General features: G+C 72.3%; 48 protein-coding genes, 1 tRNA gene and 1 pseudogene (1 of these 50 running past the window's edge). 26 read left to right on the top strand and 24 right to left on the bottom strand.

The window, feature by feature from the left end:
* A protein-coding gene (locus AB0B39_RS12560; RefSeq protein ID WP_357493266.1) for an amylo-alpha-1,6-glucosidase crosses the window boundary here: on the bottom strand, positions 1–1,374 show its 5' portion. Its footprint begins 570 nt before the window's first position; the window shows 1,374 of its 1,944 coding nt (coding positions 1–1,374); it begins with the start codon at positions 1,372–1,374; its stop codon lies off the left edge, out of view.
* Positions 1,375–1,416: 42 nt separating this feature from the next.
* On the opposite strand from AB0B39_RS12560, the gene AB0B39_RS12555 reads away from it, so the two are divergent.
* On the top strand, positions 1,417–4,125 hold the full coding sequence (locus AB0B39_RS12555) for a glucosidase (RefSeq protein WP_357574327.1): 2,709 nt from the start codon (positions 1,417–1,419) through the stop codon (positions 4,123–4,125).
* Positions 4,126–4,418: 293 nt separating this feature from the next.
* Here AB0B39_RS12555 and AB0B39_RS12550 read toward each other — a convergent pair whose 3' ends face one another.
* Together AB0B39_RS12550 and AB0B39_RS12545 are read right to left on the bottom strand one after the other, a co-directional pair.
* Positions 4,419–4,670 (bottom strand): hypothetical protein, encoded by a 252-nt coding sequence (locus tag AB0B39_RS12550; RefSeq protein ID WP_357574326.1) that lies wholly within the window; start codon positions 4,668–4,670, stop codon positions 4,419–4,421.
* 180 nt (positions 4,671–4,850) lie between these two features.
* The gene (locus tag AB0B39_RS12545) at positions 4,851–5,240 is read right to left on the bottom strand and encodes a hypothetical protein (RefSeq protein WP_357574325.1); all 390 of its coding nucleotides are present in this window, start codon (positions 5,238–5,240) and stop codon (positions 4,851–4,853) included.
* A 33-nt stretch (positions 5,241–5,273) separates the two neighbouring features.
* On the opposite strand from AB0B39_RS12545, the gene AB0B39_RS12540 reads away from it, so the two are divergent.
* Positions 5,274–5,741 (top strand): hypothetical protein, encoded by a 468-nt coding sequence (locus tag AB0B39_RS12540; protein WP_357574324.1) that lies wholly within the window; start codon positions 5,274–5,276, stop codon positions 5,739–5,741.
* Between the two features lie 12 nt (positions 5,742–5,753).
* Here the strand turns inward: AB0B39_RS12540 and AB0B39_RS12535 are convergent, their stop codons facing one another.
* The gene (locus AB0B39_RS12535) at positions 5,754–6,956 is read right to left on the bottom strand and encodes a low temperature requirement protein A (RefSeq protein ID WP_357574323.1); all 1,203 of its coding nucleotides are present in this window, start codon (positions 6,954–6,956) and stop codon (positions 5,754–5,756) included.
* Between the two features lie 177 nt (positions 6,957–7,133).
* On the opposite strand from AB0B39_RS12535, the gene AB0B39_RS12530 reads away from it, so the two are divergent.
* Together AB0B39_RS12530 and AB0B39_RS12525 are read left to right on the top strand one after the other, a co-directional pair.
* Positions 7,134–7,709 carry a WHG domain-containing protein gene (locus AB0B39_RS12530; protein ID WP_357574322.1) on the top strand — a complete coding sequence of 192 codons (576 nt, stop codon included), beginning with the start codon at positions 7,134–7,136 and terminating at the stop codon, positions 7,707–7,709.
* Positions 7,710–7,795: 86 nt separating this feature from the next.
* Positions 7,796–8,506 (top strand): HAD family hydrolase, encoded by a 711-nt coding sequence (locus tag AB0B39_RS12525; RefSeq protein WP_357493249.1) that lies wholly within the window; start codon positions 7,796–7,798, stop codon positions 8,504–8,506.
* A gap of 367 nt (positions 8,507–8,873) precedes the next feature.
* On the opposite strand, the gene AB0B39_RS12520 is transcribed toward AB0B39_RS12525, so the two are convergent.
* From AB0B39_RS12520 to AB0B39_RS12500, 5 genes are all read right to left on the bottom strand, one after another.
* Complete coding sequence (locus AB0B39_RS12520; RefSeq protein ID WP_234589836.1) at positions 8,874–9,191, bottom strand: hypothetical protein; 318 nt, start codon at positions 9,189–9,191, stop codon at positions 8,874–8,876.
* A gap of 47 nt (positions 9,192–9,238) precedes the next feature.
* On the bottom strand, positions 9,239–9,670 hold the full coding sequence (locus tag AB0B39_RS12515; RefSeq protein WP_234589839.1) for a hypothetical protein: 432 nt from the start codon (positions 9,668–9,670) through the stop codon (positions 9,239–9,241).
* Between the two features lie 185 nt (positions 9,671–9,855).
* A complete protein-coding gene (locus AB0B39_RS12510) occupies positions 9,856–10,557 on the bottom strand; it encodes a VOC family protein (RefSeq protein WP_357493245.1) in 702 nt (233 codons plus the stop codon).
* A gap of 176 nt (positions 10,558–10,733) precedes the next feature.
* On the bottom strand, positions 10,734–10,922 hold the full coding sequence (locus AB0B39_RS12505) for a DUF397 domain-containing protein (RefSeq protein WP_357493243.1): 189 nt from the start codon (positions 10,920–10,922) through the stop codon (positions 10,734–10,736).
* A complete protein-coding gene (locus tag AB0B39_RS12500) occupies positions 10,910–11,710 on the bottom strand; it encodes a helix-turn-helix transcriptional regulator (RefSeq protein WP_357574321.1) in 801 nt (266 codons plus the stop codon). The genes AB0B39_RS12505 and AB0B39_RS12500 overlap by 13 nt, the downstream gene beginning before the upstream one ends.
* Positions 11,711–11,989: 279 nt before the next feature.
* On the opposite strand from AB0B39_RS12500, the gene AB0B39_RS12495 reads away from it, so the two are divergent.
* The 6 genes from AB0B39_RS12495 to malQ all read left to right on the top strand — a co-directional run bounded on the left by AB0B39_RS12495 (position 11,990) and on the right by malQ (position 19,013).
* Positions 11,990–12,220 (top strand): flavin reductase, encoded by a 231-nt coding sequence (locus tag AB0B39_RS12495; protein WP_357574320.1) that lies wholly within the window; start codon positions 11,990–11,992, stop codon positions 12,218–12,220.
* A gap of 278 nt (positions 12,221–12,498) precedes the next feature.
* A complete protein-coding gene (locus AB0B39_RS12490) occupies positions 12,499–13,788 on the top strand; it encodes an ABC transporter substrate-binding protein (protein ID WP_357574319.1) in 1,290 nt (429 codons plus the stop codon).
* Complete coding sequence (locus tag AB0B39_RS12485; protein WP_357574318.1) at positions 13,785–14,765, top strand: sugar ABC transporter permease; 981 nt, start codon at positions 13,785–13,787, stop codon at positions 14,763–14,765. Before AB0B39_RS12490 ends, AB0B39_RS12485 begins: the two co-directional genes overlap by 4 nt.
* Before the next feature lies 1 nt (position 14,766).
* The gene (locus tag AB0B39_RS12480; RefSeq protein ID WP_357493230.1) at positions 14,767–15,603 is read left to right on the top strand and encodes a carbohydrate ABC transporter permease; all 837 of its coding nucleotides are present in this window, start codon (positions 14,767–14,769) and stop codon (positions 15,601–15,603) included.
* 10 nt (positions 15,604–15,613) lie between these two features.
* Positions 15,614–16,822, top strand: a complete 1,209-nt coding sequence (gene ugpC / locus AB0B39_RS12475; protein ID WP_234589859.1) for a sn-glycerol-3-phosphate ABC transporter ATP-binding protein UgpC — start codon at positions 15,614–15,616, stop codon at positions 16,820–16,822.
* 166 nt (positions 16,823–16,988) lie between these two features.
* Positions 16,989–19,013, top strand: coding sequence for a 4-alpha-glucanotransferase (gene malQ, locus AB0B39_RS12470; RefSeq protein WP_357574317.1), 2,025 nt, complete (start codon positions 16,989–16,991; stop codon positions 19,011–19,013).
* Here malQ and AB0B39_RS12465 read toward each other — a convergent pair.
* Positions 18,995–20,116 (bottom strand): winged helix DNA-binding domain-containing protein, encoded by a 1,122-nt coding sequence (locus AB0B39_RS12465; protein WP_357574316.1) that lies wholly within the window; start codon positions 20,114–20,116, stop codon positions 18,995–18,997. The genes malQ and AB0B39_RS12465 overlap by 19 nt on opposite strands.
* 135 nt (positions 20,117–20,251) lie before the next feature.
* Here AB0B39_RS12465 and AB0B39_RS12460 point away from each other — a divergent pair, with 135 nt between their 5' ends.
* The 4 genes from AB0B39_RS12460 (at position 20,252) to wrbA (ending at position 22,754) form a co-directional block, all read left to right on the top strand.
* Positions 20,252–20,644, top strand: a complete 393-nt coding sequence (locus tag AB0B39_RS12460) for a hypothetical protein (protein ID WP_234589865.1) — start codon at positions 20,252–20,254, stop codon at positions 20,642–20,644.
* 80 nt (positions 20,645–20,724) lie between these two features.
* Positions 20,725–21,483 (top strand): HipA family kinase, encoded by a 759-nt coding sequence (locus tag AB0B39_RS12455; protein WP_357574315.1) that lies wholly within the window; start codon positions 20,725–20,727, stop codon positions 21,481–21,483.
* Positions 21,480–21,848: a DUF3037 domain-containing protein gene (locus tag AB0B39_RS12450; RefSeq protein WP_357574314.1), complete on the top strand. Its 369-nt coding sequence runs from the start codon at positions 21,480–21,482 to the stop codon at positions 21,846–21,848. The genes AB0B39_RS12455 and AB0B39_RS12450 overlap by 4 nt, the downstream gene beginning before the upstream one ends.
* A gap of 288 nt (positions 21,849–22,136) precedes the next feature.
* Positions 22,137–22,754, top strand: a complete 618-nt coding sequence (gene wrbA, locus AB0B39_RS12445) for an NAD(P)H:quinone oxidoreductase (protein WP_234589883.1) — start codon at positions 22,137–22,139, stop codon at positions 22,752–22,754.
* Positions 22,755–22,867: 113 nt separating this feature from the next.
* Here the strand turns inward: wrbA and AB0B39_RS12440 are convergent, their stop codons facing one another.
* Positions 22,868–24,799: an anthranilate synthase family protein gene (locus tag AB0B39_RS12440; protein ID WP_357574383.1), complete on the bottom strand. Its 1,932-nt coding sequence runs from the start codon at positions 24,797–24,799 to the stop codon at positions 22,868–22,870.
* A 271-nt stretch (positions 24,800–25,070) separates the two neighbouring features.
* Between AB0B39_RS12440 and AB0B39_RS12435 the strand changes: the two genes are divergently transcribed.
* From AB0B39_RS12435 to AB0B39_RS12425, 3 genes are all read left to right on the top strand, one after another.
* A complete protein-coding gene (locus AB0B39_RS12435; RefSeq protein WP_234589885.1) occupies positions 25,071–26,483 on the top strand; it encodes an FGGY family carbohydrate kinase in 1,413 nt (470 codons plus the stop codon).
* Between the two features lie 98 nt (positions 26,484–26,581).
* Positions 26,582–29,131, top strand: a complete 2,550-nt coding sequence (locus AB0B39_RS12430; RefSeq protein WP_357493215.1) for a nitrate- and nitrite sensing domain-containing protein — start codon at positions 26,582–26,584, stop codon at positions 29,129–29,131.
* A gap of 5 nt (positions 29,132–29,136) precedes the next feature.
* Complete coding sequence (locus AB0B39_RS12425; protein WP_197281421.1) at positions 29,137–29,550, top strand: roadblock/LC7 domain-containing protein; 414 nt, start codon at positions 29,137–29,139, stop codon at positions 29,548–29,550.
* 79 nt (positions 29,551–29,629) lie between these two features.
* Here AB0B39_RS12425 and AB0B39_RS12420 read toward each other — a convergent pair whose 3' ends face one another.
* Entirely contained in the window at positions 29,630–30,973 is a 1,344-nt protein-coding gene (locus AB0B39_RS12420; protein ID WP_357493213.1) for a GH1 family beta-glucosidase, read from the bottom strand.
* A gap of 843 nt (positions 30,974–31,816) precedes the next feature.
* Here AB0B39_RS12420 and AB0B39_RS12415 point away from each other — a divergent pair.
* Positions 31,817–34,723 (top strand): glycoside hydrolase family 48 protein, encoded by a 2,907-nt coding sequence (locus AB0B39_RS12415; protein WP_357574313.1) that lies wholly within the window; start codon positions 31,817–31,819, stop codon positions 34,721–34,723.
* Between the two features lie 284 nt (positions 34,724–35,007).
* Here the strand turns inward: AB0B39_RS12415 and AB0B39_RS12410 are convergent, their stop codons facing one another.
* Positions 35,008–35,670: a DUF3159 domain-containing protein gene (locus AB0B39_RS12410; RefSeq protein WP_357493442.1), complete on the bottom strand. Its 663-nt coding sequence runs from the start codon at positions 35,668–35,670 to the stop codon at positions 35,008–35,010.
* Positions 35,671–35,855: 185 nt separating this feature from the next.
* On the opposite strand from AB0B39_RS12410, the gene AB0B39_RS12405 reads away from it, so the two are divergent.
* The gene (locus AB0B39_RS12405) at positions 35,856–36,743 is read left to right on the top strand and encodes a phosphatase PAP2 family protein (protein WP_357493208.1); all 888 of its coding nucleotides are present in this window, start codon (positions 35,856–35,858) and stop codon (positions 36,741–36,743) included.
* Between the two features lie 8 nt (positions 36,744–36,751).
* Complete coding sequence (locus AB0B39_RS12400; protein ID WP_357574382.1) at positions 36,752–37,420, top strand: maleylpyruvate isomerase N-terminal domain-containing protein; 669 nt, start codon at positions 36,752–36,754, stop codon at positions 37,418–37,420.
* A 98-nt stretch (positions 37,421–37,518) separates the two neighbouring features.
* Here AB0B39_RS12400 and AB0B39_RS12395 read toward each other — a convergent pair whose 3' ends face one another.
* Both AB0B39_RS12395 and AB0B39_RS12390 read right to left on the bottom strand, forming a co-directional pair.
* Positions 37,519–38,382 carry a DUF1028 domain-containing protein gene (locus tag AB0B39_RS12395; protein ID WP_357493205.1) on the bottom strand — a complete coding sequence of 288 codons (864 nt, stop codon included), beginning with the start codon at positions 38,380–38,382 and terminating at the stop codon, positions 37,519–37,521.
* A 39-nt stretch (positions 38,383–38,421) separates the two neighbouring features.
* Positions 38,422–39,732 carry a low temperature requirement protein A gene (locus tag AB0B39_RS12390; RefSeq protein ID WP_357574312.1) on the bottom strand — a complete coding sequence of 437 codons (1,311 nt, stop codon included), beginning with the start codon at positions 39,730–39,732 and terminating at the stop codon, positions 38,422–38,424.
* Positions 39,733–39,796: 64 nt separating this feature from the next.
* Between AB0B39_RS12390 and AB0B39_RS12385 the strand changes: the two genes are divergently transcribed.
* Positions 39,797–40,780, top strand: a complete 984-nt coding sequence (locus AB0B39_RS12385; RefSeq protein WP_357493438.1) for an LLM class F420-dependent oxidoreductase — start codon at positions 39,797–39,799, stop codon at positions 40,778–40,780.
* Positions 40,777–41,568 (top strand): SDR family oxidoreductase, encoded by a 792-nt coding sequence (locus tag AB0B39_RS12380; protein WP_357493200.1) that lies wholly within the window; start codon positions 40,777–40,779, stop codon positions 41,566–41,568. The genes AB0B39_RS12385 and AB0B39_RS12380 overlap by 4 nt, the downstream gene beginning before the upstream one ends.
* Here AB0B39_RS12380 and AB0B39_RS12375 read toward each other — a convergent pair.
* Positions 41,565–42,368: a class I SAM-dependent methyltransferase gene (locus AB0B39_RS12375; RefSeq protein ID WP_357493197.1), complete on the bottom strand. Its 804-nt coding sequence runs from the start codon at positions 42,366–42,368 to the stop codon at positions 41,565–41,567. The two genes, AB0B39_RS12380 and AB0B39_RS12375, sit on opposite strands and share 4 nt — an antisense overlap.
* A 6-nt stretch (positions 42,369–42,374) precedes the next feature.
* Here AB0B39_RS12375 and AB0B39_RS12370 point away from each other — a divergent pair, with 6 nt between their 5' ends.
* Entirely contained in the window at positions 42,375–42,641 is a 267-nt protein-coding gene (locus AB0B39_RS12370) for a hypothetical protein (protein ID WP_357493195.1), read from the top strand.
* Entirely contained in the window at positions 42,628–43,188 is a 561-nt protein-coding gene (locus AB0B39_RS12365) for a hypothetical protein (protein ID WP_357493193.1), read from the top strand. The genes AB0B39_RS12370 and AB0B39_RS12365 overlap by 14 nt, the downstream gene beginning before the upstream one ends.
* A 19-nt stretch (positions 43,189–43,207) precedes the next feature.
* Here AB0B39_RS12365 and AB0B39_RS12360 read toward each other — a convergent pair whose 3' ends face one another.
* From AB0B39_RS12360 to AB0B39_RS12340, 5 genes are all read right to left on the bottom strand, one after another.
* A complete protein-coding gene (locus AB0B39_RS12360; RefSeq protein ID WP_357574381.1) occupies positions 43,208–45,589 on the bottom strand; it encodes a transglutaminaseTgpA domain-containing protein in 2,382 nt (793 codons plus the stop codon).
* Positions 45,590–45,669: 80 nt separating this feature from the next.
* Positions 45,670–46,827, bottom strand: a complete 1,158-nt coding sequence (locus tag AB0B39_RS12355) for a DUF58 domain-containing protein (RefSeq protein WP_357493191.1) — start codon at positions 46,825–46,827, stop codon at positions 45,670–45,672.
* Positions 46,828–46,841: 14 nt separating this feature from the next.
* Positions 46,842–47,837: a MoxR family ATPase gene (locus AB0B39_RS12350; RefSeq protein ID WP_234587888.1), complete on the bottom strand. Its 996-nt coding sequence runs from the start codon at positions 47,835–47,837 to the stop codon at positions 46,842–46,844.
* Positions 47,838–47,864: 27 nt separating this feature from the next.
* Complete coding sequence (locus AB0B39_RS12345) at positions 47,865–50,489, bottom strand: fibronectin type III domain-containing protein (protein ID WP_357574311.1); 2,625 nt, start codon at positions 50,487–50,489, stop codon at positions 47,865–47,867.
* A gap of 208 nt (positions 50,490–50,697) precedes the next feature.
* Positions 50,698–53,397 (bottom strand): tetratricopeptide repeat protein, encoded by a 2,700-nt coding sequence (locus AB0B39_RS12340; protein ID WP_357574310.1) that lies wholly within the window; start codon positions 53,395–53,397, stop codon positions 50,698–50,700.
* A 231-nt stretch (positions 53,398–53,628) separates the two neighbouring features.
* Between AB0B39_RS12340 and AB0B39_RS12335 the strand changes: the two genes are divergently transcribed.
* Positions 53,629–53,712 (top strand) — tRNA-Leu (locus tag AB0B39_RS12335).
* A 377-nt stretch (positions 53,713–54,089) separates the two neighbouring features.
* Here the strand turns inward: AB0B39_RS12335 and AB0B39_RS12330 are convergent.
* Both AB0B39_RS12330 and AB0B39_RS12325 read right to left on the bottom strand, forming a co-directional pair.
* Complete coding sequence (locus AB0B39_RS12330; protein WP_357574309.1) at positions 54,090–55,187, bottom strand: hypothetical protein; 1,098 nt, start codon at positions 55,185–55,187, stop codon at positions 54,090–54,092.
* Between the two features lie 613 nt (positions 55,188–55,800).
* Positions 55,801–56,064 carry a hypothetical protein gene (locus AB0B39_RS12325; RefSeq protein WP_357493182.1) on the bottom strand — a complete coding sequence of 88 codons (264 nt, stop codon included), beginning with the start codon at positions 56,062–56,064 and terminating at the stop codon, positions 55,801–55,803.
* A 329-nt stretch (positions 56,065–56,393) separates the two neighbouring features.
* Here AB0B39_RS12325 and AB0B39_RS12320 point away from each other — a divergent pair.
* Positions 56,394–56,853, top strand: a pseudogene (locus AB0B39_RS12320) (DDE-type integrase/transposase/recombinase); the annotation flags it as partial.
* Between the two features lie 223 nt (positions 56,854–57,076).
* Here AB0B39_RS12320 and AB0B39_RS12315 read toward each other — a convergent pair.
* Complete coding sequence (locus AB0B39_RS12315; RefSeq protein WP_357493180.1) at positions 57,077–57,511, bottom strand: hypothetical protein; 435 nt, start codon at positions 57,509–57,511, stop codon at positions 57,077–57,079.
* Positions 57,512–57,671: the final 160 nt, after the last annotated feature.

Here is a 57,671-nt window from a genome sequence, read left to right as displayed (position 1 = left end):
GGCCAGCTCGGTCAGCTCGGCGAGGCCGGCCAGCCCATTGATCCACAGCGCGTTGACCTCGACCGGCTTGCCCGTACGCGGGGTGACCGGCACCCCGTACACGCGGGCGTCCATCCAGGTCAGGGCGGTGCCGGGGGCGCCCTGGGCGAGCAGCCCGTCGGCCGGGTCGACGGCGATCCCGTAGCGGGTGCCGGCCACATGCGCGTCGATCACGGCACGCAGCGCCGGCAGCAGCTCGTCGCCGAGATCGGTGTCGCCGGTGACCGTCACGTGCCGGCTCACCGCGTGCAGGAACCACAGCGTGCCGTCGACGGTGTTGTACTCCACCCGACCGGTGTCGGCCGTGTTGGCGAGCATCCCATCGGACAGCGTCGCCGCGTACGCCCGCAGCAGCTCGCGCCCCTCGGCGGCCCGGCCCGTGCCGAGGAACAACCCCTCGTACGAGATCATCGTGTCCCGCGACCAGGCGCCGAACCACGGGTACCCGGCCACCACGTCGACAGCCGTGCCGCCGGGACGGATCACGAACGCGTCGGCGGCCAGCGCGAGCGTCGCGTCCACCTCGTCGGCCGGCCGCGCCGCGGCCACCACCTGCCGGTTGCGTCGCCGGGCGGTCGCCACGATCTCGGCGGCCGGCGGCGGCTCCTCGTCGAGTCGACCGGCCCAGGCCCGCACCGACACCGTGTCGCCCGGGCGTTCCAGCTCGCCGACGAAGCGTCCCGCGTACCAGAGGTCCTCGTCCGCGTTCAGTCCGCGGTTGGCCTCCTCGCGGTGGTGCACGCCCAGCCACCACTGCCCCTCCGGCGCCCAGCCGGGCCCGGCGAGCCGGTACGCGCCCTCGACCACCGCGCCGTCGGCGACCGCCTCGACCTGCGGGGTCGGGCCGTCGGCCCGCCGCTCGCCGTGCGCGTCCCGCCAGGTGCACGCGGCCGACAGCTCCAGCCGGACCGGCCCGCCGGCGACCAGCCGGTGGACGACCGCCACGCAGGAACGGCCGGGCAGCATTGCCAGCTCCCGCTCGATCACCACCCCACCGATCCGCCACCGCCACCGGGGCAGCCCGTCGACCAGCTCGAAGCGCTCCAGCAGCTCGAAGCCGCGCGGGTCGACGACGCCGGAGGACCACTCGTGGGCGCCGAGCCGGACGCGGGCGCCGGACGGCAGGGTGACCGCCGGGTCGAGACTGACCAGTCCCACCTGACGGGACGCGGGAGTTTCGCCCGGCACCACCAGCAGACCGTGGTAGCGGCGGGTCCGCAGCCCACCGACGGTGCCCATCGCGTACCCGCCGAGGCCGTCGGGCACCAGCCACTCCCGGCTGGACGCGCTGGTCAGCTCGCCGCAGACCTGCGGACCGAAGTGAATGTCGATCAACTTTCCTCCACCGCCGCCGAGGTGTAACACGCCACGACGAGAATGGCCGCTGTGGTGAAGTACCGCGGCGGCGTCAAAGATGTGCACGTGATCACTGACCGATCGTCCTCCGACGCCTCGCCACCCGACGCTGAGCGGCTCCGGCTCGCCCAGGCCGACTCGGGGGAGCAGGACTGGCGTGCATGGGGTCCCTATCTGTCCGAACGGGCGTGGGGGACGGTACGGGAGGACTACAGCGAGCACGGTACGGCGTGGGACTACTTCCCACACGACCATGCGCGGTCCAGAGCCTACCGCTGGAACGAAGACGGGATGGCAGGCGTCTGCGACGACCGACAGACCTTCGCCTTCGCCCTGGCGCTGTGGAACGGCAAGGACCCGATCCTCAAGGAGCGGATGTTCGGCCTCGGCGGCGACGGCGGCAACCACGGCGAGGACGCCAAGGAGTACTGGTGGTACGAGGACTCCACGCCCACCCACTCCTGGATGCGCTGGCGCTACCACTACCCGCAGGCCGCCTTCCCGTACGACGAACTCGTCGCGGTGAACGCGCTGCGCGGCCGGGACGACACCGAGTACGAGCTGGTGGACACCGGGATCTTCGACGACGACAGGTACTGGGCGGTGACCGTCGACTACGCCAAGGCGTCCCCGACCGACCTGTGCATCGTGGTGACCGTGGCCAACCGGGGCGACCGGGCGGCGACCCTGCACGTGCTGCCCACCCTGTGGTTTCGCAACACCTGGGCGTGGGGGCTGCCCGGCGGCGACCGGATCCCGCGCCTCACCGGCGAGGGCACCCGGCTGGTCGGTGAGCACCGGGTGCTCGGCCAACTGCTGCTGGAGGGCGACGGCGGCCCGGTGCCGCTGCTCTGCGACAACGACACCAACGCCGAGCGGCTGTGGGGGCTGCCCGGCCGCTCGCCGTACCCGAAGGACGGCATCAACGACCACGTGGTCAACGGCGCCCCCACGGTCAACCCGGCCCGCGAGGGCACCAAGGGCGCGTTGCACTACGTGCTCGACGTGCCGGCCGGCGGCCAGCGGCAGATCCGGCTGCGGCTGACCCGTACCGCGTCGCCACCGGCCGCCGCCCCGCCGCCCCCGGCCGACCTTCGTGACGGCTTCGAGGCAGTGGTGTGGGCACGGCGGGCCGAGGCGAACCGCTTCTTCGCCGGCGTGATCCCGGAGGCCGCGACCCCGGACGAGGCGCTGGTGGCGCGGCAGGCCATCGCCGGGCTCATGTGGGGCAAGCAGTTCTACCACTTCGACGTCAAGCGCTGGCTGGACGGCGACCCGGGCTCGTCGCCCCCGCCGGCCGGGCGCCGGCACGGACGCAACAGCGCCTGGTGGCACATGACCAGCTTCGACGTCATCTCCATGCCCGACCCCTGGGAATACCCGTGGTACGCGGCGTGGGACCTGGCCTTTCACTGCGTGAGCATCGCCCGGGTCGATCCGGGCTTCGCCAAGGAGCAGATCCTGCTGCTGCTGCGCGAGTGGTACCTGCACCCCAACGGACAGATCCCGGCGTACGAGTGGGCGTTCGGCGACGTGAACCCGCCGGTGCACGCGTGGGCGGCGCTCAAGGTGTTCGAGATCGACGGCGGCCGGGACTTCGAGTTCCTGGGCCGGGTCATGCACAAGCTGCTGCTCAACTTCACCTGGTGGGTCAACCGCAAGGACACCGGCGGCAACAACGTCTTCGAGGGCGGCTTCCTCGGGCTGGACAACGTCGGGCCGTTCGACCGCTCGGCGGCGCTGCCGGTGGCCGGCGTGCTGGAACAGTCCGACGGCACCGGCTGGATGGCCATGTACGCCCTCAACCTGCTCGACATGGCCATCGTGCTGGCCGAGCACGACCGCACGTGGGTGGACACCGCCACGAAGTTCTTCGAACACTTCCTCTACATCGCCGCCGCCGCGTACGAGCAGGGGCTGTGGGACGACGAGGACGCCTTCTTCTACGACGTGCTGCGCCTCGCCGACGGCACGAAGGTGCCGTTGAAGGTCCGTTCGGTGGTCGGGCTGCTGCCGCTGGCCGCCACCACCCGCCTCACCGCCAAGACCCTGCACCGCCTGCCGGAGCTGGGCGCCCGGCTGCGCTGGTTCCTCACCAACCGCCCGGAGTACGCCCAGGTGATCGGCACCCGGCGGCTCGGCCCGGACGGCCGCCAGCAGCGGCTGCTGTCCATGGTCGGCCAGGAGCAGGTGGTCCGGCTGCTCGCCCGGATGCTCGACCCCGACGAGTTCCTCTCCGACTTCGGCCTGCGGACGCTGTCCCGCGCGCACCTGGACAAGCCGTTCTCCGTCACCCTCGGCGGGCAGGAGTTCTCCGTCGGCTACGAACCGGCCGAGTCGACCAGCGGCCTGTTCGGCGGCAACTCGAACTGGCGCGGGCCGATCTGGATGCCGACGAACTTCCTGCTGATCAGCGCGCTGCGCGACTACGCGGCGTTCTTCGGCGACGACCTCCAGGTGGAGTATCCGACCCGCTCGGGGGTGAAACGCTCGCTGGACGAGATCGCCGACGACCTGTCCGCCCGGCTGATCTCGCTCTTCACCCAGGACGACTGGGGTCGACGGCCGATCTACGGCGCCGCCCAGATGTTCCAGACCCACCCGGACTGGCGAGACCTGATCGCCTTCCCCGAGTACTTCCACGGCGACAACGGCGCCGGCCTGGGCGCCTGGCACCAGACCGGCTGGACGGCCCTGATCGCCGACCTGATCCTCACCCTGCGCCGCTGACCGACCCTTGGATGCCTCCCCGCCTCGCGCCTCGCGCCTCGCGCCCGCGCCCACAAGATCCGCGCAACTTCAGTGATGCTGCTGCATCACGGCGGCCGGAGGCAGCAATATCACCGAAAGTGTGCGGATCTTGCGGGCCGGCTCCGTCATGATCGCGCTCGATCCTTGTTGTAGTGGTGTCCTCGGCGCGGGAGGCCACTACATCCTGGATCGAGCACGATCATGCCGGGCGGCCGGGCGGCCGGGCGGCGGCGGGTGCGTCGGAGCGCGGGACGGGCGCTGGGTGCGGGTGGTCAGGGCGTGACGAGGCCGTGCTTGATCAGGCTGTCGGCGGTGTCGGTGATCGTCGTCTCCACCGGGCGGGGCTGCCATCCGAGGACCCGACGTGCCTTGTCGTTGCTGATCATCGGGATCTGTCCGCGTAGGGCGGCGTCGCGCAGGGCCGGCTCGGTCTTCGCGGCCTCCCGGACCTCCTCGTCGCTCAGTTCCCGGGCCGGCACCCGGTCGGCCAGGCTGGGCAGGTGCCGCGCGAGCATCGCCGCCATGTCGAAGAAGCTGATCTCCGGGCCACCGACGCCGATGAACCGCTCACCGGCGGTCTCCCATCTCCTGGATGCTCAGGGGCGCTTCGGGCCCGCCTTCGTCGCTGCCATGCATGAAGCGTCCCCAACTTCAAGCGCTTCACGTCACATGAGGTGACGCAGGACCTGTCGAGGCCCGAGGGCCTACTCGTAGCCGACGTGAATGACCAACTGGCCGTTCCTGGGTTGTGCCACCACGTAGACGGACCCGGGATCGAACAACTTCGGCGGCTCGGTCCGGTCCTCGGAGAGACCCATCTGCTCGGCCAGATCCTCCGGAGACTGGCCGGCCGCGGGCGTCACCGTGACCTGCCACGAGCACCCGCCGGAGGCGCAATCCTCGCTCTCGTCGACGACTGTCGCCCCGGCGGGCACGTCCGGGATGCGCCACTTCGGCGGCAACGATCCCTCGTTGCCGAACGCCCGCAGCGACGCGAACCACAGCCCCCACAGGCACGCCAGCAGGCCCACGACGCCGAACCCGGCCACGAGGAGTGGTCGGGCGCGTCGACGCGGCGGGGTCGGCGATGTCATCGCGCCAGGCTAGCGAGGCGTTGTGGAGTTCCCGTGAACGTCAGCCGGCGGAGGTCTCGGGGCCGAGTCGCCCACCGGGCACGGGCGCACGTCGCCGCACGTCGACCGCGCGGCCCGGTCTCCGCGACCGAGGCGCGACGTGCGTTGCAGGCGTTCCAGCGGTCGGTCGAGTCGGGCGACGTGCGCGGCCTGCTCGACGTCCTGGCGCCCGACGTCGTCCTGCTGGGCGACGGCGGCGGCATCAAGCAGGCGGCGCTGCGGCCGGTCGTCGGCGCCGACCGGGTGGCCCGTCTCCTGGCCTCCCGCAAGGTGGAGGTCGCCGCGCTGTCGTTGCATCCGGCCGAGGTCAACGGCTGGCCGGCGTTGATCGTCCGGTCCGGCGGCGCACTCGACACCGTCCCGACGGTGCGCGTCGACGACGGTCTCGTCAGCGGTCTGTACGCCGTCCGCAGTCCCGAGAAGCTGTCGCACATGCAGCAGGCGACCGCGCTGCGCCGCTGATCGATGGCGGGGTCAGAACGGCGGCCTGGCCATCTCGCGGGGCCGGTGCCGGGAGTGCCGGGAGTCCGCGCCGGCGACGCCGAGCAGCACCAGGGTGGCGGCCGTGCCGGCGGTGAGCGGTCGCAGGGGGAGGGTCGCCGGCACCAGCAGGGCCAGGGCGAGCAGGCCGGCTGTCCGGGAGCGGGAGATCCGGGCGAACACCTGGTATTCCAGGGCGGACCTTCCGGCGAGGAAGAGCGCCGGACCACCGATGATGGGGATGAGCCAGGTCGCCGGGAGGGGCCCGAACGGCTCGGTGATGTAGAGCTCCATGCCCACGCCGGTCAGCACGATCCCGGCGATCATCGCCAGGTGGGCGAACGCCATGTCGGTGGCGAGTCGGGCGGGGTCGCCGGAGTTGCCGACGGCGGCGTCCAGCGTCCCGCCGGCCAGGTGGAAGTAGATCCGCCACAGCAGGACCGTCGTCGCCAGCGCGAGTACGAAGGCGGCCGTCTGCTCGGCGTGGAAGCCGCTGCCGCTGAACGCCAGCCCGATCACGAAGATGGCCTCGCCGAGCGCGATGAGCAGGAACTGCTGGTACCGCTCGGCCAGGTGCTCGGCCGCGATGCCCTGGACGCCGAGCCGTTGCGCCCCCAGGCGCGGCGTCGGCCACCCGAGGTACGACCCGGTGTAGTCCACCAGGACGGCGACCGCCCAGAGCCAACCACGGACGTCGCCGTCGTTCACCAGCCCACCGACGATCCAGAACGGTGCGCTCAGGCCGAACCAGAACATGATCCGGATCGACTGCTGCGGATCGGGACGGCCATGGCCGGCGATGTGGAAGTACACCACCCGTCCGACCTGGAGGGTCACCAGCGTGATGGCGAACAGGGAGGCCCGCGCACCGAATCCGTCGGGCACGGCGACCGCCATCGTCATCGCGCCCGCCATCGTGATGACGATGACGGTCTGGACGACCATCGCCTCCGGGTCGAGCCAACTGGTCGACCAGACCGTCAGCGTCCACACCGTCCACAGCGCCAGGAACAGCACCAGCGCCTGACCGAGGCCCGCGAACGCGCCCCGCTCGCCGTCGGTGAAGTCGTCGATCAGCCGCAGGGAGATCCGGGTGAGGGCGAAGACGAAGACGAGATCGAGGAACAGCTCCAGGAAGGTGGCCCGCTCCCGGGTGCCCGCGCCGCGCAGCAGCCCGCCATCGGGGATTTCCCTCACCCGCCGACCGCCTCGGTGGGCGGACGCCGTCGAACGACCACGTGCCCTCCCGTCGCGGTGACCTGACCACCTAACGAACCACCACCGGATACGGCAGCGAAGGGGCTCGGAGCAGGCGATCAGTCACCAATCTGTCACGAGGCGGATGCGGACAGTGCGGATCGTTACGCTCGGCCGGTGTCCGTACCTGCCGAGGAGGCCATCGAACACGAGCGACGCCTGCTCATCGTCGCCGCCGCACGCGCGCTGGCCGAAGCCGAGGGCTGGGTGGGCCTGAGCGTCCGTCGGGTCGCCGAACGGGCCGAGATGGACCTCGGCGACCTGTACCGCCACTTCGCCGACCAGGAGGCGCTGCTGGCCGCGGTCGCGGTGCACGGCTTCGCCGATCTGGCCGCCACGCTGACCGCAGCGCACGCCGACAACCCGTACCCGGAACGGGCCTGGGCGGTGATGGCGAGCGCGTACCTCGACTTCGCGTACGCCAATCCGGCTGTCTACGACGCGATGCTCGCGCTGACCCCGGACCTCGCGCTCGGCGCGGCCGGTGTGCCGGCGGCGCCCCGGGCCGTGTCCGCCGCGCTGCGGGCGGCCCTGCTACCGCTGGCCCAGGGGCGTGATCCGGACACCCTGGCCGAGGTGGGCTGGAGCCTGCTGCACGGCCTCGTGATGCTCACCCGTGGTGGCCGGCTGCGTCCCGAGGCGCAGGAGGAGCGGGAGTCGATGATCGCGGAACGGCTGCTGCGGTGGCCGTGACCGGCGGGCGGAAACTCGCTGGGTGCCCAGGGCGGGATGCCCTAAAGTTCGCGTCCGCACGAGCATGATCGCGAGGAGGGGGCGGCATGACCGCGGACCAGGAGGCCCGCCGACGGGCGCAGGTGCTGATCTTCGACGCGGACGACACGTTGTGGGAGAACAACGTCGTCTTCGAGCGGGTGATCGACGACTTCCTGGCCTGGCTCGACCACCCCACCCTGGACCGGGCCCAGACCCGGGCGATCCTCGACGACATCGAGCGGGCCAACGCGGTGGCGCACGGGTACGGCAGCAAGGTCTTCCTCCGGAGCCTCGCCGAGTGCCTGGAGCGGCTGCGCGAACGGCCGGCCACCGATGCCGAGCGCCAGGAGATCGACCGGCTGGCCCTGGCGCTGGTGGAGCACCGGGTGGAGCTGATGCCCGGTGTCGCCGAGGCGCTCGACGAGTTGGCCGGCCGGCACGAACTGCTGTTGCTGACCAAGGGCGAGCGGGAGGAGCAGCAGCGCAAGCTGGACGCCTGCGGGCTGCTGCACCACTTCGGGGCGGCGCACATCGTCGCCGAGAAGAACGTCGACACCTACCGGTGGCTCATCCGCGAGCACGGGTTCGAGCCGGCCGACGCGTGGATGATCGGTAACTCCCCGAAGTCCGACATCCTCCCGGCGCGGGCGGCCGGGCTGAACGCGGTCTTCATTCCGAACGAGAACACCTGGGTGTTGGAGGACGACGAGCTGGACCCGACCGACGACGGCATCCTGCGGCTGGCCGCCTTCCGTGACCTGCTCCGGCACTTCTGACCGTCGAACCCGAACAGCGTCGAAGATCAGGGTCGCGTTACGTGCACATGCCGCTTTTTCCCCTTGAGATCAGTCACGTCGCGGACGGTCCCGCAACGCTTGTCCGGCCCGTCGGGATCCGCCTAACCTGGGCCGGCGCTCACGGCCTTTCGGGGTGTGCCGGGGGCGCACGGGTGTCCGGCGGGTGGGCACCGTGGAGCTGAGTGCAGGGCGGCCGGAACCTCCCCGCCGGGCCGCGTGGCGTCGTGCCGCGCCCACGCGCGCGGTGGGTGCCGGACCTGTCCGCTCCCCGTCGGACGGCCGAGGGTCAGGACCGGGTAGTTGCGGACCCGGTCCTGACCCGGCCACTCCGATCGGTGCCGGCCCGTCAGGCGCGGTGCCGGCCGTCGCCGCCGTGGTGGGCGTCCGGCTCGTCGGACCCGCCGCGCACGATCGAGATCGCCACCCGGCAGAACTCGTCCATGTCCGGGTTGAACCCGGCCGCGATGTCGGGATGCAACCCGGAGCGGGTCTCGTCCAACAGCCGCTGGCACACCTGCTCGACCGGCTCGCCGGCGTAGCCGGCGCGAACCCGGTCGGTGGCTGCCTGGAGAGCCGAGGTCAGCTGGTCCTCCAGCGGCCCGCGCAGCTTCTGCTGCACCGGATCGAGCCCGCGCGGGTCGAGCGTGACATGTGGCTCCGACATCGGTGCTCCCTTCGTCGGCGTCCGCGATACCCCACCGCGGCCGTCGGTCAAACGCCGGATGGTACGGCGGCGACCCGCACCTGGTACGAGAAGTCCTCCGCCGGCTCCTCGTGGTACGACAGGCGGCGGATCTGCCGGTCGTCGTCGTAGAGGGCGACGTCCACCAGGACGCCGAGGTGCGCCAGGCCGATGGTGGAGACCCGCTTCTTGTCCTGGAGCACCGCGCAGACGCCGCCGAGCAGGGTGCTGGCGTCGGATGTCCGGTGCCCGGGCGGGCAGCGCAGAACCAGGTCCACCTCGATCGGCCCGGGCAACGGCGTCCAGCCGGTGCGCTGGGCCGCGCCGAGGGCGGCCTGGAGCAGGGTGCGGACCCTCGTCGCCTGCCGATGCCCGGCGGCGAAGATGGACAACGCTTCGGTCTTGACCGGTGGCAGGCCGCTCACCTCGAACGTCAGGGCGAGAGCGCGGGTGTCCTGCACGACGGCACCTCCCTCATTGGGACGATCCTGCCGAACCGGTGCAGTGGCGGTGGGACGTTCCCGCGATAACCAACCGATCGGGCAGGCTGGGCCGGCCGGAGGCGTGTCGACGTCGGCGGCGAACGCGCTGGCTGCGGCGCTACGGAAACGCTAGTCGAAGCCGCCCGCGCTGGGTAGTCGGTCGTTCACCCGGTGGGGCGTGGCGAAAAGGCGCAGAACTCGTTGCCCTCGGGGTCGGCCAGCACCCACCAGCGCGCCTCGGTGATCGGCTCGCGCAACAGCGTCGCGCCCGCGTCGAGCAGAGCTGTCGGCTCCGGGCTGACCATCTCGACGTCCCAGTGCATCCGGTTCTTGACGGCCTTGGGCCCGGGCGCCGCGTTGAACACCCAGCGCTCCCATTCGAACCCGGCCGCGCCGACCACCGACGCGTTGCTCGATCCATGCTCGACCCTGCCGCCGAGCACACCGGCCCACCAGGTGGCCTGAGCGGCCGGGTCGACCGCGGCCACCACCAGCCCGACCGGACCCGGCCGGGCCCCGTCGCTGGCGGGAAGCACGCAGAACTGGTTGCCCTCCGGGTCGGCCAGCACCCGGCGGTCGGTGTCGCCGTCGGGCTCGCGCACCGACCGCGCGCCGGCCGCGAGCAGCGCCGCCGGGTCCGCGTCCGCCAGGCGCAGATCCAGGTGTACGCGGGTCGCGCCGGTCCGGGGCTCGGGCACCCGGTTCACCCAGATCGACTCGGCGTCCGAGCGTGCCGAGCGGGGATCGATCCGCGTGTCGCCGTCACCGGCGTCGGCCACGTCGGCGTCGAGCACCCGCGCCCAGAAGCCCGCCAGTGCGAGCGGGTCGGCGGCGTCCAGGCAGAGGTCCTTGAAGCGTGCGATCACGGTCCCAGCATGGCCGGTCCGGCGCGGTCGCGGGGGGCGGTGCGTGGCGTGTCGTACGCGGCGGTCCGCAAGATCCGCACAGTTTCGGTGATATTGCTGCCTCCGGCGGCCTTGAGGCAGCAATATCAGGGATGTTGTGCGGATCTTGCGGGGTGCTGGCCCGGGAGAGCGGGTGGTCAGCGCTGTGTGGCGTAACCGATGAATGCCTTCCAGGCATTCCGGGTGACGTGGAGGGTCCCGCCGTCGCGGTCCTTGGTGTCGCGCACCAGCACGACGTGCGGCAGGTTGTCGGCGACCTCGACGCAGGAACCGCCGTTGCCGCCGGACCTGGTCGACTTGCGCCACTGCGGGGTCAGGGTGTCCATGCCTTCGCCACTTCCTTGATCAGCTCGATTGACTGCCGGCGGGGGAGGGCCTCGTTGCGGACGATCTCCCACGTCTTCGCCAGCTTAGCGACGTCGGTCGACGCGTCGACGAACTGCGCGATGAGCTGGTTGTCGGCGTGCGCCACCCGCTCGCCGTCCGGCATCTCGGCGATGATGAACTGACCGGCCAACCCCAGGTACATGCCCGCGTCCACCGGGACGACGTGCACCTGGATGTGCTCCTGGGCCGCCAGCTCCACCAGGTGCTCGCACTGCTCGACCATGAGGCCCGGCTGGTCGAGCACCGGCCGGCGCAACACCGCTTCGTCCAGCACGGCGATGAGCTGCGGCGGGCGGGGGCGTCGCAGGATCGCCTGCCGCTCCAGCCGGGACGCGACGATCCGGTCGACGTCCTCGGCGTCGAACCGGCCGCCGGCCAGCGTGGCGCGGGCGTACCGCTCGGTCTGCAACAGGCCGGGCACGTACGCCAACTCGAACCAGCGCAGCGTGGTCGCCTCCCGCTCGAACTCGATCCATTCGCGCAGCCAGGCCGGTTCGGCGTCGAGCCGGCCCAACCGCTCCAGCATCCGCTGGAAGCGCTCGCCGGTCCGGTGGTGGTTGTCGACCGCCCGCATGTACTCCTTCGTGGGCGGTCGCCCGCCCGTCTCGACGGAGCTGACGTGCGAGCCCGAGTAGCCGATGGCTCGGCCGAAGTCGTCCTGGCTGAGCCCTGTCTCCGCCCGGAGTAGCCGCAGTTCCTCCAGCACGTAGTCGGTGACGGTCCCCATCAATTCCCCAATCTCTGCCCAACCCGGATCGGCGTGTCGGTCCCGACCGCTCGCCTGAGTCCATGAGCTGCGCGGATGGCGCGAGCGCCTATCGAAGGTAGTCGAGTCATCGCAGACTGTCACCAATGGCGGGTTCGCTGGTGGCCGCAACGGCGCTGGCGGGCTCTGCCCCCTGGGGTCGCTCCCGTTCCCCCCTTGCGGGAGCGGCCCCTTCCCCATGCGCGAGGAGGCCGATGTGCTGAGCCCGACAGACCACCACGACGAGACACGGTGGTGGTGATGGTGGTTCGCCCGCCCACCCCACATGTCGCCATGCGTCCGCTGTGGCGGTGCCGCAACTGCGGCCGGGAGTGGCCCTGCCAGCCGGCCAAGCTCACCCTGTTGACGGAGTACCGGACCGACCGGACGGGTCTGCTGATCTACCTCGGCGCCCTGATGAACGAGGCGACCCACCATCTCACCCAGCTCCACCCCGACCACCCACCGGCGCGGGCGCGAGCCCGGGGCTGACGCTTGCCGGTCGGGGCGCGCAAGATCCGCGCAGTTTCGGTGATATTGCTGCCTCCGGCGGCCTTGCGGCAGCAACGACAGGGATGTTGTGCGGATCTTGCGGGGTGCTCGTCTTGCCCGTTGCGGGCAGGTTTCGTGACTTCGCAGGCGGGGCAGTGTAGCCGCTGGGACCATCCGGGCCTGGGCATTTCCGCAGCTCATCGGCCCGCAATGGCCTCGCCGTGCACCGGGGCACGGATGCCCCTCCCCGGTTTCTCGCCGAAGAGAGGGGGAGGGCGATGACAGACCCCGAAACGGCTCGACACCGGCGTCGGCCGGCTGCCCGGCTCGGCGCCGCAGCCGCCGCGCTGGCGCTGGTCGCGCCGCTGGCCGCGTGCGGCGCCGACGACGGTGGCGGCGGTACGCCGACGATCAACCTGTACTACCCGCCGGAGCAGAACCTGCAGAAGGTGGTCGACGACTGCAACGCGCAGGCCCAGGGACGATACAAGATCGTTTACCGGGTGCTGCCCCGCCAGGCCGACGACCAGCGGGTGCAGATGGTGCGCCGGCTGGCCGCCGAGGACACCGGGATGGACGTGCTCGGCCTGGACGTCACCTGGACCCAGGAGTTCGCCAGCGCCGACTGGATCCGCGAGTGGACCGGCCAGGACAAGTCCGACGTCGAGCAGGGCACCCTCGCCGGGCCGCTGGACACCGCCCGCTACGAGGACAAGCTCTACGCCGCGCCGAAGAACACCAACGTCCAACTGCTCTGGTACCGCAAGGACCTGGTGCCGCAGCCGCCGACCACCTGGGACCAGATGATCACGGCCGCGAAGCAGCTCAAGGAGCAGGGCAAGCCGTACCAGGTGCTCACCATGGGCGCGCAGTACGAGGGCCTGGTCGTCCTCTACAACACCCTGGCCGAGAGCGCCGGCGGAAAGGTCCTCTCCGACGACGGTAAGAAGGCCGTCATGGACGACGGCACGGTCCGGGCGCTGGAGCAGTTGCAGCGGTTCGCCACGTCGGGCGTGACGTCGCCGTCGTTCAGCAACGCCACCGAGGACCCCGTCCGGCTGGAGTTCCAGTCCGGCTCGGGCGCGTTCCAGGTGAACTGGCCGTTCGTCTACCCGGCGTTGCAGGAGGCCAACCCGGAGCTGGCCAAGCAGGTTGGCTGGGCGCGGGTGCCCGGCATCGACGAGAACACGCCCAGCAAGGTCACCATCGGCGGCGTGAACCTGGCGGTCAGCTCCTACTCCCGGCACCCGGAGCAGTCGTTCGAGGCGGCCCGGTGTCTGCGCAGCCCCGAGCACCAGAAGTTCTCCGCCATCAACGACGGCGTGCCACCGACCATCGAGGCGGTCTTCGACGAGCCGGAGATGACCGAGGCGTACCCCATGAAGGACACCATCCTCGAAGAGCTGAAGGACCCGGCGACGCGTCCGCTGACCCCGGCCTACCAGAGCATCTCGACTGTCATGTCGGCGATCCTGTCGCCGCCGTCGGCGATCCGTCCGCAACAGACGGCCGATGAGCTGCGCGGCGCCATCGCCGACGCCCTGGAGTCCAAGGGGGTCCTGCCGTGAGTGTCAACGCCACGCCGGCCGGCGCGCAGGTGAGCGCCGAGGCAGAACGATCCACCACCGTGCCCACGCAGCGAGGCGGCCGTCGCAAGCCGCCGCTGAGTGAGAACAAGAAGGCCGAACGCCGGCTCGGTTGGCTGCTCTGCGCGCCCGCCGCGCTGGTGATGGTGGCGGTGACCGCGTACCCGATCATCTACTCGGTCTGGCTGTCGTTGCAGCGCTATGACCTGCGCTTTCCGGACCAGCGCGAGTTCATCGGGCTGGAGAACTACGCCACAGTGCTCACCAACGAGTTCTGGTGGACGGCGTTCGGGGTGACCGCGCTGATCACCGTGGTCACCGTGGCCGTCGAGCTGGTGCTCGGCATGGGGCTGGCGCTGATCATGCACCGCACGCTTGTCGGGCGCGGCCTCGTCCGCACGTCGGCGCTCATCCCGTACGGCATCGTCACGGTGGTCGCCGCGTTCTCCTGGCGGTACGCCTGGACGCCCGGCACCGGCTACCTGGCCGACCTGTTCAGCGACGGTGCGCCGCTCACCGAGCGGGCCAGCTCGCTGGCGATCATCATGCTGGCGGAGATCTGGAAGACCACGCCGTTCATGGCGCTGCTGCTGATGGCGGGGCTGGCGCTGGTGCCGGAGGACCTGCTCAAGGCCGCCTCCACCGACGGGGCGACCTCCTGGCAGAAGTTCACCAAGGTGATGCTGCCGGTGATGAAGCCGGCGATCCTGGTCGCGCTGCTGTTCCGCACCCTGGACGCGTTCCGGGTCTTCGACAACATCTTCGTGTTGACCGCCGGAGGCAACGAGACCTCGTCGGTGTCGATGCTCGCCTACAACAACCTGATCCGGGGTCTCAACCTCGGCATCGGCTCGACGATGTCGGTGCTCATCTTCATCACGGTGGCCATCATCGCCTTCGTATTCGTGAAGCTGTTCGGCACCGCTGCCCCCGGCAGCGACGACTCCGAGAGGCGCTGACATGGCTGTCGAAACCACCACCCGAGCCAAGGTGCGCTGGGGTCTGCTCGACCTCCTCGTGGTCGTCTTCGCGATGGTCCCGGTGCTGTGGATCGCCTCGCTGTCGTTCAAGACGCCGGCCACCCTCACCGACGGGAACTTCATCCCCCGGGAGTGGACGCTGGACAACTACCGGACGATCTTCGACACCGACCAGTTCGTCCGCGCGCTGATCAACTCGATCGGCATCGCCCTGATCGCCACGCTCATCGCGGTGGTGCTCGGCGCTATGGCCGCGTACGCGATCAGCCGGCTGGACTTTCCCGGCAAGGGGTTGCTGGTCGGGGTCTCCCTGCTGATCGCGATGTTCCCGCAGGTGTCCCTCGTGTCACCCCTGTTCGAGATCGAGCGTCAGCTCAAGATCTTCGACACCTGGCCGGGGCTGATCCTGCCGTACATCACCTTCGCGCTGCCGCTGGCGATCTACACGCTGTCGGCGTTCTTCAAGCAGATCCCCTGGGACCTGGAGAAGGCGGCGAAGATGGACGGCGCCACCCAGGCACAGGCGTTCCGGCGGGTGATCGCGCCGCTGGCCGCACCCGGCCTGTTCACCACGGCGATCCTGGTCTTCATCTTCTGCTGGAACGACTTCCTGTTCGCCATCTCGCTGACCTCCACCGAGCGGTCCCGCACGGTGCCGGCCGCGCTGTCGTTCTTCACCGGCGCGTCGCAGTTCGAGGACCCCACCGGGGCGATCTGCGCCGCCGCCGTGGTGATCACCGTACCGATCATCCTGTTCGTCCTCTTCTTCCAGCGCCGCATCGTGTCCGGCCTGACCTCCGGCGCAGTCAAGGGATAGGTGAGTAGTCATGGCTGACATCGTGCTCGACAAGGTGAGCAAGAGTTTCCCGGACGGGACCGTCGCCGTGCAGGACGTCGACCTGGAGATCGCCGACGGCGAGTTCGTGATCCTGGTCGGTCCCTCGGGCTGCGGCAAGTCCACCACCCTCAACATGATCGCCGGCCTGGAGGACATCAGCTCCGGCGAGCTGCGCATCGGCGGCCAGCGGGTCAACGACAAGGCACCCCGGGACCGGGACATCGCCATGGTGTTCCAGTCCTACGCGCTGTACCCGAACATGACCGTGCGGGAGAACATGGCGTTCCCGCTGCGGCTGGCGAAGCTCGACAAGGAGACGATCAACGCCAAGGTCGACGAGGCGGCCAAGGTGCTGGAGCTGGTGCCGCTGCTGGACCGCAAGCCGGCCAACCTCTCCGGCGGTCAGCGTCAGCGGGTCGCGATGGGCCGGGCGATCGTCCGCCAGCCCAAGGCGTTCCTCATGGACGAACCGCTGTCCAACCTGGACGCGAAGCTGCGCGTGCAGATGCGCACTGTGGTGTCCCGGTTGCAGAAGCAGCTCGGCACCACCACCGTCTACGTCACCCACGACCAGACCGAGGCGATGACCCTCGGCGACCGGGTGGTCATCATGCGCGGTGGCGCGATCCAGCAGGTCGGGCCTCCGCAGGAGCTGTACGACCACCCCCGCAACCTCTTCGTGGCCGGCTTCATCGGCTCCCCGTCGATGAACTTCCTGCACGCCGCCGTGCAGGACGGCAGCCTGCACACCGCGCTGGGCGAGGTGCCGCTCGGCGACCGCGTCCGCCGCGAGCTGGAGGCGGCCGACGCGCCCCGCGAGCTGATCCTCGGCGTACGCCCCGAGCACTTCGAGGACGCCGAGCTGGTCGACGAGGACACCCGCCGCCGGGGCCTGGAGTTCGAGGCGCCCGTGGAGATCGTCGAGTCGATGGGCTCGGACAAGTACGTCTACTTCACTGTCGAGGGGGAGCGGGCCAGCGCCGCCGAGTTGGAGGAGTTGGCCGCCGACGCGGGCGCGGGTGACTTCGCCGGCACCGGTGGCAACCTGGTCACCCGGTTGTCCGCCGAGTCGCCGGTCGCGGAGGGACAGTCCCGCCGGGTCTGGTTCAACCTGGAGAAGATCCACCTGTTCGACCCGACCAACGGCCGCAACCTCACCCTGCACGAGGGCAGGTCCGCCGGCGCCCTCGCCGACTGACGGCCCTCGCTCCCATCCCGCCGATCTTGCGGTTTCTGTTGTCGACTGTGTCGCGACAGTAAGCGCAAGATCGGCGGGGCGGGGGGCACGCCTTGTGCTGCACCGCGTGGGTGGGCGTGGCAAGGTGGTCGCAGGTCGCAGGTCGCATCGTGAGGCGGGGGGCGGGATGGACCGACGACTGACCGCGCTGGCCAAGGCGCACGGCGTGTCCACCTGGTACGAGGACTGGCGGCACCGCCGCGTCGAGGTCGCACCGGAGACCGTCGTGGGCGTGCTCGGCCTGCTCGGCGTGGACGCGACCAGCCCGGCCGCCGTTGCCGACGCCCTCGCCGCCGCCCGCGCGGTCGATCCGACCGCGTTGCCGCCGACCGTGGTGCTGACCCACGGCACGACGCGGGCGCTGCCCGGCCCGGGCGTGGTGACCCTGGAGGACGGCGGTCGCCGCGACGTCGACGGCGAGTTGCCGGGAGACCTGCCGCTGGGCTGGCACCGGTTGGGCTGTGCTGGCCGCGAGGTGACGCTCGTGGTGGTGCCCCGCCGGCTGCCCGTGCCGCCGCGCACCTGGGGTTGGATGCTCCAGCTGTACGCGCTCACCTCGGAACGCTCCTGGGGCATGGGCGACCTCGGCGACCTGGCCGAGTTCACCGGTTGGGCCGGTGCCACGGGCGCGGGGCTGGTGCTGCTCAACCCGCTGCACGCGGTGGGGCCAGCGCATCCGGTGGCCGCCTCGCCGTACTCGCCGGCCAGCCGGCGCTTCGTCAACCCGCTCTACCTGCGCGTGAGTGACACCGCCGCGTACGCTGCGGCAGACCCGGCGACCCGGGCGGTGGTGGACGCGCTGCGCCCCGACCGCGGCGACCTGATCGACTACGACGAGGTGTGGACCGCCAAGCGGCACGCCCTGGAGCTGCTGCACCCGTACGCCCGGCCGGTCGACCTGGCCGCGGACCCGGCGCTGGCCAGCTTCGCCACCTGGTGCGCGCTGGCGGAGCGGCACGGCAACGACTGGCGTGCCTGGCCGGCGGAGCTGCACCACCCGGACGCCCCGGCGGTCGCCGAGCAGCGTCGGCAGCTGGCCGACCGGGTGGCCTTCCACGCCTGGCTGCAACACCTGTGTGACGAGCAGCTCGACGCCGTCACCGCGGCGGCCCGCGCGGCCGGGATGCCGGTCGGCGTGGTGCACGACCTGGCCGTCGGCATCGACCCGGGCGGCGCGGACGGCTGGCAGCTCGCCGACGTCCTCGCCCAGGGGGTGCGGGTCGGCGCCCCACCTGACGACTTCAACCAGCTCGGCCAGGACTGGGGCCTCGCCGCCTGGCGGCCGGACCGGCTCGCCGAGACCGGGTACGCGGCGTACCGGGACATGCTGCGGCGGACCCTGCGGCACGCGGGCGGCCTGCGGGTCGACCACGTCGCGGGGCTGTGGCGGCTGTGGTGGGTGCCGCCGGGCGCCAGCGCCGCCGAGGGCACCTACGTCCGGTACGACGCCGAGGCGATGCTCGGCATCCTCGCGCTGGAGGCCCACCGGGCCGGCGCGGTGGTGGTCGGCGAGGATCTCGGCACGGTCCAACCCGCCGTGACCCGGGGGCTGCGGGGGCGCAACATGCTCGGTTCGACGGTGCTGTGGTTCGCCCGGGACGACGACGGCACCTTCGTCCCGCCGGCCCGGTGGCCGCGTAACGCGCTGGCCAGCATCTCCACCCACGACCTGCCCACCGCTGCGGGCTTCTTGACCGGCGAGCACGTCCGGGTCCGCGACGAGTTGAAGTTGCTCGGCACCGACGTGACGGTCGAGCGGGCCCGGGCGGCCGCCGACCGCGAGCGGCTGCTGGCGATGCTGCGCGACGAGGCGCTGCTTCCCGAGTCGGCCGACCCGGGGCCGGCGCCCGGCGGCCAGCCGGCCTCAACCGACGACGACGTGGTGGTGGCGATGCACGCCGCGCTCGCGGCCAGCCCCACCCGGCTGCTCGGCGTCTCCCTCTACGACGTGCTGGGCGAGGTGCGCCAGCCCAACATGCCGGGCACTGTCGACGAGTACCCGAACTGGCGCCTGCCGCTGCCGGCGACCGTGGCGCAGATCCGCGACGACCCGCGGGTGACGCGCGTCGTCGACCTGCTCACCGCAGCGCGTCCCCGATCGTCCGCCCCGCGCCGGTCCGAGCCGAGCAGCCCTCAGGCCGACCAGTCATAGCGGGCGGGCAGCCCGAGGTAGTCCGCGTACCGTCCCAGCGCCTGCTCCATTCGCGCTCGCTCGCCGGCGTCCAGCGCCGTCAGCGGCCGGATCGCCACCGTGACGGCGGCCCGGCCGAGCGTACGCTTCCAGACGCCCACCACCCGGCCGGCGCGGACCACCGTCGCCTGGAAGACGCCGTTGTTGCCGGGCACCACGGCCGGCTGGTGCGCGGGGTCGAGCATCAGCGTGCGGTCCCGGTAGCCGAGCAGGTACTCGTCGAAGCCGGGCAGCGCCAGCACGTCATCCTGCGGCGCGCGCGCACCGGCCGACGCCGTGTCGCACAGCGCCGCGTCCACGTGCATCGGCTCGCCGTCGACGACCACGGTGCTCAGCAGTTCGCCGGCGGCTGCCAAACCGCGCCGCGCGTCGGTCAGGGTGAGGCCGCTCCAGCCGGCGAACTCGCGGGCCGTGACCGGCCCGTGCCCCCGGACGTAGCGGTGGGCGAGCACGGCCAACGCCTCGTCCCGATCCAGGTGGCGCTGCTCCGGCGCCCACTCGTCGAGCAGGGCGAAGGTCTGGTCGGCGCCGACGTTCGGCGCCACGCAGGTCACCCCGCGCACGCTCGCGTACCAGAGCAGGTGGTAGCCACGTTGGCCGTCCGTCGACAGGCCCGCCGCCCCGAGGGCCGCCAGGCACTCCGCCCGCGTGAGCCGGCGTCCGCCGACCAGCGCCGCCCCGAGCACGTCCAACGCCCGGCCCGCGTCGGCCTCGGTGAGCCCGAGTTGCGTTCGGCGGGTCGCCGCGCCGGCCAGCGAGCGGACGCCGGTCAGCTCCAGCATCCAGCGGGTGTCGGCGGGGGGAACGAGGTGCACGGTGCCCCGCATCGGCCACGTGCGGAGAGCTTCACGGCGCTCCAGCGCCGCCTGCACGTCGGCTCTGGTCCACCCCGGCAACCGGACACCCAGCGACCACATCCCGCTCGCCACATCCTGCGCCTGCATCGCGCCGAACCACTCGACCACGTCGGCGACGGTGCCGGGCCGGATGCTCGGGTGCGGTCGCAGCAGCAGGCTCGTCATCCGCAGGCCGAGCGCCTCGGACGCGGTGCGGTCCCTGGTCATCGGACTCCCTTCCCCGGGGGTGGCTGCGTCAGGGTAGGGCACCCGACCGACAGTGGCCCGGCTGCATAACCGCCTGAGCAGCGGGAAGGCGGCGCACCGGAAGTACGCGAGCCGCGCGTACGAAGGGGGAGTCGCATGACTGCCGCAAGCGAGCCGGCGCGGGGCGCCGGCGTACCGGCCGGGTCTCGGAGCCACCGGGGGGATGCCAGCGCGAAGACCAGCGCGGCCGCCACCTTCGCGCTGGTCTTCGGCGTCGCCGGCCTGTTCAGCGTGTTGACCGCCATCCTCGCCTGGTTGGGGCTGGTGCTCGGCATCATCGGAATCATCCTCGGCATCGTCGGGCTCAAGATGGCGCAACGACCCGGGGTGACCGGCCGCGGGGTGTCGATCGGCGGGCTGGTGCTGAGCATCCTGGCGGTGCTGATCGGCCTCGGCCTCGCCGCGGGCATCACCACCTTCGTCAACAACGAGAACGCGGTGAACCGCCTCCAGACGCAGGTCGACAAGCTGCGCGACAAGCTCGACTGACGCGGGCCGCCCGGATGGCGGAGCACGTCCGACGACGACAGGGGGAGGGCCACGACCCGGGCCCCAGTAGGGTGGGCGACGTGCTCCGCCAGGTCAACGCCATCCGCTACGTCACGCCGCTGCGCGAGGGTGGCTCGCTGCCGGGCGTCGTGGAGGCCGACGACCTCGGCACGTACGTGGCGAAGTTCTCCGGCGCCGGGCAGGGCCCCAAGGCGCTCATCGCCGAGGTGATCTGCGGTGAGCTGGCCCGCCGGCTGGAATTGCGGGTGCCACCGCTGGTGGTCCTCGACATCGACCCGGTGATCGGGCGGGCGGAGCCCGACCAGGAGGTGCAGGAGCTGCTGCGCAACAGCGGCGGCGCCAACCTGGGGATGGACTTCCTCCCGGGAGCGCTCGGCTTCGACCCGGTCGCACACCCGGTCGACGCCGTGCTGGCGTCCCGGGTGCTCTGGTTCGACGCGTACGTGGAGAACGTCGACCGGAGCTGGCGCAACCCGAACCTGCTGGTCTGGCACCGGGAGCTGTGGCTCATCGACCACGGCGCCGCGCTGTACTTCCACCACAACTGGCCGCGCGCCGACGCCGCCGTGCACCGGGCCTACCGCTCGGACGACCACGTGCTGGAGCCGTACGCGTCGCGGCTGACCGAGGCCGATGCCGAGCTGGCCCCCCGGGTCACCCCGGAGCTGCTGCGGGAGGTGCTGGCGCTGGTGCCGGACCAGTGGCTGACCGCCGCCGACTTCGACTCGGCCGACGCGGCGCGCGAGGCGTACGTGGCGCACCTGTCGCGGCGGGTCGCCCGGCCGGCGGACTGGCTACCGGCGGGGAGCGTGGCGTGAGGCATCCGTTCGAGTACGCCCTCATCCGGCTGGTTCCCCGCATCGAGCGCGGCGAGCAGATCAACGTCGGGGTGCTGCTCTACTGCCAGGAGCGTGACTTCCTGGCCGCGCGGACGCACCTGGACGCCGATCGGGTCCGCGCGCTGGCGCCCGATGTCGATCTGCCGGCTGTGGCGGCGGTGCTCGACTCCCTGGACCGGACCTGCTCCGGTGACGGGCCGGCGACCCGGATGCGGCTCGGTGAGCGGTTCCACTGGCTGGCCGCGCCCCGCAGCACGATGATCCAGGCGGGCCCGGTGCACACCGGCCTCACCGCTGACCCGGCCGACGAGCTGGATCGGCTGATGGCGGCGCTGGTCCACTGAGCGCACGGGCCGCGAGGTCTCGGGACGTACCCCTGATCGCGCTGCGCCAGCGTCGTTGCCAGCGGAGCGCGATCCCCCGTTCAGGCGCCCGGTGCCTGGGGGGCGGCAGGATCGCGCCGGCACCGATGGCATCAGGATGGCCGTCCGCGCTCACGGCCGGGCCGGAACGACCGGGAACTTGCGGAAAACTTGAGCCCGGACGACCGGAAGGCGGTCACCGGCGTCGTTTGTCACCGCACCCGTCGGGTAGTCGCGGGAGCTGACCCGAGACGAGAAGGGGACAATCTGATGGCTGCCCAGACCAAGGTAGCGGTGATCTATTACAGCGCCACAGGCATCACCTACCAGATGGCGCAGGCCGCGTGCGAGGCCGCCGGGGAGGCCGGCGCCGACGTGCGTCTGCGCAAGGTGCGGGAGCTGGCGCCGGACGAGGCGATCCGCTCCAACTCCGGCTGGCAGGCGCACCACCTGGAGACCCAGGACGTGCCCGAGGCGATGATCGACGACCTGGCCTGGGCCGACGTGGTGATCCTCGGATCGCCCACCCGGTACGGCATGATCGCCGCCCAGCTGAAGCAGTTCATCGACACCACAGGTCCGCTGTGGGCGCAGGGCGCGTTGGCCAACAAGGTCTACGCGGGCTTCACCTCGACCGCGACCTCGCACGGCGGGCAGGAGACGACCCTCACCTCGCTCTTCAACGTCTTCTACCACTGGGGTGGTGTCGTGGTGCCCCCCGGCTACACCGACTCCAGCCAGTTCATCGCCGGCAACCCGTACGGCGCCTCGCACACCAGCAACAACGGGGAGATCGCCCCGGACGCGGTGGCGCTGGGCGCCTGCGCCCTCACCGCCCGCCGGGCGGTGCTGATCGGCACCGCGCTCAAGCAGGGCCTGGGCGGCTGACAGCTGGTGCGACCGGTGGCGCGGGCGGGGGCTCTCGGCCCGCCCGCACCACCTGTCGCACCAGCCCTACCCCACGACGGCGGTAGCTATGCCGAGCGGGCGCGGCCGGTCGGCTACGCCTGGTGGGCCGGGCCGGTGGGCGATGCCTGCCGGACCTGGCGGGACGCCGGCAGCAGATCGGCCAGCAACTCGGTCAGCACGGTCAGACCGTCCGGGCTGAGCACCGACTCCGGGTGGAACTGCACCCCGGCGAAACCCTGCCCGCGCAGGGCGTGCACGGACCCGTCGCGCGTGTCCCGGGCCAGCTCCACAGTCCCGTACGCGGTGTGCAGCAGGTCCACCTCGGCCCGGGCGGTGAACGAGGAGTAGAAGCCGACCCGGCGGGTCCTGCCGAACAGGGCGACCTCCCGTTGCAACCCCTGATAGGGCGCGTCCCGGCGGTGCAGGGGCAGCCCCAGCAGCCCGGCCAGCACCTGGTGCCCCAGGCAGACCGCGAGGGTGGGCTGGCCGGTCGCCAGCAGCCCGTCCAGCAGCTCCCGCAACGCGGTCATCTTCGGGTCGTCCGCGCTGCCCGGGTCACCCGGCCCGGGCCCGGCCACCACCAGGTCGTACTCGTCGACCGGGCCACCGGCGTGCCACGGCCGCAGCGTGACCGCGAGACCCAACGCGCCCAGCTGGTGCGCCAGCATGCCGGTGAAGGTGTCCTCGGCGTCCACGATCAGTGCCCGCCGACCGGCCAACCCGGGCAGCCCCGGCGCGTCCGGCGCCCGCTGGTCCAACCAGAACCGGGCCAGCGGCGTGTTCCGCGCGGCGAGCGCGTCGCGTACCGCCGGGTCGTCGGCCAGCCGCACGACCGGCCCGCGGTCGCCGGCGGGCGCCGCCGGGCCCAGACCGAGTGCGGCCAGCACCCCGGCGGCCTTGGCGTGCGTCTCGGCCACCTCGCCGGCCGCCGTGGAGTGCCGGACCAGGGTGGCGCCGACCGGCACCCGCAGCTGGCCGGCGGGGGAGATCTCGGCGGTACGGATCAGGATCGGCGCGTCCAGCGTCTGCCGGCCGGCGTCGTCGTGCCCGAGCAGGGCCAGCACACCCGCGTAGTAGCCCCGGCCCCGGCGCTCGTGCCGGGCGATCACCCGGCAGGCGTTCTCCATCGGGCTGCCCGTCACGGTGGGCGCGAACATCGTCTCCCGCAGGACCTCCCGCACGTCGCGGGTGCCCCGCCCGGCGAGCAGGTACTCGGTGTGCGCCAGGTGGGACATCTCCTTGAGGTACGGGCCGATGACCTGGCCGCCGTGCTCGGCGACGGTCGCCATCATCTTCAGCTCCTCGTCGAGCACCATGTAGAGCTCCTCGACCTCCTTGGGGTCGGCGAGGAACCGCAGCAGCGCCTCGCGGTCCGGGGTGTCGCCGCTGGGCCGGAAGGTGCCGCTGATCGGGTTCATCATCACGAGCCCGTCGTCGACGCTGACGTGTCGTTCGGGGCTGGCGCCGACCAGGGTCCGCGTGTCGGTGTGCACCACGAACGTCCAGTAGGCGCCGCGCTCGGCGACCAGCAGCCGGCGCAGCGCGGCCAGCGCCGCCACCAGCGGGGCGCCCTGCACTGTGGCGTGCAGGGTGCGGTGGATGACGAAGTTCGCGCCCTCGCCGCGGCCGATCTCCTCGGTGAGCACCCGCTGCACGATCCCCGCGTACTCCTCGTCGCTGACGTCGAACGCGGCGTCGCGGGTGCGGACCGGCTGGTCGGGCAGCGCGGCCAGGGCCTCGGCCAGGGGGATCCGCAGGTGCTCGCGGACCTGGAGGCACTCCAGCGGGGCGTCGTCGTCGACGCAGGCGAAGCCGCGTTCGGCGATCTGCCGGAACGGCACCAGGGCCAGCGTCCGCGCCCCGGGCGTACCCGGCGACAGCGGGATGTCCGCCAGCCGGTCGACGGTGGCGACGACGCCGGTGAACAGTTCCAGCTCGTCGGCGCCCTCGCGGCGCAGCAGCGCGAACGGGCCGGGGTCGTCGCCACGGGAGATGGCGGCGAGCAGGTCGGTCAGGTGGGTCAGGCTGGTCATCGTGGTCTCCGTGGGCCGGGCGCCGCCAGCGGTGGCGGCCATCCGGGCCGGGAGATCCGGCGGCCGCCTCGATGGCGGCCGCGTGGATGGAGCTACGCGCGGGGGGTGGCCGCCGGGTCGGCGGGCCACCAGGAGGTTGGGTGCGCGAGCATGCGGTCCACCTTACGCGGCCGCGGCCCGGCCCGGGACCCCTTCGGACGTACGGGTGTGCCCGACCGGACCTTCGTTCCCGCGCGGCCGGCACCGGGTAACTTGACCGGCGATGAACATTCTCGCGCTCGACCTGGGCACCTCCTCCGTACGCGGGCTGGTGCTGGACGGGGGAACCCAGCCGCTGCCCGGCGCCCTGGCCCGGCGGAAGGTCAACCTCGCCATCGGTGACGACGGCACCGGCACGCTCTCCGGCCCCGACTACCTCGCCTGTCTCATCGAGTGTCTGGACGAGCTGGCCGAGGCGGGGCACCTGCACGACGTCGGTCTGGTGGCGACCTCCGCGCAGTGGCACTCGGTGCTTCCGCTGGACCGCGACGGCACTCCGCTGGGCCCGGTCGTCACCTGGTTGGACACCCGGCCCGCGCCGGTCGGCGACACGTCCGGCCCGGCCGACCCGGACGGCTTCCACCAGCGCACCGGCTGCTGGTGGCACCGCTCCTACTGGTCCATGCGCCTGCCCTGGCTGCGGGAACAGTCGGGCTCGCCGATCGCACGGTTCGTCGGCCTGCCGGAGTACGTGCTGGGCGAGCTGCTGCAGGCGGCGCCCATGTCGGTCTCCCAGGCCTCCGGCACCGGCCTGCTGGACCTGAGCAGCCTGCGCTGGGACGAGGAGGCGTTGACGCTCGCCGGCGCGCGACCGCGCGACCTGCCGCCCCTGGGTGAGCTGGACTGGCACGGCCGACTCCGGCCCGACCGCGCCCGCCGCTGGCCGCAGCTGGCCGAGGCCCGGTGGACGCCGCCGGTGGGTGACGGCGGCGCGTCGAACGTCGGCTCGGGCTGCGCCGACCCGAGCCGGGCCGCGGTCACGGTGGGCACCTCCGCGGCCGTACGCCTGATGCAGCGGATCCCGGCCGGTGAGCCGCTGCCGCGGCTGCCCGAACGACTCTGGCGCTACCGGGTCGACCACGACCACGTGGTGACCGGGGCGGCGTACTCCAGCGGTGGCAACCTGTTCGCCTGGGCGAACAGGGAGCTGCGACTGCCCTCCGGGGACGAGTTGGACGCGGCGCTGGCGTTGGTGCCGGCGGGCGGCGGCCGGCCGGCCGATCCCCGTTTCGGGGGCGACCGGCCGCCCGGGTTGGCGCCGGCGGGCTCGGGCGAGCTGCGCGGCCTGAGCTTCAGCACCACTGCGGTGGACATCCTGGCCGGGTTGATGCAGGGGCTGTGCGAGCTGGTCGCCGACGATCTCGCGGTGTTGGAGTCCACGGTCGACAAACCGGTCGGGGTGGTGCTGGGCGGCGGCGCGGTGGCCGCCTCGGTGTGGTGGCGGCAGGCGTTCGCCGCCGCCCTCGCGCCGCGACCGGTGTCGCACCAACGGAACCCGGAGATCGGTGCCACCGGCGCCGCGTTGGTCGCGCTGGGCCGCTTTGGCGCGGCGGCCGAGCTCGCCGACATCGGCCGGACGGATGAGCTGGTCTTACCGACCACGACAGGACGGTCCCACCCGCAGTATCCTTCCTGAACTTTCGCCCTGCCCGGGCCGTTGACAGCGCTACCGAGCCTGGTTGGATGGACTGCGCTCCCCGGGTCGCGGTGGACGCGGCAGGAGGAGGAGGCAGGGTGGCGGCAGGTCCCGACCCGGCGACCGGCGGGGTGTCGAACCACCGCCGGCGACGCTTCGACGTCCGCGTCGTCCCGCATCGACGCCGCTCGCCGTTCCGGCTGCGGGACTGGCGGATGAGCACCAAGCTCGCCACCGTGCTGGTGGTGCCGTCGTTGGCGTTCCTGGTGCTCGCGGGGGTGCAGACCAGCACCCTGGTCGGCCGGACGACAGCGCTCAACGACTTCTCCCGGCAGGTCGCCATCGGCCGGGAGATCACCGCCGTGGTGCACCAGCTCCAACAGGAGCGGGACCGCTCGGCGGGTGAGCTGGGCGAGCTGCGCCGCGGTGGCGACCGGCAGGCTGCCGCGACCGCGCTGCGGCCGTTGCAGGCGTCCTCCGACCGGGCGATGGCCGACCTGAGTCGGGCGGCCAGGCCGCTGGCCGACGCCGACGCGTCCTGGCGGGTGGCCTTCTCCGAGGCGCAGGAGGCGTACGACCAGGTGATCGACATCCGTCCGGCGATCCCGCCGGCGGTGCTCAGCAACGACACCATCCTGAGCAACTACCACCGGGCCGTGGGCGCGCTGCTGGATCTGCTCGCCGAGCCGACGCCGGGTCAGGACCGGGCGGCGCTGAGCGACGCGGTGCTGCGCTACGTGCAGCTGGCCCGGGTCAAGGAGCTCTCCTCGCGCGTCCGCGCCCAGCTCTACGCCGCCGCCCGCGCCGGCCGCTATGGCACGGAGGACCGGGTGGCCCTCACCGACCTGCGGGCCCAGCAGTTGACCGCCCTCGGCGCGTTCCGGGTGGCCGCCACCACGGACCAGATCCGCCGGTACGACGAAACCTCGGTGAACCCGCTGTTCCTGGTCGCCACCCAGCTGGAGGAGCGCAGCCTGCCGGCCGGGAACGCCGCGTCCGAGGTGCTGCCGTCCGAGCAGTGGTGGTCGGCCAGCCAACAGCGTCAGGAGCTGCTGCGCCAGGTCGAGGCGGGGGTGCTGGACGACGCGGTGCGCCAGGCCGACGACGCCAGCAGTGGCCAGTTGCGGGCCACCCTGCTGGTGGTCGGCGGTGTCGTCGCCGTCCTGCTGGTCGCTCTGCTGATCTCGTTGCTGGTGGGGCGGTCGGTCGCCCGGTCGATGCGGCTGCTGCGCAGCCAGGCGCTGCGGATCGCGCAGGTCGAGCTGCCGGACGCGCTGGATCGGCTGCGGACCGTCACCGGCGGGGTGCCGAGCATCGAGGTAGCGCCGGCGGTGGTCCGTTCACTCGACGAGATCGGTGAGCTGGCGGAGGCGTTCGTCGCGGTGCACCGCAGCGCGGTGACCGTCGCCGTCGAGCAGGCGTCGATGCGGCGCAACGTCAACGCGATGTTCGTCAACCTTGCCCGCCGCAGCCAGGTGCTGGTGGAGCGCCAACTGGAGCTGCTCGACGACCTCGAGCGCGAGGAGAGCGACCCGGACCAGCTCGACAACCTGTTCAAGCTCGACCACCTGGCCGCCCGGATGCGCCGTAACGACGAGAGTCTGCTCGTGCTCGCCGGTACGGATTCCACCCGGCGGTGGAACCGTCCGGTGGGTCTCGGCACCGTGCTGCTGGCCGCCGCCGCCGAGATCGAGCAGTACCAGCGGGTCCGGCTGGATTCGGTGGGCGAGGTCAACGTGGTGGGGCACGCGGTCGGCGAACTGGTGCACATGCTGGCCGAGCTGTTGGAGAACGCGACCGCGTTCTCCCGTCCGGACACTGTCGTGCTGGTGACCGCCCGGGTCCAGGCTTCGGGAGCGTTGATCGAGATCGTGGACGACGGCCTGGGCATGAGCCCGGCCGCGCTGGCCGAGGCGAACGCGGTGCTTGCCACTCCGCCGGCCGCGGACGTCGCGGCTGTCGAGCGGATGGGCCTGTTCGTGGTCAGCCACCTGGCGAGCCGCCTCGGCGTGCGGGTGCAGCTCGACGCGGGCCAGAGCGGCCTGGTCGCGCGGCTGGTGCTGCCGGGCGCCCTGCTGGCTCCGGCCGGTTCGGTGGAGCTGGATCCGCCGGCGCCGGCGCGGATGCTCGCGGCGAGTGCGGCGCGGGGCGCCGCCGCGCAGCGGCTGCCGGGAGCGGCCCGGTCGGCGGGTGCCCGTGGCCCGGCCGCCGCTCCGCTGGACCTGCCGGTGGCCGGTCGCCCACCGGCCGCCACCGTGCCGCGCCAGAGTCGCCCCGTGCCGGTCCGCGCCGAGGACGTGCTGGCGCCGGCCGCCGTCGGCGGCGGCGCTGACGGCGGCGGCTGGTGGTCCCGGCAGGGACCGACCGGGGCGGCGGCCCCCGGCCCGGCCGCGCCGCCCGCCACCCCGGTCACGGCCGGCACGAACGAGCGGGGCCTGCCGATCCGCGTGCCGATGGCGCAACTCTCCGCGGTCACCCGCCCGGCCCAGCCGGAGTCGGCGCCGGCGCGCGCCGAACTGGACCCGGAGGCGGTCGGTGGCATGCTTTCCCGGCTCTACAGCGGGGTACGGCGTGCCGAGGCCGAGGACACCACCGAGATACCGGTGCCACCCTCGTGGGGGCACGACGAAGGAGGACGACGACAGTGACGACGTTGAGCCAGGAGGCACGTGACCTGAGCTGGCTGGTGAGCGCGTTCGCGGAGCGGGTGCCGGGTGTGGCGCACGCGGTGGTGGTCTCCTCCGACGGGCTGCTGGTGGCCATCTCCGACCATCTGCCCCGCGACCACGCCGACAAGCTCGCCGCGGTGACGTCCGGGCTGATGAGCATCACGGCGGGCGCGGCGCAGATGTTCGACGGCGACATCGTCAAGCAAACGGTGGTCGAGATGGGCCGGGGCTACTTCCTCGTGATGCAGGTCCGCGACGGGTCGATCCTGGCCACGCTCGCGGCCGGCGATGCGGACATCGGCGTGGTGGGCTACGAGATGGCCCGGTTGGCGAAGCAGGCGGGGGAGATGCTCACCCCTGCCCTGCGGGCGGAGTTGCAGCAGGCGCTGCCCCGCTGAACGTTCCCGACCGGAACCCGGACGGTCACCGGCTCACCCGGAGCCGAGCCGTCCGGGCCCGGCCGTCCGGGCGGCCCGCTCAGAAACCGCCCTCGGCGATGACGGAGCGGTACCAGTGGGCGCTGCGCTTGAGCACCCGACGCTGGGTGGTGTAGTCCACGTAGACCAGGCCCCAGCGTTGGTCGTACCCTTCGTCCCACTCGAAGTTGTCGAGCATCGACCACACGTGGAAGCTCTCCAGCGGCACTCCGGCGCTGATGGCGCGGTGCGCGGCGGCCAGGTGGTCGCGCAGGAAGGTGATCCGGCCGCTGTCGTCGACTGTGTCGTCGGCGGCCAGGGTGTCGGGGGTGGGCAGGCCGTTCTCGGTGACGGTGAGCGGGATCGGGCCGTAGTCACGGGTGACCCGGGTCAGGATGTCGTACATGCCGTCGGGGTAGATCTGCTGCCAACCGGCCTCGGAGGTCGGCCACCGGTGTTCGGTGCTGCCGTCGGCGGTGACGTAGATGGGCGTGTAGTACTGCACGGCCAGCAGGTCGACCGGGGCCGAGATCACCGCCAGGTCGCCGTCGCGGATGCCGCGCACCATCCGGCTCTGCGGGCCCAGGTCGGCCAGCACATCCTGCGGGTAGCTGCCCTTGAGCAGCGAGTCGAGGTAGAGGCGGTTCTCGTAGCCGTCGTACAGCTGGGCGGCGGCGGCGGCCTCGGGGGAGTCGTCGGTGGGGTAGCAGGGGTGCAGGTTGAGCGCGGGGCCGATCCGGCCGGTGCCGTCGGCGGCGCGCAGCGCCCGGACCGCGAGACCGTGGGCCAGTTGCAGGTGATGGGCGACGAGGTAGGCGGCGTCCGGGTCCTGCCGGCCGGGCGCGTGGTGGCCCATGAGATAGCCGTTCTGCACGACGGTCTTGGGCTCGTTGATGGTGAGCCAGACGGGCACCCGGTCACCGAGGGCGGTGAAGACCGCGTCGGCGTAGTCGGCGAAGCGGTAGGCGGTGTCGCGGGACTCCCAGCCGTCGGCGTCCTGCAACGCCTGCGGCAGGTCCCAGTGGAACAGGGTGGCCATCGGGGCGATGCCGCGCTCGTGCAGGCCGTCCAGGAGACGGCGGTAGAAGTCGAGCCCGCGCTGGTTGGGCGCTCCGGTGCCGTCGGGCTGGACGCGGGGCCAGGAGATGGAGAAGCGGTAGCTGCGCAGACCCAGGTCGCGCATCAGGTCGAGGTCTTCGGCGTACCGGTGGTAGTGGTCGGCGGCCACGTCGCCGGTGTCGCCGTTGCGGGTGCGCCCGGGGACACGGCTGAAGGTGTCCCAGACCGACTCGCCGCGGCCGTCCTCCTTGGTGGCGCCCTCGATCTGGTAAGCGGAGGTGGCCGCGCCCCAGCCGAAGTCGCGGGGAAAGCGCAGCGGGCCGGCGGGCCCGGTAGGTATCGACATGGATTCTCCTCGTGGATACGGGGCCGCCGCCGAGATTCGGGAGCGCTCCCAGGATAGGCCAGGAGCGGCCGGCCCGGTGAGCCGGCCGTCAGGGCGGCCGGCGTGACGGGTCGAGGCGGGTGAGGGCCCCGGACAGCGAACGAGGCCGACCGGGCGGCGCTTCGCGCCTGTCCCGTCGGCCTCTTTTCCCATTGTGTACGGGGGTTTAGTGTGGGGACGGGGGAGGGCAACCCCCGTCCCCACCGTAACTGCACACACACGGGCGGAATTTGGGTCCTGCCGTGCGTGTCGCGCGGGAGCCGGGCCACGCGAGTGGCTCTGGTTCCACCTCCCTCCCTGTGGCGGGATGATGGCTGACGGCGGCGTCCGGGCTGGCCCGCCGTCGGCCTTCGGGTTGGTTCCCCGGGCCCGCCACGAGGACGGTCCCGGTGATCTTCCAGTTGGAACCTTTGTCGATGGAAGCGCTCCCATCGACCGATGTTGCGACTGTAACGCCCGTCACGCCTTTGTGAAAGACCCAAAACGAGATCGAAACAACTGGGTGATCCCGCCCCCTGTGCGCTTGTTGTGGGAGCGCTTCCATGGCACACTGTCGATTCAACGCGACAGGAGCCAGATCGCGTGGGCGTGGGTCCGCCGAGGGCAGCCGGCAGCACGACTTCCGGTCACGGCACCCGATCGCAGCCGGCGGGACCCCCTCCCGCGCGGGCCGCACCGCCGTACCCCGGCCGGGCCCGGGGCGACCACCTTCCCGGCGCCTCGAATCCCCCGCGTACCACCACACCCGCGGGCAGGCGCCTCGCCGGGGACCACCCCGGCCTGGTCCGAGGAGACACCGCGCACATGAGACAACTGGCACGACGCCGCCGAGTGGCGATTCTCGCCGCCGCCGCGCTCGCCATCGGCGGGGTGACGCTGCCCGCCGGCGCCGCGCAGGCAGCACCCGCCTGCGACGTGGTCTACGCGACCAACGACTGGAACACCGGCTTCACCGCGAACGTGACCATCAAGAACCTGGGCGACGCGGTCAGCAACTGGACCCTCAAGTGGACCTTCCCGAACAGCAGCCAACGAGTCACCCAGGGCTGGTCGGCCAGGTTCAGCCAGTCCGGCAGTGAGGTCACCGCGACCAACGAGTCGTACAACGGCAACCTCGGCACCGGTGCTTCCACCACCATCGGCTTCAACGGCTCCTACTCGGGCAGCAACCCGAAGCCCACCTCGTTCACCCTGAACGGCACCTCCTGCAACGGCACCCCGGCCAACCAGCCGCCGACCGTCTCCCTCGCCCTGCCGAGCGGGCCGTTCACCGCCCCGGCCGACGTGCCGCTGACCGCCACGGCCAGCGATCCGGACGGGACGATCAGCAAGGTCGAGTTCTACCGCAACGGCCTGCTGATCAACACCGACACCACCGCGCCGTACGCGTACACGCAGGAGGACCTGCCGGCCGGCAACTACACGGTGCAGGCCAAGGCGTACGACAACGCCAACGGCATCGGGGTCGCCGAGAAGGCGTTCACCGTCGGCGCCGCCAGCGGCCCGACGCTGATCGCCACGCCGTCCGCGGTCAGCGTCAACGAGGGTGGCACGACCACCTTCAACCTCAAGCTCAGCGCCGCGCCGACGACCAGCGTGCCGGTCACCCTCACCCCCAGCGGGGACACCGACATCACGGTCTCGCCGACCAGCGCCACGCTGACGCCGACCAACTGGAACACCGGGGTCACCGTCACGGTCGCCGCGGCGGAGGACACCGACACCGTCGGCGGCGCCGCCACCATCACCGCGTCCGCCACCGGTATCGCGCCCCTGGCGGTCACCGCCACGGAGATCGACAACGACACCCCCGGCGGCGACAACGCCTACATCAAGAAGTTCCTCGACCAGTACGGCAAGATCAAGAACTCGGGCTACTTCAGCCCCGAGGGCGTGCCGTACCACTCGGTCGAGACGTTGATCGTCGAGGCGCCCGACCACGGCCACGAGACCACGTCGGAGGCGTTCAGCTTCTGGATCTGGCTCGAGGCCCAGTACGGCCGCGTCACCCAGAACTGGGCGCCGTTCAACAACGCCTGGACGGTGATGGAGAAGTACATCATCCCGTCGCACGCCGACCAGCCCACCGCGGGCTCCGCCGGCACCCCGCAGTACGCCGCCGAGTACAACCTGCCCAGCCAGTACCCCTCGGCGTTGCAGCCCAACATCTCCGTCGGGCAGGACCCGCTCCGCTCGGAGCTCCAGTCCACCTACGGCACCGGCGACATCTACGGCATGCACTGGCTGATGGACGTCGACAACACCTACGGCTTCGGCCACTGTGGTGACGGCACCACCAAGCCGGCGTACATCAACACGTTCCAGCGGGGCACGCAGGAGTCGGTGTGGGAGACCGTCCCGCAGCCGTCCTGCGACACCTTCAAGCACGGCGGTCAGTACGGCTACCTCGACCTGTTCGTCAAGGACACCGGCGCTCCCGCCAAGCAGTGGAAGTACACCAACGCCCCGGACGCCGACGCCCGTGCCGTGCAGGCCGCGTACTGGGCGCTGACCTGGGCCAAGGCGCAGGGCAAGCAGGCCGACGTCGCCGCCACCGTGGCCAAGGCCGCCAAGATGGGCGACTACCTGCGGTACGCGATGTTCGACAAGTACTTCAAGAAGATCGGCAACTGCGTCGGGGCCAGCACCTGCCCCGCCGGCAGCGGCAAGGACTCGGCGCACTACCTGCTGTCCTGGTACTACGCCTGGGGCGGCGCGTACGACACCAGCCAGAACTGGTCCTGGCGGATCGGTTCCAGCCACAACCACTTCGGCTACCAGAACCCGTTCGCGGCCTGGGCGCTGACCAACACCCCGGAGCTCAAGCCGCAGTCGTCGACAGCTGTCGCCGACTGGACCAAGAGCTTCGACCGGCAGCTGGAGTTCTACACCTGGCTGCAGTCGTCCGAGGGCGGCATCGCCGGCGGCGCGACCAACAGCTGGGACGGCAGCTACGCCCAGCCGCCGTCGGGCACCAGCACCTTCTACGGCATGTTCTACGACGTCGACCCGGTCTACAACGACCCGCCGTCGAACCAGTGGTTCGGCATGCAGGCGTGGTCGATGCAGCGGATCGCCGAGCTGTATTTGCAGACCGGCAACGCGAAGGCCAAGGCGCTGCTGGACAAGTGGGTGCCGTGGGCGATCGCCAACACGACCGTCGGCACCAACTGGTCGATCCCGTCGGACATGAAGTGGACCGGTCAGCCGACCACCTGGAACCCGTCCAGCCCGCAGCCCAACACCAACCTGCACGTCGAGGTGATCAGCAAGGGCCAGGACGTCGGCGTCGCCGCCTCCTACGCCCGGACCCTGATCGCGTACGCGGCCAAGTCGGGCAACGCGGCGGCGAAGACCACCGCCAAGGGCCTGCTGGACGCGCTCGACGCCGCCAGTGACGCGAAGGGCGTCTCCACCACCGAGACGCGGGGCGACTACAAGCGCTTCGACGACGTCTACGACGCGTCCACCGGGCAGGGCCTCTACGTCCCGCCGGGCTGGACCGGGAAGATGCCGAACGGTGACGCCATCGCCGCCGGCAAGAGCTTCCTCGACATCCGGTCCTTCTACAAGAACGACCCGGACTGGCCCAAGGTGCAGGCGTACCTGAACGGTGGTGCGGAGCCCAGCTTCAACTACCACCGCTTCTGGGCGCAGGCCGACGTGGCCATGGCGTACGCCGACTACGGGACCCTGTTCCCGAACGGCTGACAACGACCCGGGGTGGGTGGAGTGCCCCGCCCACCCCGGGGTTCGGCCGGGTCCGGGGGAACGACGGGACCCGGCCGGCGGACGGCCTGACACCCACGGTCAGGCCGGGGTGGGCCGGTCATCTGGCCAACGCAGCGGGTCGACCGGCCCACCCCACCGCCCGGACTGAAGACTGCCGCGAAAAAGCCCAGAAATTCCGGCTGTCGCGGGATCACACCACAGAGGATGACGGAGTAACGTACGTCACCGGAGAGGCCGCTCCCCCCGTGGCGGCCTCTCCACTTTTATGCCCGCCGGGACCCGTGCCCTGCCTGCTCGTCGGGCCGGACGTCCGGGTCGCCGGTGACCGGGTGACGCAGCCCCGGGTGCCCGGTCGGCAACGACCGGCGCAGCACCACCCAACTCACCGCCAGCGCCGCCGCGACCAGCGGCCAGGTCAACGCGATCCGGGCCACCACGAGCGCGAGCACCTGCCCACTCAGGTACAGCGGGACGAACACCGCCACCCGCACCACATAGGTCGCCGTCCACACCCAACTGGCCCTGCCGTACCCGCGCAGCAGCGCCGGGTCCCGCCGCCACCGGGTCCGCTGGCCCAGCGCCGCGCCGACCAGCACGCCGAGCAGCGGCCAGCGCACCACGATGCTCACGGCCCAGGCCAGCGCGCTGGCGGCGTTCGACAGCAGCTGGATCAGAAAGAAGTTCTCGGCCCGCCCGGTCCGCACCGCGATCAGCGCCGCGACGCAGACGGCGAGCAGCCCGATCAGCACCGAGCGCGGGCGGTCACCCCGCCGCAGCCGTACGCCGGCCACCACGACGCCCACGGCGAGCGCCGCGCCCACCCCGGCCCACAGCGACTCGCCCCCGATCAGCCAGCCCAGCGCGAACGCCACCGGCGGCAGCGTGGCGTCCACCGCGCCCCGCCGACCGCCCAGCAGGTCCGCCAGGGACTCGACCGGGGCCGTCCCACCGGCGTGTGGACCGGCCGCCGCCGCCCGGTCCGGCCCGGGCTCGACCTGGCCGGACTCCCGCCCCGGTGTGCCGTCCACCGCCACCTCCTCGCCTCGGTCCCAACCTAACCGGCGGGAGCCGGTGGGCCACCGACCGACCGGCCGGCACCGGCCGCTACGGTGTGCGGATGCGCGCGACGGCACGGGGTTGGACCGCGGTCTGGTTGGTCGTACTGGCCCTCGTCCAGGCGGCCGCCTTCCTCGCCGTCTGGCGGGTGGCCCTGCACACCGAGATCGGCCAGTGGGTCGACACTGTCGCACTGACCGGCAACCAGATCGGCCACGACCGCATCGACGGTCCGGTGGACCGGATCCTCAACGCGATGTCGGTGGTCTCCCTGCTCGCTGCCACCGCGATGATCGGCTTCATCGCGCTCATCCGGGGGCGGATCGCCCTGGCCGTCACCGCGACCCTGCTCATCGCCGGGGCGAACGTCTCCACCCAACTGCTCAAGTACGGCCTGAGCCGGCCCGACCTCGGCCTCGACCCGGACCGCGCAGCGGTGGGCAACAGCCTCCCCAGCGGGCACACCGCCGTGGCCGCTTCGGTGGCGGTCGCGCTCATGCTCGTCCTGCCGCCAAAGGTGCGGGCCGTCGGCGCCTTCGTCGGCGCGAGTTACGCCGCCCTCGCCGGCGTGGCGACCCTGTCCGCCGGTTGGCACCGGCCCAGCGACGCGGTCGCCGCCTACCTGGTGGTGGGCGTCTGGGCGGCGCTGGCGGGACTGGTCCTGCTGATCACCCAACGCGAGCAGGCCCAGATCGCGCCCGGCGACGCCCACCGCGTCGCCGCGATCGTGCTCGGCGTGGCCGGCGTGCTCGCCCTGATCGCCTCCGGGCTGGCCCTCACCTGGCTGGTGGACCTGCGCGGGACCGGGCCGGAGGAGTTGAGCCGCCGCCCGCTCTTCGTCGGGTACGCGGGCAGCGCCGCCGGCATCGCCGGCACGATGGCGCTGGTGATGGCGCTGGTGCTGACCGTCGTGCATCGGCTGGTGCCGAGGGTCAAGGGGTGAGCCGACCGATGGACCCGGTTCGTGCCGCGTTCCGTGCCGAGTGCGGACGGCTCACCGAGGTCCTGGCCGAGGTGGACGACGTCGACCTCGACCGGCCCACCCCCTGCCCGCCGTGGACCGTCCGGGAGTTGCTCGCGCACATGCGTACCGGCGCCGGACGGTTGGCCGACATGCTCGCCGCCCCCGCACCTCCGCGCGCCGAGGTGGACGCCGCCCGCTACTTCGGCGCGGCGAAGTTCACCCCGCAGGTGGACGCCGACCGCATCGCCGGCGGCCGCCGCGACGCGCGGCAGGCGAGCGGGGAGGCGTTGGCGACCGGGTTCGAGCGGGCCTGGCGGGCCGCCGACGCGGCGGTCGCCGGAGCCCCGCCCGATCGGGTGGTCCGGACCCGCCACGGCGATGCGATGCTCCTGCACGAGTTCCTGCGGACCCGGGTGGTCGAGGTGGGCGTGCACGGCCTGGACCTGGCGGCGGCGCTGGACCGCCAGCCGTGGCTCACACCGCACGCCGCCGCGGTGATCGCCGACCTGCTCACCGCGGGGCGACCCACGCCTGCCGCGTTGGGCTGGGACCGGCTGACCCTGATCCGCAAGACCACCGGACGTGCCGCGCTGACCGGCCCGGAACGGGCCGCGATCGACGCCGCCGGCTTCCGCTGGCTCGCCTTCGGCCGCTGACCCGACCACCCTGGACCGTCAGCGAGTGCCGCTGGCGCCGCTTTGGTCGGTCGGCTCGCCGGACCGCGCGCGGGCCCGGGCGACGCCGGGCTGCCCGGTCAGCTCGCCGGGCGGGGTGCGGGAACGTGCGGGGCGACGCCCCGCAGGTGCGTGAGCACCACCGGGTCGATGCGGCCCGGCACCAGCCGCTCCTCCAGGTTCTCCAGCCCCGCCCAGGAGAACAGCGCCGCCTCCGGCCCGTCGTCGCCGACCGGGTGACCCAGCGCGGTGAGCAACGTCGCGACCTCGTCGGCGACCGCGCCGCTCAGGTCGAGCAGGGTCGCCGGGTCGGGTCGGCTGAACAGCAGGGTGTGCACGGCCAGCAGCCGGCCCAGTTCGGTGACCGGGTCGGGGTGGTCGTCCACCCGCAGGTCGATCAGCACGTCGCTGGTGCCGCCGTACCCTCCGCCGCGCTCGACCACCAGCAGGCCGGCGCTCTGCCGGCCGCGCCGGTCCCCACCGGCCTCGTCACCGGCGCGCAGCGCGGCGACCAGCCGCTCGGCGAACGGCAGCGCCGAGGAGGCCAGCCACGTGTCGCCCAGCGCGTCGACGACCTCCGGGCCGGTGAGGATGTTGCCCTGCGCGGCCCAGCCGTCGCCGGTGCGCCCGCCGGCCCACGGGTGGCAGGCCGGGCCGGTCCAGCTCGCGCCCGGCCCGCTGACGCCCACCACGCCGAGCTGCCGGTGCTCCCGCTCGGCGTCGGCGGCGACCAGGCCGGCCACCACGTCGGCGGCGCCCACCCCGGTGCGCAGCAGAGTCAGCCCCTGCGGGCGGTAGGCGAGATTGACGTGCGCCTGGGTGGCCAGCGCGCCGACCTCGGCCTGCGCGGCCGGCACCAGCGCCCCGGCGGCGAGGAACTTGCTGGCCACGACGACGCCGTGGCGGCGGCCGTCGGCGGATCGGGCGACGAGGGAGAAGGTCACTCGCCGAGACTATCCGGCCGTTCGGCGTACACCGACGGCTCAGAACGGCGTCGCGGCGGCCTCCGGCGGCCCGCCCCGCGCCCGGCGGGCGTCGGCGACCGCGACGCCGCCCAGCACGACCACTCCGGCGGCCGACGCGGCCAACCCCGGCAGGAACAGCAGCGGTACGGCCACCGCCGCCAGCACCAGGATGGCGATCCAGCGCGACGGGGAGACCCGCCCGAACACCTCGTACTCGAAGCGGGCCCGGCCGGCCAGGAACAGCGCGGGTCCGCCGAGCGTCATGGCCAGCCACGTCGGTGGGGCATGGCCCAGCGGGTGGTCGATGATCAGCTCGTAGCCGACCGCCGTGGCGGCCAGGCCGACCACCATGACCAGGTGCGTGTCCGCCGCCGAGCGACCGATGTTGGCCGGGTGACGGGCCGTCATCACCGCCTCGGCCAGGATCTGCCCGGCGCGCTGGACGTAGATCCGCCACAGCATGATCGACGTGGCCACCGCGAGCGCGAAGGCCAACGCGTGCCCCGACTCGTAGGTGCCCTTGCTGTAGGCGAAACCGGCCACCAGGATCGTCTCGCCCAGCGCCACGAGGAAGAACTGCTGGTACCGCTCGGCCAGGTGCTCCCCGGCGATCTCCCACTTCGAGACCGTCGACCGGCCCAGGCCCGGCACCGGCCAGCCGCACCGCGCCGCCAGGTACTCGATGAGCAGCGCCAGCGTCCAGAGCACCACCTGCCCGTTGGTGGCCAGCAACGCCCCACCGATCCAGAACACCCCGCTGACGGCGAAGACCACTGTCATCCGCACCTTCAGCCGGCGGTACGGATGTGGCCCCAACGCGATCGACAGGATCAGCGGCCGGGTCACCTGCGCGATGACGTACGCCGTCGCGAACATCAGCGAGGTCTCGCTGAAGGCCCGGGGGATCGCGACCCCCATCACCATGCTGGACACGAGCGCGGTCAACACCACTGTCTGCAGCGGCGCCCGGTACGGGTCGTAGCGGCTGGTCGTCCACGCGGTGCCCTGCCAGACCGACCAGAGGGCCAGCAGCAACAGCAGCGTCTTGCCACTGCCGGTGACCGCCGCCCAGAGGTGCTGCCGCGCCGGGCTCTCGGTCAGGTCCTCGAACGCGCGCGCGGAGATCCGGGTGAGCGCGAAGACGTAGACCAGGTCGAAGAAGAGCTCCAGGAACGTGGCCCGACCGGGCGCGGCCGCCGCCGGGACCGGCTCCAGGTGTCCCGCCGCCCTGGAACCCATGGTCAGCGGCCTGCGCCGGTGCTCCGGTCCACCTCGAAGTCGTAGCACCTCGGCCGGGGCGCGCAGCCGCGAACCGGCGATTCTGCCCACTTCGGGGATCTTGCTCGCGGGCACCGTCAACGGGCACGATCGATCGGTGACGAATCGATGGGGCATGACGGTGCCGTTGGGCGGGATCCCGCTGGCCGATCACCAGGCGGTCTACACGACCCTTGATCGCGCCGGGTTCACCGACGTGTGGTCCTCCGAGGTCGCCGGGACCGACGCGTTCACGCCGCTGGCCCTCGCCGCGGCGTGGCAGCCGCGGCTGCGGCTGGGCACCGCGATCACCCCGGTCTTCACCCGTGGCCCCGGGCTGCTCGCCATGAGCGCGGCGGCGCTCGCCGAGGCGGCACCGGGCCGGTTCGCGCTCGGTATCGGCGCGTCCTCGCCGGTGCTCGTGCGGGACTGGAACGCGGTGCGGTTCGACGAGCCGTTCCGGCGCACCCGCGACGTCCTGCGGTTCCTGCGCGCCGCGCTGCGCGGCGAGACGGTGGACGAGGTCTACGACACCTTCACCGTGCGCCGGTTCACCCTCGAACGGCCACCGGCGGTGCCGCCGCCGATCCTGCTCGCCGCGCTGCGCCCGGGCATGCTCCGGCTCGCCGGCGCCGAGGCCGACGGGGTCATCCTCAACTGGCTCAGCGCCGACGACGTGCCGCGGACCCTCGCCGAGTTGGGCGAGCGACGTGCCGGCTTCGAGATCGCCGCCCGGATCTTCGTCTGCCCCACCGAGGACACCGCGTACGCCCGCACCCTCGGCCGCCGGCTGATCACCAGCTACCTCACCGTGCCGGCGTACGCCGAATTCCATCGGTGGCTCGGCCGCACGGAGGCGCTGGCGCCGATGTGGGAGGCCTGGGCGGCGGGTGACCGGCGTGCCGCCAGCGCGGCGGTGCCCGACGAGGTGGTCGACGCCCTGGTGCTGCACGGCTCGCCGGAGCGGTGCCGGGCCCAGGTCCGCCGCTACGCCGACGCCGGCGTGGACGTGCCGGTCCTCGCGCTGCTGCCCACTCCCGAGGTGACCGCCGGCAGCGCCGCCGCCCTGATGACCCTCATCGCCCGGTTGGGCACCGAGCCCGTGGGAGCGTCCGCGTGAACCTGACCGACCGGATCGCGGTGGTCACCGGCGGGGCCGGTGGCATCGGGGCGGCACTGGCACGGCGCTTCGCCACCGAGGGCGCCGCAGCGGTGATCGTCGCCGACCTGGACGCCGAGGCGGCCCACGCGGTGGCCGAGAGCATCGGCCCGGTGGCGCACGCCGCCGCCCTCGACGTCACCGACGAGGCCCAGGTCCGCGCGATCGTCGACGACACCGAACGACGCTTCGGCCGCATCGACCTGTTCTGCGCCAACGCGGGAGTGACCACCGGCGGGGGAGTGGAGGTCGACGACGCGGCCTGGGACCGCGCGTGGCGGGTCAACGTGCTCGCCCACGTCTACTCGGCCCGCGCGGTGCTACCCGGGATGCTCGCCCGCGGCGGCGGCCACCTGCTGCACACCTGCTCGGCGGCGGGGGTGCTGACCGCGGTGGGCGACGCCGCCTACACCACGACGAAGCACGCCTCGGTGGGCTTCGCCGAGTGGCTCGCCATCACCTACCGGGACCGGGGCATCCGGGTCAGCGCCCTCTGCCCGCAGGGTGTGGACACCCCGATGCTCGCCGACGGCATCGTCGAGGGCCACCTGGGCGCCCGGGTGATCGCCGCCTCCGGAGCGGTGCTCAGCCCGGACCAGGTGGCCGAGGCGACCATCGCCGGGCTGGCCGAGGAGCGGTTCCTGATCCTGCCGCACCCGGAGGTCGCCGACTACGCCCGCCGCCGCGCCGAGGACCCGGACGGCTGGCAGGCCGGCCTCCGCAAGCTGGTCCGCCGGCTGACCGCTTAACGCCCCGGGACGCGTCCGGCGACCAGGAGGTGCGCGCTCGATCCGACCAGCGCTGGCTCGGTGCTGTAGACGCGGGCCAGATCCAACGCCGCGGAGAAGACCGCGTCCTGCCCCGGCCCGCCCGCCGCGGCCTCCGCAGCCGTCCACGCGGGGCCCTCCACCCCGTGTACGACGACGTCGGTCAGCCCCGCCGCCGAACACTCGTCGGTGATCTCCTCGACCCGATGGAAGTAGGCATGGGTGAAACCGGTCCGTGGATCGTTGGTGCCGTCGGTCAGGAGGCTCTCGGCCTCGTCGAGGAGCCTCTCGTCGAGGCGTCCGGTGGCGGCGAAGTCCAGCGGGCCGGCGAAACGGGAGATGGCGGCGGCCACGACGTGACCGCCGGGGCGGGTGACCCGGACGGCCTCCCGTAGCGCCTTCAGCCGGTCGGCACGGTTCACCAGGTGGTAGAGCGGCCCCAGGAGGAGCGCCACGTCGTACGCGTCGTCGGCGTCGGGAAGCGCCCGCGCGTCGGCCACCCGGGCCTCGATGGGCGGCTGTCCGCCGCGTGCCTGGGCGACGTGACTCGGCACCAGGTCGACGAGGCGGACCTCGTAGCCGGCACCGGTGAGGGCCCTCGCGTACTCGCCAGTGCCTCCGCCGATGTCCAGGACGCGGGCACCCGGGCCGGGCAGGAGATCCCGCAGGAGCTGCGTCGTGCGGATCCACTCCAGCCGTGCCTGGGGGCGGGCGGACAGCCGCTGGTCCTCGCGGTAGCGCAGCGTGTAGTAGTCGACGATCTCGCTCGTGTGCTGATCCACCCCCCGATGCTCGTCGTCGCGCCTATTCGCCGCCACCGTGTTTCCGCTCCGGCGCGCGACTCCTCCCTCGAAGGCGGGAACGGGTTCACCTCCGCCGGGGAGGAGGCGCGCGTCCGGCCCGCAGATCATCGGTTCATGAATGCCACTCGATCCGCAGCGATCGACCGGGTGCGGCGATGGGCGGTGGCCTGCGGCGTCTTCGTCGTCGGTGCGATTGCCCTGCGTCTCTACCGGATCGCCCTCGACGATCGGAACGCGCATGACATCCACTGACTCGGGCCGTACCTGGGCCGCCGCTCCCGCGCCCTGGGCTGTCGGGGCCGCGTACGCCGTCCCGCTCTGCGTCCTGCCGTCCGCGATCTGGCGACTGTCCCTCGTGTTCACCGACGACGCCGTCACGACGTGGTACATGATCTTCCTGTCCGTCCTGTCGATGGGCCTGGCCCTGTCGACACTCGGGCTGGTGCACCACTGGGGACAGCAGGTGCCGCACTGGGTGCCGCTGTTCGGCAGGCGTTCGATCCCGGCACGCCCGGTCGTGCTCGCCGCGGTGGTCGGCGGCTCGTTGCTCGTCGCCATCTGCCTGTACCTGGTGCTGAACAGCACGTTCCACGTCGTGAACCGCGGCTGGGTGGGGATGGGGCGGGACGAACCGGCGCGCACCCCGCCCGGCTGGGACGTGCTGCGGTACTACGCACCGCTGGCCGCGTGGGGCCCCCTGGTGATTGCGGTGGCCGCCGACTACGGCCGCCGCGCCCGGCTCCGATCCCCCCAACCCGCCACCGGTGATCAAGAGGTTCGGGTCAGGAACGGGTCCTGACATGACGCGAACCTCTTGATCACCGCGTGGGTCGGCGGGCGTGGGAGTGGGGGGACCGGCGGGCCTGGTGCAGGGGGGAGGGGTGGACGGACCAGAGCAGGCGACGCCACCAGGGGCGGGCCAAGCGCAGGTTGGCGACGTAGGCCGTGGCCACCTCGGCGGCGCGGGCCGCCTGATCGGCCGCCGCGGCCTCGGGGGCGAAGCCCACCTGATTGAGCAGCGTCGCCAGTTCGTCGACTGCCGGCTCCGCGCTGGGCACGCCGCCGCCGGGTGTGGCGCTGCCGTTCGTGCCGCTGCCAGGTGCGCTGCCACCGCTGGTCGTGCCTGCTCGGGCTTCGGCAAGGGCCTGGCGGGCCTGCGCGGCCACCTCGGTCGCCGCCAGGTCGTCACCGACCGGACGGCCGGCCAGTCGCAACGCGTCGGTGACCTCCCGCCAGGCGCCGGCGATGCGCTGGCCGGGGTCACCCCCCGCCAACCGCTTGCGGGTGAGGGAGCGGCGCATCGCCACCAGGGTGAGCAGCAGCGCCCCCACCAGGAGCAGCAGCGCACCGCTGCCGCCCGCGACCAGCACCGGCGTGGACGCGCCACCCCGTGCGGGCGGGCCCTCGGCGGCGGCCACCGGCTCTGGCGACGCGATCGGCTCCACAGTGGGCGCCGGCGCCTCCGACGGCGGCGGGTCCTCCGGGGTCGGACGGAAATCCTCCTCCACCGGCCTCGGCTCGTTCTCCGGGCGGGGCAGCGGGTTGAACGCCACCCAACCCAACCCGTCGAAGAGCACCTCCGGCCAGGCGTACGCGTCACCGGCCCGCACCGGGCCCTGCCCACTGCAGGAGAAGCCGACCACCACCCTCGTCGGCAGACCGGAGAGCCGGCCGAGCACCGCGAACGAGGCCGCGAACTGCTCCGACGTCCCGCGCTGCCCGCCGCCGTTGCGCGGACCGAAGAGGAAGAACGCCAGATTCGGGTACGCGTGCCCGCTCGGCGCGTCGGCCACAACCCGGTAGTGCTCGGCCAGGAACTGCTCGATCGCCGCCGCCCGCTCGTAGGGGGCGCCGTTCTCCTCGGCGAGCTGTGTCGCCAACCGGCGCATCGGGTCGGGCACCCCGTCGGCGACCCGCAGCACCCGGGCCACCTCCTCGCCGGCCGGCACGTTCGCGGTGGCCAGCAGGTTGTTGTCCGGGCGTTCCCGGGCCGACGTCACCGTGTACCGCAGCCCCGGCGTCAGTCCCTCCGGCCTGATCAGCGTGCCCGTCGCCGGGTCGTACGCCACCCGCGCCCCGCTGACCTCGCGCGGCGTCGCCACGGCCGGCAGCAGCCGACCGCTGAGCTCCGCCACGGTGATCTCCTGCCGAACACTGTCCACGGTGCTGTCCCGGGCCGGCGCGGTGGCCGGCAGGATCCGCCCCGCGTTGCGGTACGTCGCGCCGACCCGCCAGGTGATCCCGTCGTAGTCGCTGAGCACCGCCAACCGGATCTGTACGCTGCGACCCGCCTTCGAATCGTCCGCGCCGCCGGTCGCCTTCGGATCGTTCGCAGCGTCGGCCGGCGGGGTGGCACCCACCGTGTTCACGTCGAGGAGTTTCTGCTCCGGGCGCAGCGCCCACCCGGAGATCCGGATCAGTGGGTTCTCGTCGAGCGTCTGCACCTGCGGTGGCTCCACGTACCGGCGCGGGTCCACCGGACGCCCGTCGACCTGACCGGCGACCACCGGGCCGAGCAGCGCGACCAGGCCGATCACCAGCGCGACGCCGAGCGCCGCCGAGGCCGCGAGCCGAAGCCGTACCGCCGCGCGCGTCCCCGGGGCGAGACCGGCCGTCGGGTCACCGCCGGCCGACGGCGTACCCGAAGGCGCGGCCAGCCCGACCGCCGCGACCGCGACGAAGGCGACAGTCGTCCCGATCGCCGGTTCGGCGTTCGGGCCGACCACGTAGAGGGCCGCCGCGTAGAGCCCCGCCGCCGGCAGGTAGCCGAGCAGCACCCGGCCGGTGCGCAGCGCCACCTCCGCCCCGGCCAGACCGGCCAGCCAGGCCGCCACCACCGGGACCAGCACCGTGTCCGGTGTGGGCTCCACGGGAATCATCGCGGTGAGCAGCCGGGGAATGCCGTTGCGGGCGGCGTCCGCGCTCACCTCCAGCAGGCTGCCCGGCAGGTCGGCGTGGGTGGCGGCCAGCCGCAACGCCCACAGCGTCCAGCCGGCCATCGCCGCCATCGACACCGGTGCGACAAGCCAGGACGGCAGCCGTCGGGTGGCGACGCTCACCAGCACCGAGCCCACCGCCGCGCCGATCACCAGCCGGGTCAGCAGGTCGCCCGCGTACACCCGACCGAGCACCACCCCGGCGAGCGCGGTGAGCGTGATCAGCGCCAGCGGCACGACGGCCGTCCGCAGCGCGCGTACCACCCGCGCCGCGGCGCTCGGGCCGCCGCCCGCCGGCGGCGCCTGTCGACGGGCCGCCGTCTCCTCCTGCGGCGCGATGCCCGTCACCACCGGCGTACCCCGTCCCACTCGGCGGCGAACTGCGCGCCGTCCGCCGCGTCGACCACCACCAGACCGGCAGTGCCCGCCGGCGTCGGCTCGGCCGCGCCGAACACCCCGACCACCACCGACGGGTACGCGCCGCGCAGCGCGCCGACGTGTCCCAACCCGTCCCGACCATCGGGGCCGGTCAGGAAGACAAGTGTGTCGCCGAGCCGGTCCTGGCGCAGCCGGGTCGTGACCGCGCGCAACGCGTCGGCCTCGTCGGACAGGTCGGCGGCGGCAAGCCGGTCCAGGGGCCCGAGCGCGGGGCCGTCCCCGCCGTCCCCCTGCTCCGGGCCGACCAGCAGCATCAACACCGGCAGGTCCGCGCGGTGCGCGGCGGTGACGACCGACGCCGCCGCCTCACACGCGGACTCGAACGACTCGGCCACCCCGCCGGACCGCTGCGGATGCGCGGCGGCCCGGTTGTCCAGGAGGACGACCAGGCGCGGCAGGCTGGTGTCCACGTTCTCGCGCACCATCAGCTCGCCGACCCGGGCACTCGTGCGCCAGTGCACCCGACGCAGTTCGTCACCCACCACGTACTCCCGCAGCGAGTCGAACGTGATCGACCCGTGCGGCACACCGTCCACCCGGCCGTCGAGGCTGCGGCCCGCGCCGCGGGGCACCGCCGTGAGCGGATGGATCCGGGGATGCACCCAGACCGGCGTCGTCCCGCCGTACGGGCGGGCCAGCGCCACCAACCCCAACGGGTCGCGCCGCGTCACCCGCAGCGGACCGACCGGCACCACCCCGCGACGGTCGGTCGGCACGTCGTAGCGGACCTCGGTGTCCCGACCGGGCCGCAGGCGCAGCAGCGGCACCGGCACGGCACGGCTCCCGCACCGGTCCTCGGCCAGTAGGTTCGCCGAGCGCAGCCGGCCGGCGTTGCGCACGGTGAGCGTCATGCTCGCCGGCTCCCCGCGCGCCACCCGGTCCGGGTCCGCCTGGCGGTCGACCACCAGTCGGGGCCGCCAGGCCGCGGTCAGCGCCGCGTAGCCGACGGCCGCGCCGGCCGCCGCGCCGAGCAACGTCAACTCGGGGTACGCGAAGCGGAACCCCAGGCCGAGCAGGACGACGGCGGCGACGAGCAGCCCGACTCCGCGGGCGGTGATCCCCATGGCGCTGCTGCCGGTCAGCCCTGCACCGGGGCGGGCTGCCCCGACGGCAGCGGCACCGGCACCGAGGCGATGGCCTGGCGCAGCACCTCCGCAGGGGTCACCCCGCGCACCTGCGCGTCCGGGGTCAGCAGCAGCCTGTGCGCGAACACCGGCTCGGCGAGCGCCTTCAGGTCCTCCGGCATGATCCAGCCCCGACCGTCGATCAGCGCGTACGAGCACGCTGCCCGGGTCAACGCGATCACGCCCCGAGGGCTGACCCCGACGCGTACCTGCGGATGCGTGCGGGTGGCGGCGGCCAGCCGGACCGCGTACGCGTAGAGCGGCTCGGCGATGTGCACCCGGCGGGCCATCCGGACCATCTCCCCGACTGTCGCGGTGTCGGTGACCGGGGCGAGCGCCTCGGGGGAGCGGACCGTCGCGCCGCGCAGCACCTCCACCTCGACCGCCTCGTCCGGGTAGCCGACGGACAGCTTCACCAGGAAACGGTCGAGCTGCGCCTCGGGCAGCCGGTAGGTGCCGTCCATCTCGACCGGGTTCTGCGTGGCGACCACCAGGAACGGCGCGGGCACCGGGTGCCGGACGCCGTCCACAGTGACCGTGCGCTCCTCCATCACCTCCAGCAGCGCCGACTGGGTCTTCGGCGACGCCCGGTTGATCTCGTCGGCGATGACGATGTTGGCGAAGACCGGCCCCGGGTGGAACTCGAAGTCACGGGTCGCCTGGTTGAAGATGGTCACGCCGGACACGTCCGAGGGGAGCAGGTCGGGCGTGAACTGGATGCGCCGCCACTCACCCTTCACCGTCGCGGCGATCGCCCGCGCCAGGGTCGTCTTACCGACCCCCGGCACGTCCTCCAGCAGCACATGACCCTGGGCGAAGAGCGCGGTCAACGCCAACCGGACCACCTGCGGCTTGCCGAGCACCACCGCGTTGACGTTCTCGGCCAGCCGGGCGGCCAGGGCGGCGAAGCCCTGCACCTCCGGCTGGGTGAGCGGCTCGTGGGTGTTCACGGTCGGTGGTGCTCCTCGGCTGGTGGTTCAGCAGGTGGGCAGGACGTTGATGTTGTCGCCGCCTTCCAGGTTGAGCCAGGCCCACGGGATGTAGTTCTTCCCGCTGTACTCGACCTGCACCCACCAGGTGCTGCGCTTCTGATCGTTGTAGATCCACGAGTCGACGTCCTCGCCGGACTTCTTGCAGTACGCCTTCAGCCGGGTGCCGGGCTTCGCCCAGCCCTCCTGCTTGTCGTTGTCCTGCCGGGTCACCGAGAAGATCTCGTTGCCGTTGCGGCCGTCGACGTCCCTGTTGCAGTACGTCCGCTGGTCGCCGTCGGGCCCGTTGTTGCACGTCGCGATCCCGTACAGCGGCTCGGTGCTGTCCGCCCGCTCCGCGGTGCCCTTACCGGCGGCGTTGCTCGCCGTCACGGTGAACGTGTACTTCGTGCCCGGCGTCAGTCCCGTCATCGTGATGCTGGAACACGCCCCGGCCTTCGCCGGCTCACCCGACGTGCTCAGCGAGCAGGTGGCCTTACCGCCGCCCGCGTCCACGGTGAACGTGACGGTCGCCGACGTGGCCGTCGCCGAGGAGCCGGTGACCGTGACCCGGGGCGCGGCGACCGTACGGGCCGTGGCGGTGGCCTCCGGACCGGGCCCAGCCTCGTTGACCGCCTTCACCTTCACCGTGACGTTCTGGCCGTTGCCCAGCCCGGTGACTGTCGTGCGGGTCTCGGTCACCTCGCTCGTCCTGCCGCCGACGTCCACCTGGTACTTCGTCACCGGTCGGCCATTGGCCTCCGCCGGCGACCACTGCACGGTGACCGCGCCCGGCTGGTCGGCGACCGTACCGGCCTGCAGGTCGAGCGGCCGACCCGGCGCCGCGAACGGCACCACCGTGTTGCTCACCGGCGACGCCGCCGAGCCGGCGCCCTTGTCGTTGACCGCCACGACTGTGAACGCGTACTGGGTGCCGAACTCCAGCTCACCGGCCGGCACCACAAGCTCCGTCTTCGTCGACTCGCCGGCCGGCGCGTTCGTCCCCGCCGACGTGGCCGTCACCGCGTACTTGGCGATCTTGTTGCCCTGCCCGTTCGCGGCCGGCCACTTCACCACCACCGTGCCGTCCGGCCGCTCCTGCGCCGTGACGCTGGCCGGTGGATCGGGCACCGCTGCGGTCGGGGTCACCGGGTTGCTGCTGCGCGCCGGGCCGTCACCCTTGGCGTTCACGGCGTGCACCGCGAAACGGTACGTCTCGCCGTTGGTCAGCCCCTTGACCTCCACCGAACGCTGGTTGGCGCCCACCTCCAGGCGTTGACCGGCACCCTGCACCACGTACCTGATGATCTCGGCACCGTTCGCGGCGGCCGGCCGCCAACTCACCCGGGCCTGGGCGTTGCCCGCGGCGGCGGTGACGCTGCGCGGCGCGCTCGGCTTGCCCACCCGGGGCTTCTTCGGCGGGGGCGGCGGCGGGGGAGCCGGCGGCGGGTCACCGCCCAGCACGTCGTTGGCGTACTTGTCGACCTCGCGCACCTGGTGCTTGTCGTCCACCACCCGGGCCGTCGCCGAGTCGGGCGAGTTGATGAAGAGGTGGTTCTCCCGCACCTCCATCTCCAGCGGCCCGTTCGCCCTGCCCTTGATCGTGTCGACCAGCTGGCCGCCCGCGTCGAAGGAGTAGATGGTGCCGGTCGCCTCGTCGGCACAGTAGAACCGGTCCGCCCAGGCCACCGCCGGGCTCAGCCGGTCGCCGCTGCCCGGCACCGTGAACGCCCGCTCCTCACCGGCGTCACCCACGACCAACACCCGCCGCTCGGCGGGCACCGTCACCGGCACCCGCGGCCCGGAGGTGCGGGTCGGCATCGCCGCCGGGCCGGGCAGTGTCAACGGCGTCGGGCGGACCTCGCCGCGCTGCACCCGCACCAGCCGGGCGGCCGTACGGTCGAGCACCGCCACCCCGTCGTCCAGGGTGGAGACCACCAGCTCGTGGCTGGCGTCGGCCACGTCGTACGTCTCGACCCGCTCCGGGCTGAGCCCGCCACCTGCCGGCGCGGCCGAGGCCGGCGCGGACGGCAGCTTCGCGGCGGTGATCGCCGAGACCGTGCCCTCGCTGGGCACCGCGATCCAGAGCCGACCCTCGCCGTCGAACGTGCCGCCGGTGATGCCCGGGGGATAGCGCACCGGCTCGCCGACCGGGCTCAACGACCGCGGGTCGAGCTGCCGCACGATGCCCTGCACGGCGTCGACGACGAACGCCGCGTCCTCGTGCAGGGCGACGCTCACACCCAGGCCGGGGGTGGTCGGCGTGGTCGCGGTGAGCTGCAGCGTGGCCAGGTCCAGCGAGCTGATCTGCCCGGTCTGCAGATCGCGCAGGATCAGCAGCCGATCGGTCTGGGCGACCTGCATCGGGTGTCGGCGGGCACCGGGAACCTCGGTGCGGGTGTCCACCCGGGCGGTGACCCCGTTGACCCGGGCCAGCTCGCTGCGGACCGCGCTCCACAGCCAGGAACTCGCGTCGTAGTTGGCCACCGCGTTGTCCGCAGCCCCCAGCCCCAGGACGGTCAACCCCATCGCGGCCAGCAGCGCGGTGACCGTGCCGACCGTCACCAGCCCGCCGCGCAGTCGGGACCGGGAACGGGGGGCGTCGGTCCGCTCGGCGTCGTCGATGCTGGCCACAGCCGGCTGCCTTCCCTGAGTCGTGGCAGGTGGCGTACGCCTCGCGGCGACCCCTCCCCTGAGCCGGGTGCCATCATATGGCTCGGCCGGGAACGGGGGAACCCGCACCGTCACCCCTGTGGATACCGAGCGTGCGCAGTGGACGCCCAGCTCAGCTCGACGATCGCGAACCCGACTGTGTCGACTCGGCGGCGCGGACCGCTCAGGATCAGCTCGGCGGTGTGGACCGTTCGCGCTTGGTGCAGACCTGGCTCGAGGTGGCGAAGCTGTCCGTGGAGTAGACCGCGAGCACTGTGAAGCAGTAGTCCACCCGGGAGCTGAGACCGTTGATGGTGTGGCTGGTCCGCCCCGGTTCCACGGTGGCCATCACCCCCAGCGCCAGACCGGCCCGTCCACCGGCGACCATGAACGGCACCGCACCCCCGGACGGGTCCGTCCAGGTCAGAGTGATCGTCACGAGGTCGTCGCGCAGCTTCAGGTCACCGGGAGGGGGACCGCTCACCGCCGGCGCCGCCGTCACCGCGTCGCCGGCCGGGGGTGGCGCGTCGTCGCGGTTCAGTACCACCGCGCCCAGGCCGGCAACCGCGACCAGGGCAACCCCGGCCGCCACCGCCGCACCGATCAGCGTCGCCCGGCTGCGACCCGTCGAAACACCCTCATCGGCGTACGCGGTCGAGTAGGGGTCCTGCTGGTACCGCTGCCCCGGATACACCTCGTGGCTCTGCTGGTAGGGCTGCCCCGGGTACTGCTGACCGGACGGGTACTGCGCGGCGGGCGGCGGCGTGACGGTGGCCGGCGGCCGGTAGGCCGCGGGCGCGAGGGGCGCAGCCGTCATGTCCTGGGGCGGGGCCGGCTCCGGCCCGACGGCCGGGAACACCTCCGTCGACGCGGACGCGAAGCCCGACGGCTCACCCTGCACGGTCGGCAACGGTGGGCTCGCGACCGGCATGCTCTCGCCGCCCGCCGTGGACAGGCCGCCCAGGGTGGGCGCACCGCCCGGGGTGGCCCCGTTGCTCGGCGTGGGCACACCGCCCAGGGTGGCCGCACCGCCCAGGGTGACCGCGCTGGTGGGTGTGACCGCGCTGGTGGGTGTGACCGCGCTGGTGGGTGTGACCGCGCTGGTGGGTGTGACCGCGCTGGTGGGTGTGACCGCGCCGCCCGGGGTGGCCGCGCTAGCGGGTGTGGTCTCTGCGGCGTCCGTCCGTGGTGGGTCCACGGGGTCCCCGGCAGTCGTGGGTAGCGGATGCGGGGGCGCGCTGCTGCTCCAGGGGGGAGCGGTCAGTCCCCACGGTGGCGCGCTCACCGGCGGCGCGCTCACCGGCGGCGCGGAGACGGGCTGGCTGTAGCCGGGTGGTCCGGATACGGGGTAGGGGTGGGCTGGTGGTCCGGACACGGGGTAGGGCTGCGCCGGTGGTCCGGACACCGGGAACGGCTGCGCCGGTGGCCCCGACACGGGATAGGTGTGGAGGGGCGGCGCGGACACCGGCGGTCCGTAGCCGGGTGGTCCGGACACGGGCTGGGTGTGAGCCGTCGGTGGGCCGGAGGCGGGGTGGGGCCGGTCGGGCGGTCCAGAGACGGGTTGGCCGTGCTCGGGCGGAGCCGACACCGGACGCGAAGGGCCCGCGGCCGGTGCGGAGGTCGAACCGACAGGCGGCGCGGAGACCGGCTGCGTCGCGGCGGGCGTCGCGCTGCCCGCGTGGTGCAGGGGTGGCCCGCTCACCGGGCGGGAGGGCGCCGGGTCTGGACTCGTCGGGATGGTCCCGGAAGGCCCCGGCCGGTCCGTCGTGCGGGTCGGCCCGCTCGGCCCGGCCGCTGCGACCCGGGCGGCCTCCTCGGCCAGCAGGGGCTCGATCTGCCGTACCTGAATGGTCGGGTCGGCCCACCGCGGAGCCGGCGCCGACGGTGGGGGTGCCGAGGGCGCGGCGGAGGTCTGCGCGGCGACAGCCGGGGCCGGACTCGTCGGGTGGACCGGAGGGCGAGCCGGATCCGCGGCCGACGGCGTGGAGGGCGGCGCCTCGACGACCGGGTGGATCGGCTGGTCACTCGTTCGCTGACGCGGCGGTGTGGGTGGTGGCTGCTGCCGGACGTACGGCGTCGGCCGGCCGGCGGCCTGAGGCGGCGGCGCGACCGGTGGGGGTGACGGCGGCGGCTGCTGCTCGGTCCGCTGGCGCGGCGGCACCGGCTGGACGGGCGTTGCCGGCGGCGGTGACATGACGGGCGCGGGCGGGACCGGATGCGCGGGCGGTGCCGGCGTCGGCGACATGGGTGACGAGGTCGGCGCCCCATGGGTGGGGGCCGGGGGAGGCGGTGGGGCCCAGGGCGACGCAGAAGCCGGACCATCGCCCGCCGCCGGGCGCATCGCGGCCAGGGTCGCCAGGGACAGCGTCGGACCGGTCAACGCCGATCGGGCGCCGGAGTCCTTCGTCGTGGCAGCGGGGGCGGACATCGGCGGTCCGGCGTCCAGCCGGGTCTGCCCAGGGCTGGCCTCGCCGAGGTAGTCGCGGGCGGCGCGTACCACCGGGTGGTGCTCACCGAGCACGGCGGGCCCGGCGCTGGCGACGCGCGTGTAGTTGCGGCGGGCCTCGTGCCTGTTGCCCAACTCCTCGGCGACCTCGGCCAGTTCGAAGGCGAGCGCGAGCATCGTCGGCTCGGAATGGTCCCAGCGCCGCTCGCCCGCCGCGAAGGCCTCCTCAAGCACCCGGCGGGCGGCAAGCGGGTCGTCCGCCTCGCGGTGCAGGCGGGCCAGCAGGTGCGCGGTGTGCAGCGTCTCGGGGTGGTCCTCGCCGTACGGCGGACGGGCGGACCCGACAGCGTCCGCAAGCAGCTGCCGGGCAGTGCCGAGGTCGCCCTCGGTGCGCAGTGCGAGGGCCCGTTGCTGGACGGCGGCCAGAGGAGAGGGATGGGACACAGGGCAATGCTGCCCGGCACCGGGCCGCCGACGCTACCCGGGCTCACACCCGATCCCGCTTCGGTGACCTCGCGTGACGGGTGTGAGCAGGGGCGGGAGGGCGACCGGGCAGGCGCCGGTGGGCGATGTGCATGATCCACGAGCGCCGTGTACAGTAACTCCCCGTGCGGCTCGCCGTGCCGACCTCGGATGGAAAGATCATCTGGGCGGCGAGGTAGGCTGAACGAGCAGGTCCGGGTGGCGGAATGGCAGACGCGCTAGCTTGAGGTGCTAGTGCCCGTATAGGGCGTGGGGGTTCAAGTCCCCCCTCGGACACAAACAATTGCCCCACGGTGCGCGCTGAGATCGGTTTCAGCGTGCACCGTTTGCGCTTCGGGGTGGTATGTCAGCCGCAGGCCGAGCTGGCGGTAGACCTCGGCTTTGTCGGCGGGGTCCGCGTCGCGGAGCACGGTGACGATGTCCCCTAGGGCGTGAACCAGCGCGGTGATCTCTGCCTGGGTCATCCGGCGTGGTGCGGCGGAGTTCCCTGCGTGCAGCTGCGTTTCGGCTCGGGTCCGTTCGGCCTGTGTCTGGGCTATCCACTTACTGACGACCGAGGGGTCGGCTCCGGCGTCGAGGGCCGCCCGGTAGCGCTGAAGTTGGCCCCTTGCAGCAGACCAGCGCGTGCTGGCGCCTGTCGGTCGCCCCCGTCATCACTTCCACACGGTCGCGTGGTTGCCGCCCGGTGTGTTCGTCCACCCGGCCAGCATTCCCCGATTGTTGAGTGCCATCACGGCGGCCGCCGGATCGCCGGTGACCATCCGGCGGTTGCGCAACAGGAAGGCTCGTCGTGGGTCGCCTGCGGTGGTGCCAGCGATCCAGCCTCGTTCGTTGATGCGGGCGTCATACCCGGGAAACTCGGTGCGGACACCCTGGTACCAATGGAAGACCCGGGCCGCCCCGTCCGCCGAGTTGCTCCACCCGACGACCTGACCATGGTCGTTGATCGCGAGTGCCCCGCTGATGCCGGACGGCGTGCCAAGGTCGATCATCCGGCCACGCTGCCAGAGGAATGCGTGCTGGACGCCGTCCGCCGTGGTGCTCGTCCCAACGATCTGCCCGCGTTCGTTGATGTCGGCTGGCACCGTCTCGTTGCCGCCGAGGGTTCCCAGGTCGGTCAGAGTGCCCCGCTCCCACAGGAAGGCCCGTTGTCCGTTGGGCGAGTAGTGCACGCCGATCACCTGGCTGTGGTTGTTGATGCCGGTGGCGCTGCGGTCGCCGACGCCTCCCAGATCGGTCAGGACGCCGCGCCGCCAAAGGAAGGCGCGGGTCAGGCCACCACCGATGAACGTCTGATTGTCACCGACGACTTCGCCCTTGTCGTTCACCGCCAACGCGGTGCCCGTACCTCGTTCGTCGAGCGTGCCCAAGTCCTGCGGCCGGCCCTGCCGCCACAGGCACGGGCGTGCCGGGTGGACCGCGGACTGACAGAATCCGACGACCTCGCCGCGCTCGTTGACGTCCCGCGGGAGGCTGCCGTTGCCGCCGGGCAGCGGACGCAGCACCGTGTGTTTCCCGGCCTGCCAGAGGAATCCGAGCGGCGGTTGGATCTCTCCGTTGACCGTGTTCGTCGCGGTGACGATCACTTCGCCGTGGCTGTTGATGTCCGACGCAGAACTCGACATCCATCCCGCCGGGTGGATGTCGACCGCTGTCGGCCTCCTCGGCCCGGACGCCCACGCCGGCGCCGCCGTCAGCAGCGGAAACGCAATGAGCAGCGCGCAAACGAGCCGTCCGATCAGACGGGACATGGGTTCTCCCAACCACACCGCAGGAATGACCGAGGGTCCGGGGCCGATTCACCATTTCACCCGTACTCCGGCCAAGGCAAGACAGAGGGGGCATGCAACCAGTATCTGATAGACGACGCCGTTCACCTGGCGTGGCTAACCAGGATTCGGTTTCGGTTGTCCACCGAATCCTTTGCCTTACGAAGCACCAAGATCACGTTCACTGATCTGCCGCTGACAAGGCGCGGTGATCGTGGGCATGCTTCCCCGATCGACCGATGCGGCTGCGGGAGCCAGCGCTAGTGCCAAACGCAGCACTGGGCCGGCAGCTCAGGAGTGGTCGGCGGCCCGGCGCGAGCCCGGTCTAGGGGGAGCAGGCTGGGAGCAGCGGGGTGCCCTGAACAGCTTTGAAGTGCACCCAATGGCATCGAACGGCGTTCAACTGCACCCACCCCTGACTGCGGCTCCACGTTCTCCCAGGTCAGAGTGGGTGTGGCGTCCTGTTTCCCGCGGAGTGCTCTGCGGTTCTGCACAGCGGTCGAAGTGCTCTATGTCGGCTGGCAGGGGAGTGTGCGAAGGTCAAGGCGGTAAGGAGCTGTTGGTGGGCCTGGGATCCGAAGAGGTCACCACGTGTCTAGATTTGCGCGAGCTTCAGGGTGGTACCGAGCGTCATCGGTGGTTTGGCAATGGTTCGCGTCGATCCTCGGACACAAACGATTGCCCCACGGTGCGCGCTGAGATCGACTTCGGCGTGCACCGTTTGCGCTTCGGGGTGGTATGTCAGCCGCAGGCCGAGCTGGCGGTAGACCTCGGCTTTGTCGGCGGGGTGCGCGTCGCGGAGCACGGTGACGATGTCCCCTAGGGCGTGAATCAGCGCGGTGATCTCTGCCTGGGTCATCCGGCGTGGTGCGGCCGACTCCGGTGGGTGCAGATCGTTTTGGGCCCGTGCCCGTTCAGCCTGCGTCTGAGCGATCCAGCTGGCGACGACCGAGGGATCCCGCTCCGGCGTCGAGGGCTGCCCGGTAGCGCTCAAGTTTCGCGTCGCACTCGGCGATGGTTGCGCGAGCGGCGACAATGGCCGGGGAGGGCTGGTTTCCCGACTGGGCGTTGACCATCGCGGTGATCGTCTTCTCAAGGCGGTCGGGATCAAACGCGGTAGCGAGCCAGGCGTCCAGGGGGTTGGTGAGGGCGTCCTCACGGAGGTAGACGTTGCGGGGATGCTCAACGTGGGTCGCCGACCTGACCTACGTGCGCACCAGTGTGGGCTGGGTGTACGCCGCGTTCGTCCTCGACGTGTTCTCCCGCATGATCGTCGGCTGGCAGGTCTCCACGTCGCTCTACACGGATCTGGCTTTCGACGCGTTGAAGATGGCTATCTGGCGCCCGCGAGAGTCAGGGAGCTGTCCTGCGTAAACTCGTCCACCACTCGGACCGAGGAGTCCAGTATCGAGCGATCCGCTACACCCAACGGCTCGCCGAGGCGTTCAACTCGCTCCACAAGACCGAACTCGTCCGCACCCAAGGTCCCTGGCGCGGCCTCGACGACCCGGAGATGGCCACCGTCGAGTACATCGACTGGTACAACGACCGCCGGCTGCACGGCGAACTCGGACACATCCCACCCGCCGAACACGAGGCCCTACACGCGATAACCCAACCGGTCACCGCACCCCTGAAAACCAGCTAACCAACTCTCCATCAAACCCGGGGCTTGACAGGTCAGATAGGTCGCCCGGTCTCGGCTGCGTTCCCTTGGCTGTAGCGGGAGCGCCTGGGGCAACCAATGATCCGTTGCCTTGTGGCGGCGCAGCAGCGGATAGCAGGCTGCGATTTGCCCGCGGTAATCAGCTAGCCACAACGGGCCGCCGGACTGCCGGCGGCCCGTTCCGCTTCAGGACCGGTGCGCGGGGTCAGCCCTCCCAGGTGACGGGGGCGGTGTAGCAGCGCTGCCAGCCGGACGAGGCCGATCCGTTGTAGTACAGGTCTACGCAGACCCGCCCCTGGGCGCCGTCGGCGCTGGTGTATCCCGCCCAGTTGTCCCACCACAATCCGATTCCTGTCCCGGCCTTGGTCAGAGCGCCTTCGCAGGTGAAGGTGTTGCGAGGACCCTCCCACGTCGAGGTCGAGTTCCAGTACTGCAGGATCAACCAGCCTGTGATCTTGCAGCCGGTGGCGGACGTCGCGTTGGCGCCGAACATGACGTTCGTGCTGAGGGAGGCGTGGTCGTCGTAGAGAGAGACTCTCGTGGCGAGGCTGATCATGGTCGGCCCGTTTATTGTGCCGCCGGCCAGGTACTGGTCCTCGCGAGACTGGGCGAGCGCCGGGGCGTTCTGGGTCAGGATCACTGACCCAGCGACGAGGACGGCAACGGCGGTCCTGGCAAACCACGTTTTAAGCATACGAAGGCCTCTCCGGGTGACGGATCGGGCGGATGACACTGATCAACCTAGCCGCTCGGGCTCCCGGCGATCCGTCCACGAGGGAGCACAGCGAGTGAACTTCAGG

The organism is Micromonospora sp. NPDC049114, from assembly GCF_040648635.1.
Classification (GTDB): domain Bacteria; phylum Actinomycetota; class Actinomycetes; order Mycobacteriales; family Micromonosporaceae; genus Micromonospora.
This window is presented reverse-complemented; position numbering and strand designations above follow the sequence as displayed.

Bases quoted from the DNA above. Each gene is read 5' to 3' on its own strand.
- AB0B39_RS12400 (WP_357574382.1), top strand. From the start codon at position 36,752: ATGGACCCGGTTCGTGCCGCGTTCCGTGCCGAGTGCGGACGGCTCACC.
- AB0B39_RS12370 (WP_357493195.1), top strand. From the start codon at position 42,375: ATGCTCGTCGTCGCGCCTATTCGCCGCCACCGTGTTTCCGCTCCGGCG.
- AB0B39_RS12365 (WP_357493193.1), top strand. From the start codon at position 42,628: ATGACATCCACTGACTCGGGCCGTACCTGGGCCGCCGCTCCCGCGCCC.
- AB0B39_RS12385 (WP_357493438.1), top strand. From the start codon at position 39,797: ATGACGGTGCCGTTGGGCGGGATCCCGCTGGCCGATCACCAGGCGGTC.
- AB0B39_RS12550 (WP_357574326.1), bottom strand. From the start codon at position 4,670: ATGGCGGCGATGCTCGCGCGGCACCTGCCCAGCCTGGCCGACCGGGTG.
- ugpC (WP_234589859.1), top strand. From the start codon at position 15,614: ATGGCTGACATCGTGCTCGACAAGGTGAGCAAGAGTTTCCCGGACGGG.
- AB0B39_RS12500 (WP_357574321.1), bottom strand. From the start codon at position 11,710: ATGGGGACCGTCACCGACTACGTGCTGGAGGAACTGCGGCTACTCCGG.
- AB0B39_RS12555 (WP_357574327.1), top strand. From the start codon at position 1,417: ATGGCCGCTGTGGTGAAGTACCGCGGCGGCGTCAAAGATGTGCACGTG.
- AB0B39_RS12435 (WP_234589885.1), top strand. From the start codon at position 25,071: ATGAACATTCTCGCGCTCGACCTGGGCACCTCCTCCGTACGCGGGCTG.
- AB0B39_RS12330 (WP_357574309.1), bottom strand. From the start codon at position 55,187: ATGTCCCGTCTGATCGGACGGCTCGTTTGCGCGCTGCTCATTGCGTTT.
- AB0B39_RS12420 (WP_357493213.1), bottom strand. From the start codon at position 30,973: ATGTCGATACCTACCGGGCCCGCCGGCCCGCTGCGCTTTCCCCGCGAC.
- AB0B39_RS12505 (WP_357493243.1), bottom strand. From the start codon at position 10,922: ATGGACACCCTGACCCCGCAGTGGCGCAAGTCGACCAGGTCCGGCGGC.
- AB0B39_RS12495 (WP_357574320.1), top strand. From the start codon at position 11,990: ATGGTGGTTCGCCCGCCCACCCCACATGTCGCCATGCGTCCGCTGTGG.
- malQ (WP_357574317.1), top strand. From the start codon at position 16,989: ATGGACCGACGACTGACCGCGCTGGCCAAGGCGCACGGCGTGTCCACC.
- AB0B39_RS12465 (WP_357574316.1), bottom strand. From the start codon at position 20,116: ATGACCAGGGACCGCACCGCGTCCGAGGCGCTCGGCCTGCGGATGACG.
- AB0B39_RS12460 (WP_234589865.1), top strand. From the start codon at position 20,252: ATGACTGCCGCAAGCGAGCCGGCGCGGGGCGCCGGCGTACCGGCCGGG.
- wrbA (WP_234589883.1), top strand. From the start codon at position 22,137: ATGGCTGCCCAGACCAAGGTAGCGGTGATCTATTACAGCGCCACAGGC.
- AB0B39_RS12490 (WP_357574319.1), top strand. From the start codon at position 12,499: ATGACAGACCCCGAAACGGCTCGACACCGGCGTCGGCCGGCTGCCCGG.
- AB0B39_RS12480 (WP_357493230.1), top strand. From the start codon at position 14,767: ATGGCTGTCGAAACCACCACCCGAGCCAAGGTGCGCTGGGGTCTGCTC.
- AB0B39_RS12525 (WP_357493249.1), top strand. From the start codon at position 7,796: ATGACCGCGGACCAGGAGGCCCGCCGACGGGCGCAGGTGCTGATCTTC.
- AB0B39_RS12355 (WP_357493191.1), bottom strand. From the start codon at position 46,827: ATGGGGATCACCGCCCGCGGAGTCGGGCTGCTCGTCGCCGCCGTCGTC.
- AB0B39_RS12545 (WP_357574325.1), bottom strand. From the start codon at position 5,240: ATGACATCGCCGACCCCGCCGCGTCGACGCGCCCGACCACTCCTCGTG.
- AB0B39_RS12415 (WP_357574313.1), top strand. From the start codon at position 31,817: ATGAGACAACTGGCACGACGCCGCCGAGTGGCGATTCTCGCCGCCGCC.
- AB0B39_RS12520 (WP_234589836.1), bottom strand. From the start codon at position 9,191: ATGTCGGAGCCACATGTCACGCTCGACCCGCGCGGGCTCGATCCGGTG.
- AB0B39_RS12325 (WP_357493182.1), bottom strand. From the start codon at position 56,064: ATGACCCAGGCAGAGATCACCGCGCTGATTCACGCCCTAGGGGACATC.